This is a genomic window from Streptomyces sp. NPDC030143 (assembly GCF_055573695.1).
Window position 1 is genome coordinate 1 of record NZ_JBVIAY010000034.1, and the last position, 56,808, is coordinate 56,808.

48 protein-coding genes and 9 pseudogenes (1 of these 57 only partly in view) are annotated in these 56,808 nt (G+C 69.5%); 36 read left to right on the forward strand and 21 right to left on the reverse strand.

Features of this window, described 5'->3' with window-relative positions; translation table 11 throughout:
• Positions 1–84: 84 nt before the first annotated feature.
• The 5 genes and pseudogenes from ACZ4YY_RS34310 to ACZ4YY_RS34330 all read right to left on the reverse strand — a co-directional run.
• Positions 85–364 (reverse strand): annotated as a pseudogene (locus ACZ4YY_RS34310) (transposase); the annotation flags it as partial.
• A gap of 93 nt (positions 365–457) precedes the next feature.
• A complete protein-coding gene (locus ACZ4YY_RS34315; RefSeq protein ID WP_468298891.1) occupies positions 458–2,317 on the reverse strand; it encodes a hypothetical protein in 1,860 nt (619 codons plus the stop codon).
• Entirely contained in the window at positions 2,302–3,120 is an 819-nt protein-coding gene (locus tag ACZ4YY_RS34320; protein WP_455433251.1) for an ABC transporter ATP-binding protein, read from the reverse strand. The genes ACZ4YY_RS34315 and ACZ4YY_RS34320 overlap by 16 nt, the downstream gene beginning before the upstream one ends.
• A 294-nt stretch (positions 3,121–3,414) precedes the next feature.
• Positions 3,415–3,579: pseudogene (locus ACZ4YY_RS34325) on the reverse strand (transposase); the annotation flags it as partial.
• Between the two features lie 228 nt (positions 3,580–3,807).
• Entirely contained in the window at positions 3,808–4,059 is a 252-nt protein-coding gene (locus ACZ4YY_RS34330; protein WP_468298893.1) for a hypothetical protein, read from the reverse strand.
• A 126-nt stretch (positions 4,060–4,185) separates the two neighbouring features.
• Here ACZ4YY_RS34330 and ACZ4YY_RS34335 point away from each other — a divergent pair, with 126 nt between their 5' ends.
• The 7 genes and pseudogenes from ACZ4YY_RS34335 (at position 4,186) to ACZ4YY_RS34365 (ending at position 12,315) form a co-directional block, all read left to right on the forward strand.
• A complete protein-coding gene (locus ACZ4YY_RS34335) occupies positions 4,186–5,466 on the forward strand; it encodes a tyrosine-type recombinase/integrase (RefSeq protein ID WP_468298895.1) in 1,281 nt (426 codons plus the stop codon).
• Positions 5,467–6,949: 1,483 nt separating this feature from the next.
• Positions 6,950–7,423: pseudogene (locus ACZ4YY_RS34340) on the forward strand (site-specific integrase); the annotation flags it as partial.
• A 520-nt stretch (positions 7,424–7,943) separates the two neighbouring features.
• Positions 7,944–8,021, forward strand: a pseudogene (locus tag ACZ4YY_RS34345) (site-specific integrase); the annotation flags it as partial.
• 90 nt (positions 8,022–8,111) lie between these two features.
• A complete protein-coding gene (locus ACZ4YY_RS34350; protein ID WP_468298975.1) occupies positions 8,112–8,990 on the forward strand; it encodes a tyrosine-type recombinase/integrase in 879 nt (292 codons plus the stop codon).
• Positions 8,987–11,449 (forward strand): tyrosine-type recombinase/integrase, encoded by a 2,463-nt coding sequence (locus ACZ4YY_RS34355; RefSeq protein WP_468298897.1) that lies wholly within the window; start codon positions 8,987–8,989, stop codon positions 11,447–11,449. The genes ACZ4YY_RS34350 and ACZ4YY_RS34355 overlap by 4 nt, the downstream gene beginning before the upstream one ends.
• Complete coding sequence (locus ACZ4YY_RS34360; protein ID WP_468298899.1) at positions 11,442–11,981, forward strand: hypothetical protein; 540 nt, start codon at positions 11,442–11,444, stop codon at positions 11,979–11,981. The genes ACZ4YY_RS34355 and ACZ4YY_RS34360 overlap by 8 nt, the downstream gene beginning before the upstream one ends.
• 76 nt (positions 11,982–12,057) lie before the next feature.
• Complete coding sequence (locus ACZ4YY_RS34365) at positions 12,058–12,315, forward strand: hypothetical protein (protein ID WP_468298901.1); 258 nt, start codon at positions 12,058–12,060, stop codon at positions 12,313–12,315.
• Positions 12,316–12,373: 58 nt separating this feature from the next.
• Here the strand turns inward: ACZ4YY_RS34365 and ACZ4YY_RS34370 are convergent, their stop codons facing one another.
• The 3 genes and pseudogenes from ACZ4YY_RS34370 to ACZ4YY_RS34380 all read right to left on the reverse strand — a co-directional run bounded on the left by ACZ4YY_RS34370 (position 12,374) and on the right by ACZ4YY_RS34380 (position 14,163).
• On the reverse strand, positions 12,374–13,003 hold the full coding sequence (locus ACZ4YY_RS34370) for a class I SAM-dependent methyltransferase (RefSeq protein ID WP_468298977.1): 630 nt from the start codon (positions 13,001–13,003) through the stop codon (positions 12,374–12,376).
• Positions 13,004–13,096: 93 nt separating this feature from the next.
• Positions 13,097–13,483: pseudogene (locus ACZ4YY_RS34375) on the reverse strand (GGDEF domain-containing protein); the annotation flags it as partial.
• Positions 13,484–13,587: 104 nt separating this feature from the next.
• Positions 13,588–14,163, reverse strand: coding sequence for a hypothetical protein (locus tag ACZ4YY_RS34380; RefSeq protein WP_468298903.1), 576 nt, complete (start codon positions 14,161–14,163; stop codon positions 13,588–13,590).
• A gap of 270 nt (positions 14,164–14,433) precedes the next feature.
• On the opposite strand from ACZ4YY_RS34380, the gene ACZ4YY_RS34385 reads away from it, so the two are divergent.
• Together ACZ4YY_RS34385 and ACZ4YY_RS34390 are read left to right on the forward strand one after the other, a co-directional pair.
• A complete protein-coding gene (locus tag ACZ4YY_RS34385) occupies positions 14,434–15,177 on the forward strand; it encodes a hypothetical protein (protein WP_468298905.1) in 744 nt (247 codons plus the stop codon).
• 110 nt (positions 15,178–15,287) lie between these two features.
• The gene (locus ACZ4YY_RS34390) at positions 15,288–15,713 is read left to right on the forward strand and encodes a hypothetical protein (protein ID WP_468298907.1); all 426 of its coding nucleotides are present in this window, start codon (positions 15,288–15,290) and stop codon (positions 15,711–15,713) included.
• Positions 15,714–15,785: 72 nt separating this feature from the next.
• Here the strand turns inward: ACZ4YY_RS34390 and ACZ4YY_RS34395 are convergent, their stop codons facing one another.
• Together ACZ4YY_RS34395 and ACZ4YY_RS34400 are read right to left on the reverse strand one after the other, a co-directional pair.
• Complete coding sequence (locus ACZ4YY_RS34395) at positions 15,786–16,217, reverse strand: DUF6262 family protein (RefSeq protein WP_468298909.1); 432 nt, start codon at positions 16,215–16,217, stop codon at positions 15,786–15,788.
• A complete protein-coding gene (locus ACZ4YY_RS34400; RefSeq protein ID WP_468298911.1) occupies positions 16,214–17,185 on the reverse strand; it encodes a hypothetical protein in 972 nt (323 codons plus the stop codon). The genes ACZ4YY_RS34395 and ACZ4YY_RS34400 overlap by 4 nt, the downstream gene beginning before the upstream one ends.
• 445 nt (positions 17,186–17,630) lie before the next feature.
• Here ACZ4YY_RS34400 and ACZ4YY_RS34405 point away from each other — a divergent pair, with 445 nt between their 5' ends.
• A complete protein-coding gene (locus ACZ4YY_RS34405) occupies positions 17,631–18,581 on the forward strand; it encodes an LGFP repeat-containing protein (protein ID WP_468298913.1) in 951 nt (316 codons plus the stop codon).
• A gap of 217 nt (positions 18,582–18,798) precedes the next feature.
• On the opposite strand, the gene ACZ4YY_RS34410 is transcribed toward ACZ4YY_RS34405, so the two are convergent.
• From ACZ4YY_RS34410 to ACZ4YY_RS34420, 3 genes are all read right to left on the reverse strand, one after another.
• A complete protein-coding gene (locus tag ACZ4YY_RS34410; RefSeq protein WP_468298915.1) occupies positions 18,799–19,548 on the reverse strand; it encodes a transposase in 750 nt (249 codons plus the stop codon).
• Positions 19,549–19,798: 250 nt separating this feature from the next.
• Positions 19,799–21,085 carry a cytochrome P450 gene (locus tag ACZ4YY_RS34415; protein ID WP_468298917.1) on the reverse strand — a complete coding sequence of 429 codons (1,287 nt, stop codon included), beginning with the start codon at positions 21,083–21,085 and terminating at the stop codon, positions 19,799–19,801.
• Between the two features lie 17 nt (positions 21,086–21,102).
• Positions 21,103–22,458: a glutamine synthetase family protein gene (locus ACZ4YY_RS34420; RefSeq protein WP_468298919.1), complete on the reverse strand. Its 1,356-nt coding sequence runs from the start codon at positions 22,456–22,458 to the stop codon at positions 21,103–21,105.
• 353 nt (positions 22,459–22,811) lie between these two features.
• On the opposite strand from ACZ4YY_RS34420, the gene ACZ4YY_RS34425 reads away from it, so the two are divergent.
• The 10 genes from ACZ4YY_RS34425 to ACZ4YY_RS34470 all read left to right on the forward strand — a co-directional run bounded on the left by ACZ4YY_RS34425 (position 22,812) and on the right by ACZ4YY_RS34470 (position 32,846).
• The gene (locus ACZ4YY_RS34425) at positions 22,812–23,000 is read left to right on the forward strand and encodes a ferredoxin (RefSeq protein WP_030048616.1); all 189 of its coding nucleotides are present in this window, start codon (positions 22,812–22,814) and stop codon (positions 22,998–23,000) included.
• Positions 23,001–23,005: 5 nt separating this feature from the next.
• Positions 23,006–24,214, forward strand: a complete 1,209-nt coding sequence (locus tag ACZ4YY_RS34430) for an NAD(P)/FAD-dependent oxidoreductase (protein WP_468298921.1) — start codon at positions 23,006–23,008, stop codon at positions 24,212–24,214.
• A gap of 11 nt (positions 24,215–24,225) precedes the next feature.
• Entirely contained in the window at positions 24,226–25,032 is an 807-nt protein-coding gene (locus ACZ4YY_RS34435) for an acetoacetate decarboxylase family protein (RefSeq protein WP_468298923.1), read from the forward strand.
• Positions 25,033–25,065: 33 nt separating this feature from the next.
• Positions 25,066–26,529, forward strand: a complete 1,464-nt coding sequence (locus ACZ4YY_RS34440; protein WP_468298925.1) for an aldehyde dehydrogenase — start codon at positions 25,066–25,068, stop codon at positions 26,527–26,529.
• Positions 26,522–27,448, forward strand: a complete 927-nt coding sequence (locus ACZ4YY_RS34445) for a 3,4-dihydroxyphenylacetate 2,3-dioxygenase (protein WP_468298927.1) — start codon at positions 26,522–26,524, stop codon at positions 27,446–27,448. The genes ACZ4YY_RS34440 and ACZ4YY_RS34445 overlap by 8 nt, the downstream gene beginning before the upstream one ends.
• A gap of 10 nt (positions 27,449–27,458) precedes the next feature.
• On the forward strand, positions 27,459–28,304 hold the full coding sequence (locus tag ACZ4YY_RS34450) for a fumarylacetoacetate hydrolase family protein (protein ID WP_468298929.1): 846 nt from the start codon (positions 27,459–27,461) through the stop codon (positions 28,302–28,304).
• Between the two features lie 28 nt (positions 28,305–28,332).
• Positions 28,333–28,938 carry a TetR/AcrR family transcriptional regulator gene (locus ACZ4YY_RS34455; protein WP_468298930.1) on the forward strand — a complete coding sequence of 202 codons (606 nt, stop codon included), beginning with the start codon at positions 28,333–28,335 and terminating at the stop codon, positions 28,936–28,938.
• A 192-nt stretch (positions 28,939–29,130) separates the two neighbouring features.
• Entirely contained in the window at positions 29,131–30,585 is a 1,455-nt protein-coding gene (locus tag ACZ4YY_RS34460) for an APC family permease (RefSeq protein WP_468298932.1), read from the forward strand.
• Positions 30,586–30,657: 72 nt separating this feature from the next.
• Positions 30,658–32,148 (forward strand): aldehyde dehydrogenase, encoded by a 1,491-nt coding sequence (locus ACZ4YY_RS34465; protein ID WP_468298934.1) that lies wholly within the window; start codon positions 30,658–30,660, stop codon positions 32,146–32,148.
• Entirely contained in the window at positions 32,145–32,846 is a 702-nt protein-coding gene (locus ACZ4YY_RS34470; protein ID WP_468298936.1) for a gamma-glutamyl-gamma-aminobutyrate hydrolase family protein, read from the forward strand. The genes ACZ4YY_RS34465 and ACZ4YY_RS34470 overlap by 4 nt, the downstream gene beginning before the upstream one ends.
• Positions 32,847–32,854: 8 nt before the next feature.
• Here the strand turns inward: ACZ4YY_RS34470 and ACZ4YY_RS34475 are convergent, their stop codons facing one another.
• Entirely contained in the window at positions 32,855–33,427 is a 573-nt protein-coding gene (locus tag ACZ4YY_RS34475) for a MarR family winged helix-turn-helix transcriptional regulator (protein ID WP_468298938.1), read from the reverse strand.
• Positions 33,428–33,534: 107 nt separating this feature from the next.
• Here ACZ4YY_RS34475 and ACZ4YY_RS34480 point away from each other — a divergent pair, with 107 nt between their 5' ends.
• The gene (locus ACZ4YY_RS34480) at positions 33,535–34,482 is read left to right on the forward strand and encodes an LLM class flavin-dependent oxidoreductase (protein WP_468298940.1); all 948 of its coding nucleotides are present in this window, start codon (positions 33,535–33,537) and stop codon (positions 34,480–34,482) included.
• Between the two features lie 83 nt (positions 34,483–34,565).
• Here ACZ4YY_RS34480 and ACZ4YY_RS34485 read toward each other — a convergent pair whose 3' ends face one another.
• Positions 34,566–35,585 (reverse strand): helix-turn-helix transcriptional regulator, encoded by a 1,020-nt coding sequence (locus ACZ4YY_RS34485; RefSeq protein ID WP_468298942.1) that lies wholly within the window; start codon positions 35,583–35,585, stop codon positions 34,566–34,568.
• 246 nt (positions 35,586–35,831) lie between these two features.
• Between ACZ4YY_RS34485 and ACZ4YY_RS34490 the strand changes: the two genes are divergently transcribed.
• From ACZ4YY_RS34490 to ACZ4YY_RS34515, 6 genes and pseudogenes are all read left to right on the forward strand, one after another.
• Entirely contained in the window at positions 35,832–36,866 is a 1,035-nt protein-coding gene (locus tag ACZ4YY_RS34490) for a sugar ABC transporter substrate-binding protein (protein ID WP_468298944.1), read from the forward strand.
• 8 nt (positions 36,867–36,874) lie between these two features.
• Positions 36,875–38,392: a sugar ABC transporter ATP-binding protein gene (locus ACZ4YY_RS34495; protein WP_468298946.1), complete on the forward strand. Its 1,518-nt coding sequence runs from the start codon at positions 36,875–36,877 to the stop codon at positions 38,390–38,392.
• A complete protein-coding gene (locus ACZ4YY_RS34500) occupies positions 38,389–39,369 on the forward strand; it encodes an ABC transporter permease (protein WP_468298948.1) in 981 nt (326 codons plus the stop codon). The genes ACZ4YY_RS34495 and ACZ4YY_RS34500 overlap by 4 nt, the downstream gene beginning before the upstream one ends.
• Positions 39,370–39,411: 42 nt before the next feature.
• Entirely contained in the window at positions 39,412–41,109 is a 1,698-nt protein-coding gene (locus tag ACZ4YY_RS34505; protein WP_468298950.1) for an amidohydrolase, read from the forward strand.
• 237 nt (positions 41,110–41,346) lie between these two features.
• Positions 41,347–41,481 (forward strand): annotated as a pseudogene (locus ACZ4YY_RS34510) (IS110 family transposase); the annotation flags it as partial.
• Positions 41,482–41,485: 4 nt separating this feature from the next.
• A pseudogene (locus tag ACZ4YY_RS34515) lies at positions 41,486–41,781 on the forward strand (transposase family protein); the annotation flags it as partial.
• Between the two features lie 6 nt (positions 41,782–41,787).
• On the opposite strand, the pseudogene ACZ4YY_RS34520 reads toward ACZ4YY_RS34515, so the two are convergent.
• A pseudogene (locus ACZ4YY_RS34520) lies at positions 41,788–42,279 on the reverse strand (HNH endonuclease family protein); the annotation flags it as partial.
• Between the two features lie 41 nt (positions 42,280–42,320).
• On the opposite strand from ACZ4YY_RS34520, the gene ACZ4YY_RS34525 reads away from it, so the two are divergent.
• The 3 genes from ACZ4YY_RS34525 (at position 42,321) to ACZ4YY_RS34535 (ending at position 44,458) form a co-directional block, all read left to right on the forward strand.
• Positions 42,321–42,614 (forward strand): hypothetical protein, encoded by a 294-nt coding sequence (locus tag ACZ4YY_RS34525; protein WP_468298952.1) that lies wholly within the window; start codon positions 42,321–42,323, stop codon positions 42,612–42,614.
• Between the two features lie 406 nt (positions 42,615–43,020).
• Entirely contained in the window at positions 43,021–43,506 is a 486-nt protein-coding gene (locus ACZ4YY_RS34530; RefSeq protein ID WP_468298954.1) for a LysM peptidoglycan-binding domain-containing protein, read from the forward strand.
• A gap of 727 nt (positions 43,507–44,233) precedes the next feature.
• Positions 44,234–44,458 (forward strand): hypothetical protein, encoded by a 225-nt coding sequence (locus tag ACZ4YY_RS34535; RefSeq protein ID WP_468298956.1) that lies wholly within the window; start codon positions 44,234–44,236, stop codon positions 44,456–44,458.
• Positions 44,459–44,493: 35 nt separating this feature from the next.
• Here the strand turns inward: ACZ4YY_RS34535 and ACZ4YY_RS34540 are convergent, their stop codons facing one another.
• Positions 44,494–45,867, reverse strand: coding sequence for a transcriptional regulator (locus ACZ4YY_RS34540; RefSeq protein ID WP_468298958.1), 1,374 nt, complete (start codon positions 45,865–45,867; stop codon positions 44,494–44,496).
• A 211-nt stretch (positions 45,868–46,078) separates the two neighbouring features.
• Between ACZ4YY_RS34540 and ACZ4YY_RS34545 the strand changes: the two genes are divergently transcribed.
• From ACZ4YY_RS34545 to ACZ4YY_RS34560, 4 genes are all read left to right on the forward strand, one after another.
• Complete coding sequence (locus tag ACZ4YY_RS34545; protein ID WP_468298960.1) at positions 46,079–46,744, forward strand: hypothetical protein; 666 nt, start codon at positions 46,079–46,081, stop codon at positions 46,742–46,744.
• Positions 46,741–48,225 (forward strand): ATP-grasp domain-containing protein, encoded by a 1,485-nt coding sequence (locus tag ACZ4YY_RS34550; protein ID WP_468298962.1) that lies wholly within the window; start codon positions 46,741–46,743, stop codon positions 48,223–48,225. Before ACZ4YY_RS34545 ends, ACZ4YY_RS34550 begins: the two co-directional genes overlap by 4 nt.
• 5 nt (positions 48,226–48,230) lie before the next feature.
• Positions 48,231–49,904: a hypothetical protein gene (locus ACZ4YY_RS34555; RefSeq protein WP_468298963.1), complete on the forward strand. Its 1,674-nt coding sequence runs from the start codon at positions 48,231–48,233 to the stop codon at positions 49,902–49,904.
• 85 nt (positions 49,905–49,989) lie between these two features.
• A complete protein-coding gene (locus tag ACZ4YY_RS34560) occupies positions 49,990–50,529 on the forward strand; it encodes an NUDIX domain-containing protein (RefSeq protein WP_468298965.1) in 540 nt (179 codons plus the stop codon).
• Between the two features lie 428 nt (positions 50,530–50,957).
• Here the strand turns inward: ACZ4YY_RS34560 and ACZ4YY_RS34565 are convergent, their stop codons facing one another.
• Together ACZ4YY_RS34565 and ACZ4YY_RS34570 are read right to left on the reverse strand one after the other, a co-directional pair.
• Positions 50,958–51,773 carry a hypothetical protein gene (locus ACZ4YY_RS34565; protein WP_468298979.1) on the reverse strand — a complete coding sequence of 272 codons (816 nt, stop codon included), beginning with the start codon at positions 51,771–51,773 and terminating at the stop codon, positions 50,958–50,960.
• Positions 51,774–52,114: 341 nt separating this feature from the next.
• Positions 52,115–53,053: pseudogene (locus ACZ4YY_RS34570) on the reverse strand (pentapeptide repeat-containing protein); the annotation flags it as partial.
• Between the two features lie 258 nt (positions 53,054–53,311).
• On the opposite strand from ACZ4YY_RS34570, the gene ACZ4YY_RS34575 reads away from it, so the two are divergent.
• A protein-coding gene (locus ACZ4YY_RS34575) for an IS630 family transposase (RefSeq protein WP_468298967.1) occupies positions 53,312–54,390 on the forward strand; the annotation gives its coding sequence in 2 pieces (ribosomal slippage) (positions 53,312–53,798 and positions 53,798–54,390; 1,080 coding nt in all).
• Positions 54,391–54,828: 438 nt separating this feature from the next.
• Here the strand turns inward: ACZ4YY_RS34575 and ACZ4YY_RS34580 are convergent.
• On the reverse strand, positions 54,829–55,386 hold the full coding sequence (locus ACZ4YY_RS34580; RefSeq protein ID WP_468298969.1) for a dihydrofolate reductase family protein: 558 nt from the start codon (positions 55,384–55,386) through the stop codon (positions 54,829–54,831).
• Between the two features lie 9 nt (positions 55,387–55,395).
• A complete protein-coding gene (locus tag ACZ4YY_RS34585; RefSeq protein ID WP_468298971.1) occupies positions 55,396–55,914 on the reverse strand; it encodes a pyridoxamine 5'-phosphate oxidase family protein in 519 nt (172 codons plus the stop codon).
• 83 nt (positions 55,915–55,997) lie between these two features.
• Here ACZ4YY_RS34585 and ACZ4YY_RS34590 point away from each other — a divergent pair, with 83 nt between their 5' ends.
• Positions 55,998–56,808: the 5' portion of a LysR family transcriptional regulator gene (locus tag ACZ4YY_RS34590; protein ID WP_468298973.1), read on the forward strand. 65 nt of this gene lie beyond the right edge of the window; the window shows 811 of its 876 coding nt (coding positions 1–811); it begins with the start codon at positions 55,998–56,000; its stop codon lies off the right edge, out of view.

The window sequence follows — 56,808 nt, forward strand, 5'->3', positions numbered from 1 at the left end:
ACTCACCCCGGAGTCGTTCCACCTCCCCCAGCCTCATGCCAAGAAGATGCCCACCACCAGGCAAGATCACCCGACGTAACGAAGCACTACTAGGCGGTGGAGCTTGGCCCACACGGGGGCCTTGCTCCCCTCGGTGAACCGCCGGGTGCGCGGTCGGGCCGGAAGGTCTGAAGGAGGGCGGCAACTGCTCCCTCGTGCATCCTGGCGTGGCCATGAAGACGATCGCAGCGAGCACTTCCCGGTCCCCGTACCGCCGTCGGCCACCGCCTTGCGGCCGCGTCGGAGCAGGCGGCACGACCCGCTCGAACAACTCCCACAGCTCATCTGCACCAGACGCTCCACGACCCCCACGACCGCAGACTATCGAACAGTCCAAATGAGGCGACGCCTCATAAACCACCTGGCCAGGGGGCGGCGGCGCGGCCGGCTCAGAGGTGCGCGGGCCGGGGGGCGCGGCTCACGCGGCCACCGCCTGGATCCGGCTCTTCTCGGCGCGGTAGAGCCAGTAGGCGGCCCAGAAGCCCGCGACGCCGATCAGGACCATGGCGGCGATCACCGGCCCCTGCCACGGGTCGGAAACGTGCAGCGCGAGGAACCAGACCTTGTCCGGGGAGCCGCTGAGTTTGATCCCCAGCGGCACCAGGCCCTGCGGGAGCAGGCCGAGGATGCCGACGGCCATGGCCGTCCACATGAGTGTCTGGCGTGTGGCGGACATCGTCTCGAACGGGGACTTGCCGGCCTCCTCCTCGCTGGTGGCGGTCGACGTCGGGGCCCCCGAGCGCATCAGGTGCAGCAGTTCCGGGCCCTTGTCCCGCAGCTTCTTCGCCGCCACCGAGCCGAGCAGCACATGGCTAAGCACACCTGTGAGCAGGGCGACCGGGAGGCTCGCCCACAGCAGCGCGGGCTGCTCCAGCGCGTGGCCCGCCCAGGCGACCCCGAGCGCGGGGCACATCGCCAGCGCGACCAGGAAGAACATCAGGAACGACTGCCCGGTGACATCGCCGTGGTCCATCGGCGAGTTCTTGCTCTTGTGCGGGTCCGGGCCGGGCACCAGGACCGCGACGGAGGCCCAGATCAGCAGGCCGGAACCGCCGCCGAGCGCCGCGAGGTTGCCCGCGAGCGCCCACGGCACCAGGGCGGGGTCGCCGTGCACGAGCGATCCGGCGAGCGTCAGCAGCAGCGTGAGCGGGCCGAAGACGACCAGCCAGGCGAGCTGGCGTGCGCGGACGTCGGCCTTCTCCTTCCCGGGCACCGTCAGGGTCAGCCAGAGCGCGGTGCCGTCCTGTCCGTAGAGGTTGGCGCAGGTCGCCGCGGCCATCAGCGCGCCGACGGCGCCGACGAACGGGAACGCGGCGGTGAGGTCGAAGATCAGCGGGAACAGCGCGGTGATGACCGCGAAGGCAGGGCCGAGCACCATGCTCTGCGTACGCATCGGGTCGCGCCACCAGGTGCGCAGCTCCTTGAGGCAGATCGCCCCCACGTCGCCGCGGAACAGCCGGCGACGCCGTACGGCCTCGCGAGCGGAGGAGCCCCGGACGACCGGGCGGGCCAGCCGCTGCGGCCCCAGCAGCACGCTCCACGCGGCGAACAGCGCCGCCACCAGCACGGCCAGCGCGACCAGCGGCCCCACCACCCACAGCCAGTCGCCGCGGCCCGCCGCCTCGACGGCGAGCAGTCCCCAACTGGAGGGCAGCGACCGCACCACGGTGGAGAAGGTGGGCGGAAAACCGTACTCCAGCAGCAGGTAGATCCCGATAAGCAGGACCCACGAGAAGGAGGCCAGCGAGACGATCGCGGCGGTGACGGTAGCGGTGATGGCGCCGCCGATACGGGAGCGGGACAGGGCGCGGAACAGCAGGGTGACCACCCGGGACAGCAGCACCACGAGCAGCAGGAGCAGCACCACCGCGGGAACCGACACCACGACAGCCTGCCAGCTCAGTCGGGCCGCGAAGGCGATCATCGCGCCGAACGCCAGCACGGTGATCGCGGTGGTGACGGCGACCAGCGCGGCGGCGAGCAGGCCCATGGCCAGGGTGCGGCGTGGGATCGGCTGGCGGTGGAAGTGCTCGCCGTTGAGGGCGGGTTCGCCCGCGAAGATCGGGCCGACGATCCAGCCCAGCGCCCACAGCGCGAAGGTGACCGCGAGCACGTCCATCAGCATCCGCGGCTGGGAGAAGTCGAGGAACGCCAGGATGACGGTGGTGACGGCGAGGCAGATCCCGGTGGCCCAGCCGAGGCCGCTCAGGGCCATCTTGGAGTCGGACGTGCTGTGGCGCAGCACGGCCAGCTTCATGCGGATCAGGACGCCAACCACGACAGTCCCTCCCCGCCGCCGATCGTCACGCCGACCAGATCGACGAAGGTTTCCTCGAGCGAGCGGCCGCCGCGCACGTCGTCCAGCGGCCCCTCCGCGACGACGCGGCCCCGGGCCATCACGCCGACGGTGTCGCACAGTTCCTCGACGAGTGCCATGACGTGGCTGGAGATCAGCACCGAGCCGCCGCGGTCGACGAACCGTCGCAGGATCTGCTTGATGGTGGCGGCGGAGACAGGGTCGACCGCCTCGAAGGGCTCGTCGAGCACCAGCATCCGGGGGGCGTGCAGCAGGGCCGTGGCCAGGCCGACCTTCTTGCGCATGCCGGTGGAGTAGTCCACCACCAGGGTGCGTTCGGCGGAACCGTCGAGTTCCATGACGGCGAGGAGCTCGTCGGCGCGCTGGTCCACCTCGTCGGCGTCAAGTCCGTGTAACTGGCCGAGGTAGGTGAGCAGTTCACGGCCGGTGAGCCGCTCGGGCATGGCCAGCCCGTCGGGCAGGACGCCCAGCAGGCGGCGCGCCTTCAGCGGCTCCTGCCAGATGTCGACGCCGTGGACCTTGGCCGTGCCCGCGTCGGGCCTGAGCAGGCCGACGGCCATCGAGAGTGTGGTGGTCTTGCCCGCACCGTTCGGTCCGACAAGGCCGTAGAAGGAGCCGGGCCGGACGGTGAGATCCACGTGGTCTGCCGCCGTGTAGTCCCCGAACACCTTGTGCAGGCCCGCGAGGCGGAACGCGGGTTCCCCTCTCCCGGGGTTCCTGCCGGTCGTGTCCGTCATGGTCGTGTGCTGAGTTACGTCGTCCACCGCATTCCTTCTAGGGGAGACACAGGGCGGCCCGGCGGAGCGCGGGCCCCTCGGACCTGCTGGCCATCCTTCCAACGATCCTGTCCTGCGCGCGAGTTGGCTCACCTGACAGGCCGGAACACGGCGGTCTGCATCCGCGCGTACCGAGTGGGGGGCTGAGGGGGTCCTCAGCTTGGCCAACTCCTCCGATTGCCCCCGCACCGGGCCGCCGTCAGCACCCCTTTAGACGTCGTCTCACCTGGTGAAGCGCCGGTGCACGGTCGATCCCGACGGGCCGAAGACCGGCAGCAGCTACCGCCAGGTGCAGCCCGTCGTGGCCGCGAAGATGATCGCGGCCAACACCTCGCGATCCCCGTACCGGCGCCGGCCGCCGCCCTGCGGCCGTATTGGAGCGGATGAGGCCATCCGCTGGAGCATCTCCCACAGCTCGTCCGGCACCCTGCGCTCGACCGTCACCACACGGTGCGGTTACCCACCACACCAAATGAGACGACGTCTATAAGGAAACCGGTGAGTCCGCCTGCACCACACCTGTTGCAGACGCTACATTCCATATCCAAGCCACTGAGCTGCAAGAACCTTGGCGAGGGTCTGCTTCACGCGCGGGGACCCCCAGAGAAGTGGCCGCGTACGGCTGCCGGATGCTGATGCCGCGGATCCAGTCGCCCTCGGGCAGAGTCACGATGCTCATGCGGCTCGCCCCCACACGGCCGTGCCCGGACGTCCGGCCCGGCGGCCGTTGATGGACGGCACGGTGGCGTGCGCGGCGGTGGCGATGACCGCGCGGCCGGAGTGCTTTCCGTCGTACAGGGCCGCGTCGGCCGCCCTCTGCAGGGCCGTCAGGTCGCGGGTGCCGATCGCGTCCGGCGTTGCGGCGCCGACCGAGGCGGCGACGTCGATGGTGCGGCCGTCGTCCAGGACGACCGGCGGGTGCAGCATCCGGACCAGCTGCGCCAGGCGCTGTTCGCGGCGGTTGGCGGGCAGCTCCAGGACGACTGCGAACCGTTGACTGAACTAACTCGATCATTTTCGCAGGTCAGACGGCCTTTCTGCTAGCTTCCCTGGATGCTTGAACGTGATCCCGAGAGGGAGTTAGCGAGCTTCGTGCTGCCCGAGGCCGGACAGTTGGCGGAGACGGGAGATCGGTGGAGGCCCTTTGTCCTCCTGGACGCGGACGGGGTCGAGATCGAACCCGTGGCTGCCTTCTTCGCGGAGCTGCTGGCTTGTGACAAGTCAGCAGCCACGATCCGGTCGTACGGAATGGATCTGCTGCGTTGGTGGCGCTTCCTGTGGGGCTGGGGTGTCGCTTGGGACCGTGCAGACCGGTCGGACGCTCGGGACTTCGCCCGCTGGATGAAGATCGCGAACAAGCCCGCACCGCTGCACTGGCGCCACCGACGGGACATCAAGACAGAGACAGCACCAAAGCCAGCACCGGAGCAGCTGCCTCCCGGAGCCCCCAATCCGATCACGGGAAAGTCGTCACCAGGGCTGAGATACGCGCCGACAACGCGAGCGCACTGCGAGACCGTCCTGCGGGCCTTCTACGACTTCCACCTCTCCGAAGGAACCGGGCCGATCCTGAACCCGTTTCCACTGGATCGCTCCCGGCGTCATGGCCGGGCACATGCTCACCACAACCCTGACGAGCGGTTTCGCCACGAACGGCAGGGCCGCTACCGGCCGGCCATCCCCAAGAGAGCCCCTCGGCGGATCCCCGACTCGATGTTCAACGCGCTGTTCGCCGCGCTGAAGCACGACCGTGATCGAGCTCTGCTGGCGTTCTGGGTTTCCAACGGTGCTCGCGCTGAGGAACTGCTCACCAGCCGGCAACGCGACGCGCTGCCCGGCCAACAAATCCTGGGGGTGGTCCGCAAGGGGAGCCGGGCCTATCAACAACTCCCCTGTTCAGCGGACGCTTTCGTCTGGCTACGGCTCTATCAGGAGAGCGCCTGGCGGGCTGGGGTGCCCCGCGGACAGAACGAGTGGCTGTGGTCGACGTTGCGCCGCCCGTGGCGTCCTTTGAACTATCCGGCGGCCCGTGCGATGTTCAACCGAGCCAATAGTTTGCTCGGTACGAACTGGACTCTCCACGATCTTCGACACACCGCCGCCTATCGGCTGGCGAGGGATCCAAAGATGCCGCTGACCGACGTGCAGTGGGTGCTCGGTCATGCACACCTGTCGACGACACAGCTCTATCTTCCGGCCGACCGGGACGAGGTGATCGAACATGTTCGGGCACACCATGCCCGACGGGCCAAGTCCGCTGAGCGGACTCCCGCGTCTCCGGCAGCCGGCTACAACCCTGAATCCCTCAACAACCTCTTCGGGACTGCCTGGTGACACCTGCGGATACCATGGCCGTCACGACGCATGTCGCACCTCCCGCGTCCCTGAGCCTGGCCGGCGAGGCATTGAAAGCCGTCGCGTTGCGCTTCCCGCCCAGACCCGCGGAGGACGACTGGCCGACCACTGCATGCGAGCGAGTCGACATCCTGGCTCGTCTGGAGAAACCTCCTCTGCGACCGACGGACGTGAGACAGCACCGAGCCCGGATACGCGGAGCTCGCCAGACCTTGCAGTGCTGGAGAATTTCCCGGGGGCCACCTGGCAGCAGCGCTGGAACGCCAGTCCCGCGAGCACGCGTCCTGGCAACGACTGGGCCCGATTGGCACCCGAGTGGATCGGAACGGCTGCTGGCCCCTCACAACGGCAGGCATTGTCGGGAGGGCTGCTGAGTCTGATCTGCGCAGACGTTGTCAGGCCCGCCCTCCCCTGGCTGCTGTCACGGACCTCGGCCAACATGACGAGCCTGCGGATCGGGCTGATCCCTGCCCGTGACTCGGAAGGATTCGCCCAGCTTGAAGCGATGGTCGAATCTGCCACGTGGTCCTCCAAGGTCGGGCGTGATGCCCTGCACTCCCTGGTCAAGATCGTGGCCGCCAAGGGCGGCACCTTGGCGGACATCACCGTCGGCGACGCCGTGGAGTATCTCGCCGCACTCAAAGCAGCGAACGCCAAAACTCGCGGCAACACCCTCTTCTACGCCTGGCTGCGAGAGTTGGGCACCCTGCCTGCAGAAGCACCCAGCTCATTGCGCTACCTGGCCAACACCAGTGGTCAGGTGTCGATGGAGCAGCTCGTCGACCGGTTCGGCGTCCGCTGCCGCCCAGTCAGAGATCTCTTGGTGGACTACCTCAAAGAGCGGCAGCCAGGTCTCGACTACACGTCTCTGAACAACTTGTCCCGGCACCTGGCCAGCAACTTCTGGGGCGACCTGGAACAACATCATCCGGGAATCGACTCTCTCCACCTGGCGCCCGAGGTGAGCGCGGCCTGGAAGCAGAGATGCCGGACCCGCATCGAACGGCGTCGCCAGCCAGACGGCAAAGTGCGTGAAGTAGTGACCGGACGGGCCAATGTCGCCAGCATCATGATCTCCGTCCGCGCGTTCTATCTCGACATCGCCCAGTGGGCTATCGATGAGCCGGCGCGCTGGGGGCCGTGGGCGGTACCGAGTCCGATCAAGGACGCGGATGTCGCCGTCGTGAAGGACAACAAGCGGCGCAAAGCTCGGATGGACCACCGGACGCGGGAACGACTTCCGGCTCTGCCCGCTGTCGCCCGAGCGGCTTCAACATGCCTCAAAGAGGCCAAAGCCCGACTACAGGCTCTGATAAACACCCCGCCAGGTGGTCAGTTCGCTTTCGCGGGCGCCACCTTCAGGCGGGCAGCGAAGGATGGAACGACCTGGGCGGTGAACATCGCCACCGGCCGGCGCGTTGACCTGGCGCTCGCGGAGAGTCGCGCGTTCTGGGCCTGGGCGATGGTCGAGTTTCTTCAGCACACCGGTGTCCGCATCGAGGAGATGCTGGAGGCCAGCCATCACAGTCTGATCCAGTACAGACTGCCTACCACTGGCGAGATTGTCCCCCTCCTGCAGATCGCGCCGTCCAAAACCGATGAGGAACGAGTCATCCTGGTCAGCCCGGAGCTCGCCGATGTGCTCAGTGCGATCATCGCCCGTGTCCGCGACCCACGCACCGGTGCCGTCCCCTACGTCTCCAGCTATGACATGGCCGAGAAGACCTGGAATCCCCAGATGCCACTGCTTTTCCAGTGGTGCCGCAGCGGCGAGAGCTCCCGCCTCTCCCCGAAGCTCCTGCGCCAAGCGCTCCAAGAGGTGATGGCCTCCACGAATCTGACCGACTCAGCCGGACAGCCCTTGGACTTCTCGCCCCATGACTTTCGGCGGATCTTCATCACCGATGCCATTCGCAGCGGCCTTCCCCCGCACATCGCGCAGGTCATCGCCGGGCACACCAGCATCAACACGACCATGGGATACAACGCCATCTACCCCGGCGAGGCCATCGAAGCCCATCGCGCGTTCATCGCCCGGCGCCGAGCACTCCGCCCCAGCGAGGAATACCGAACCCCCACCAACGAGGAATGGGATGCCTTCCTCGGGCACTTCGAGCGACGCAAACTGTCCATCGGAATCTGCGCTCGCGCATTCGGAACTCCCTGCATCCACGAACACGCCCCGTTGACTGAACGAACCAGGTTGATTGTGCAGTTCAGGGCACAGCTGGGGTTGTGGCCCAGTACGGTCTGCGGTCGTGATGAACGATCGTGTGCCCGAGCGGGATCTGTCGCGGTTGGCCGTTCCCCGGTGTGGTCGGCTGGTGGAGACCGGCGACCGGTACGAGCCCTACCGGCTCGTCGATGCCGACGGCGCGGCCGTTACGCCGGTCGCGGTGTTCTTCCAGGAGCTGCTCGCAGCCGGGAAGGCGGCGTCGACCGTCCGCTCCTACGGCATGGATCTACTGCGGTGGTGGCGGTTCCTGCACGCGGTCGAGGTGCCGTGGGATCGAGCGACGCGCGTGGACGCTCGGGATTTCAGCTGCTGGATCCAGCTGACGGTCAAGCCGCGCGCGACCGCGGCCAAGCGGCGGCCGACCCGCACCGTCGGCGCCCCGAACCCGGTGACCGGGAAAACCACCCCGGGGCCCGGCTATGCGCCGTCGACCGTCGCCCACAGCGAAACGGTGCTGCGCAGGTTCTACGACCTGCACCGTGATGCCGGATCCGGACCGCTGCTCAACCCGTTCCCGCTCGACCTGGCGCGTCGCTCCGGCCGCGCGCACGCACACCACAACCCGATGGACGCCTGGACGCCGGAGCGAACGGGCCGCTACCGGCCCACGGTTCCGCGCCGGATTCCGCGCTCGATCCCGGACGAGTGGTTCAACTCGCTGTTCGCGGTGCTGCGGTCGAATCGAGACCGGGCCATGATCGCGTTCTGGATCTCCAGCAGTGTCCGGGCCTCGGAGCTGATCGGCGTCCGGCAGTGCGACGTCGACCCTGGGCAGCAGCTGATCAGCGTTGTCCGGAAGGGCTCCCGAGCCCGGCAGCAGGTGCCGGCCTCGGCGGACGCGTTCGTATGGCTGCGGCTCTACCAGCAGGAGCTGCACGGGCTGGTGCCGCGTGGCCGCACGCAGCCGGTGTGGTGGACGCTGCGGCGTCCGTTTCAGCCGCTGACCTACCACGGCGCCCACCGCATGTTCGAGCGGGTAAACGCCACCTTCGGCGCGGACTGGACCCTTCACGACCTTCGTCATAGCGCCGCCGCCCGCATGGTGCGCGACCCGGCACTGACGCTGGCCGACGTGCAGTGGGTCCTCGGGCACGCGCATCTGACCACGACCGAGATCTACCTCGCGCCCCGCCAGGACGAGGTCGTGGCCGGGGTGCTGGCCCACCACGCCCGACAGGCAGACCGGCACACCGAGCCGGTGCCGCCGCCTCCGGCACCCGGTTACGACCCGGAAGCCTTGGACGTGCTGTTCGGGCGGTCTTCATGACCATCACCACGAAGCACGCGACGCGCCGACAACTGCAGACCGCAAACGCAACAGTCGAACAGGCCCGAGCCCGGAACAACGTACTGCGGGAACGGTTCCCGCCCCGCTCCGCGGAGGCGTGGTGGCCGGCGACAGCGCAGTCGGCGGATGAGGTGCTGCGTCGGCTGACGGCGCCACCGTTCTTGGCTGCCGCGAACGCCACCCGGGCCGGGCGACGGCGCGGGGTCGCCAAACGTCTGCGCTGGCTGTCCAGCCTCCCAGGCGATACCTGGCAGCAGCGGTGGAAGGCCAGCCGCGCCGAGGAGATCCCCGGCGCGGACTGGACGGATCTCCCGCTGCGCTTCTTGCGCCAGAGCGGGCCGTCGCCGTCGTATGAGCGCGCCGACCTGACCTCCGGGCTGCTGATGCTGGTCTGCGGCGATGTCATCCGTCCCGACCTGGCCTGGATGCTCACCCGCACCCACAAGCATCTGGCTCCGGTCATGGCCGAGGTCCGCGACCCCGAGGGGTTCGCACGGCTGGCACAGCTGGCCGAGTCCAGGCCGGTCAGCGCCCGAGGCGAGGCCACCATCGCGGCGACCCGGATTGCGATGCTCCTGGCCTGCAAGGGAGGGCCGATCGCGGACATCACCGTCGGCGACTGCGTAGAACTGGTCGACACCTTACGTCGAGTCCATGTCCGCGGCGGGCAGCGCAAAGTCGACTTCTACCTACGGCTGCGGGCCTTGGGTGTCTTCGCCGAGGATGCGCCGGCCACGATCCGGGCGTTCGGGCTTGCCGCCGGCCGGCTGAGCATCGAAGAACTCGTGGATCGCTATCCGATCCGGTGCCGCCCGGTCCGCGACCTGATCGTGGACTACCTGCGCGAACGACAACCGTCGTTGGACTACACCAGCCTGGACGCGGTGTCGCGGACGTTGGCCGGGCTGTTCTGGACCCGGATCGAATCGCTCTCACCGGGTATCGACTCCCTGCGGCTGCCACCGGCACTGGCCCGGGCCTGGAAGACGGACATCGCCACCAAAAAGCGCACCACGATCGGCCCGGACGGCACTCCCGTCGAGGTCGCCAGCCCCCGGCTGAACGCCAAGGACGAGCTCATCCGCGTCCGCGCCTTCTATCTGGACATCGCCCATTGGGCTGCGGAAGAGCCGGTCCGCTGGGCGCCATGGGCGGTGCCCAGCCCGATCAGCGACGAAGAGATCAGCAAAGCCAAGGACCGCAAACACCGCAAGGCCCGGATGGACCAGCGCACCCGCGAACGGCTTCCCTTCCTGCCGGTGCTGACCAGCACCGTCGACCACAGGCGACGCGCCGCAGCCGAACTACTGGCTGCCGCACAGCACACCCGGCCCGGGGACCTGATTCCCGACACCGCCGGAGCCCTGCGCAAAGCCGTCGCGCCCAAGGCCAGCGGGCATCTGACCTGGGCCGAGGAGACCTCGACTGGGCGGCGGCGGAACCTCACCTACGAGGAGAGCGAAGCCTTCTGGGCCTTCGCTGCGATCGAGGTCCTGCGCCTGACCGGCATCCGCAACGAGGAGCTCCTGGAGCTGACCCACCACAGCATCACCGAATACCGGCTCCCCAGCACCGGCGAAGTCGTGCCCCTGCTGCAGGTCGCCCCCTCCAAGACCGACACCGAACGGCTCCTGCTGGTCAGCCCGGAACTGGCAGACATCCTTTCCAGCATCATCCGCCGCCTGCGAGGAAGCGGCGGCGCGGTCCCGCTGGTGACCTCCTACGACGTCCACGAGCGGGTCTGGAACCCGCCGATGCCGCTGCTGTTTCAGCGCAACATCGGCACCGAACACCGCGCCTTCACCCCGACCGCGCTCCGCAAGCTCTTGATCAACGCGCTGGCCACGACGGGCCTGATCGATGCCGGCGGCGAACCGCTCGTCTTCTCCCCGCACGACTTCCGCAGGATCTTCGTGACCGACGCCATCATGAACGGCCTGCCGCCACACATCGCCCAAGTGCTCTGCGGGCACAAGAGTCTCGACACGACGATGGGCTACAAGGCGATCTACCCGGCCGAGACCATCGAGGCCCATCGCGCCTTCATCGCCCGCCGCAGGGCCACCCGCCCCAGCGATGAGTATCGGACCCCCACCGAGGAGGAATGGGACGCATTCCTTGCGCACTTCGAGAAGCGCAAGGTCTCCATCGGCACCTGCGCTCGTGCCTTTTCAAGCCCTTGTGTTCATGAACACGCTTGTGTTCGTTGCTCGCTCCTCCGGCCGGACCCGGCCCAGCGCGGCCGGTTGGAGGAGATCCGCGACAACCTCGTCGCCCGCATCGCCGAGGCCGAGCGCGAGGGCTGGCTCGGCGAGGTCGAAGGACTCAAGGTCAGCGTCGCCGGCGCCGAGGATAAGCTCGCCCAGATCGACAGGCAGTCCCAGAAGGCCACCATCAGCCTCGGCATGCCTACGACCAGGAGTGGGGACCTTGAGTAGCGATGCACATCGAGACGAACCGGCCCGCGATATGAGCACGTGGACGCTCGACCAGCTGCAGGCGTTCATCCATGACGCCCACGGCCAGCAACTCGAGACGGCACGCGTCGCCGCGCAGGGACATGCCTACAACTCCAGCCATCCCCTGGAAGCCCGTCGCCAGTGGGCGAAGCTGTCGCTGCTCGCGAACCGGCGCATGCTCGACAACGCCGAGGGGCGCTCTGCGCGGGTGGCCCAGCAGGACTTCATGCTCCGGACGTGGGTGATCGACCGACTGGGCCCCGACGACACGGACCCCGACTGGGATCCCGAGGCGCTGGCGTCCCACACGCTCGACACACTGACCTTCACGCCCACACAGGCCGCCGGCCTCGCCGAGGGCTGGCGCGACCTTCCCATCGAGCAGATCCGCGAGCTGAGGCGGCACAAGAACCTGACAGCCCATCTGGAAAGCCTGGTCGGCCACCTGACTCCCGGCCCGGTCCGTGAGCGACTTGTCGCCTGGGCCGCGACCCGACCGCTCCTGCCTTGACCAGCCCCCAGCAATCAGGTCGCCTGAACTGACTGGCTGCCAAGCGAAGTTCAGAGAAGCGTGTATTCGATGCTCCATGCTCCGACCGGATCCGGCTCAGAGACACCGCCTCGTCGAGATCCGCGACAACCTGATCGCCCGAATCACCGAAGCAGAACAGGAGGGATGGCTCGGTGAGATCGAAGGACTCCAAGTCAGCCTCGCCAGCGCAAAGGAGAAGCTCATCCAGCTCGATGCAGAGCAAGCCCGTCAACACCAAGTGATCGATCTGGGCATGCCCAGCTTCAGCCAGATCGCGACACGAATCAGTACGGCAAGAGGACCTTCAAGTTAGCCGAGCCTCATCCACGCGAAAGATCTACACCACCCCGGCGCAGGTCACGACCCTCGCTCTACGGGCGGCGGGCCAGCAAATGAGTGTCGAGGAAACCCCGCTCGGAAGCTGGGTCGTGGAGCAACCGAGCAAATGTGACGAGACCGGCACCGGCCAGCAACTCGGCAAACTGCTCCGCCGGCCAGCTATAGGCGGGCGCCACCTTGTGATCGAAGCGAACCGGCTCCGGTCCCTCGGTCCCGAAGAAGGACACCAAGAGCAGGCCCCCTGGTGCCAAGGCACGCACCTGCTCGGCGAGCAGCGCGGGCAATTCTCCAGGTGGGGTATGGATCATCGAGTAGTGGGACAGCACTCCGCCCAGCGCACCGTCCTCGACCGGCAGGGCCTCCATCCGCGCTTCGTCGAACCGCAGCGCCGGATGGGCCCGCCGGGCGTGGGCGACCATGGCTGGGGAGAGGTCGAGCCCGAAGGCGTCCAGCCCCAAGTCATGCAGCATCGCCGTCACATGACCGGGGCCGCACCCGACGTCGGCTACCCGCAGGTTCCCCGTGCCACGCACGAGCTCGGCGAAAGTGCCGATCATGTTCCGCGCGAACGGGTGCGTCTCCAGCCCATTGGCGAACATCGACGCGTACAGATCGACGACCCCGTCGTAGGCCGCCCTCGTCTCGTCCTGGTGTCCTAACACGGGAAGGAAACTAACACCCGTGCCGTTCGCAGCCGTTCTCCGGCCCAACACCGGTTCCCTCAGGACTGACCGTCCCGTCACCTGATCACGGGACGCTCTCGTTAGTTCAGAGAAGAACTCATCGCCTCCGAGCCTGCCCACCGAGGCGCGTGGGCCTGCCCACGCGGTGAGCCGGGCGCCGAAGGCCGTGAGGACGGCGTCGCCTGCCGGGTGGCCCATCGTGTCGTTCACGGCTTTGAAGTGGTCGGCGTCGACCATGACCAGGGCCGTGTCGTCGCCGTGATGAGCCAGGAGCCGGCGGGCCCGAGTGGTGTAGGCGTCACGGCTCAGCAGGCCGGTCAGCGGGTCGCGCTTTGTCGCGGCGAGTTGCTTGTGCAGCGTGGCCGCGTGGACCGCCCAGCCGGTCAACGGCACGGCGGCGGTCGTCAGTAAGAGGGTGCGCTGGCCGATCCGGCCCTGAACGCGCAGGAGGGGCGACATACTTGGGTTCTCCGTCTCGTCTTGTGCGGGATGGATGGGCCCGGGGCAGCCGTCGAAGCCGCCAAGCAGAGCGGCTGTCCCGGGGTAGAGCTACAGATCGAAGTTCACGCGCTGACCGCGTCCGAGTACTGCGCCTCCAGGTCGGCGCGGCCCTCGGGGTCGTCCTCCTGGTCGTCGTCCTCGTGCGGACCGTGGACGGTGCAGCGCACGTCCGGGTCGTTCATCAGCTCGCCGGTCAGGGCGCGTAGGAGATCGGTCACGTTGTAGACCGGCGCCCACGCCTGGCCCTCGCATTCGTCGTCGTCCGGGCAGCCCACCAGGACCTCGAAGCCGACGTCGCCCGCGCCGTCGACGTCGGTTCGCAGGGCGAGGACGATGTGGTCCGCTCCGAGTCGGATCTCCGCGACGCGGTCGCCGCCGGCGAGGACTGAGGCGTCGCGCCAGCGCCATATCGGCAGGATCTCGGGGCCGAAGTAACGGCGCACCAGGAGCAGGTCGCCCAGGCCCTCGCCGCCGTCCCAGCCGAGATCCGCGCGCCGGGCGTCGCTGAGCCGCTGGAGCAGCGGCTGAAGGCGGTAGATGTTCTCCGCGACGACGACGTGGTCGAAGCCCTCGCCGGGCAGGCCGGGCCAGGCGTCGACCATGGCGGCGTGCTGCGCGAGGACGACCGGTTCGGGCACGCGCCGGTTCGCGGGCCGGCCTTCCTGTCGTTCGACGCACACCGGCAGTTCTTGGGAGGTCGCCGATCCTGAGGCGGACTCACGATGGAGTCTTCGCAGCTCAGTGGCTATGAGTCGGCACCGTAGTAATCGCGACATGTGTGGCGCAAGGAATATCGGCTGGCTTCACTCGTTCGTGGTCGCCGACCGAGTCGGCGGGGCCGAGCCAGGCGGGAGCAGCCGGTCAGGAATTCGCGTGTCCTCTTGGTGAGGCCGTGCGAGCATCGGCAGGTGATCGACGATGAGGAGCTGTTTGCCGCCGACCTGATCGGAAGGCGACTGCTGAAAGTGACCACAGCTTGGCATCACTACGCTGACGACGATCCGTCGCTGGTGCACCTGTGGCTTCACCTGGAGGGTCTGGGCCCGGTGCTGTTCCACACGCCCTCGACCGGCTTGTCTCTGCGAGCCGACCAGCCGCACGGACCGTACTTGATGGAGGAGCACGGAAGCGTCTCCGTGATCGACGATTCGCCGGATGTTCCGGTGACCCGGTTCGTCGGACAGACGATCCGCTCGGTTCGGGACATCGACTACAACGACGGCCATGTCGGCTTCACGGCAGGCCTCACGCTCCAGTTTCCCAGCGGCAGCATCCGCCTGCTCGGTCTCGTGGACGGCCTCCTCATCGCCCACGACCAGCATCTGGGCGCTGTCGAGGCCCACCTGCACGAGGATGTGACCCTCGCGCGGGTGGTGCAGACCTCCGGGAGCTGCCCGTCGCAGTGGGATGCCTGGACGACCACGGGTCACTACCTGTACCTGCGGTACCGGCACGGTGAGGGAACTGTCGAGCAGCATCCGAGCGAGGACGTCGACACCTGGGACGGCGATGAGTCGAGGCTCTGGACCAGCTGGGGCGACGGAACCGACGGCGGCCAGATCGAACTCACGGATTTCCTCGTCACGGCTGGCCTGCGGCTGGCGCCAGACGCCGAAGTCCGCACCACACCGCCGATCGACCCGAAGGCCTGAGAGCGATGGTCACGCACCCCAGCCGCGATTACGCGATCACCGCGATGTACTCCGTGCCCGACGACGCTTGGTATCTGGAACTGGATCTCCTCCGCTAACAACGGACGCTCGTGACTGCGGTCGTCCCCGACGAGGACCCGGGGCGCGAGCCGATAGTGTGCTTCGATCCCCAAGGACGGTACCTGGACATCCCGTACGAGGTCATGCGCTGGTTCATGGACCAGGTTGCGGATGAGATCCGGACGTCCCGCGCCTGGATGCGGCTGCGGCCCGAGCTGGTCGAGGTCATCCGCCGCCTGCGCCATGAGTACCTGGGCGCCATCGATGACGCCGACTTTCCCGACGTCCTCGCGGAGCTGCGCACCACTGTCCCTGAGGCCGATCTGCCCATCGTTCTCGCGGCCGCCTTCGGGCTGAATCCCGATGGCACCCACATGGACGGCATGCAGGCGTTCCAGCTCGTCGACGTGGCGGCGGCGGTAAGTGATCACCGTCCCGCCGCCTCCTCGTCGGCCGAGGTCAGTGGCTCGTGTTGAGTCGGCTGATCAGCTGCCGGTTGGCTGCGCGGGCCGCCATGAGTTCTTCGTCGCGTTCCTCCAGTTGACCGGTCAGGGTGACGACCTCCTGTTCGAGGTGGGTGATGCGGCGTTTGAGCTGGTCGATGTCATCGGACGCCCCGAGGCCGGACTCCCGCCACGCATGCTCGCCAAGGAGTTCGGAGAGCTTGCTTCCAGTTGTCGTCCGCGGGCGGCGAGGCGGTTGCTGCGCTCCAGAGCGTTCGCCAAGTCGGCCTGGAGAGAGGCCCGGCTGACGTGAGGACCGGTGCCGTCGCCGGGCGGTTCGGCGCCGGCCGCGTGTACTTGGGCGAGCAGATCCTTGTGGCGGTAGAGGAAGGCACGGTCCACCCCGGCCTGCCGTGCGATGCCGGAGACGTTGATGACCGTGCCATCACGCCTGGCGGCGTTGATGGCCTTGATGACGCGTTGCCGACGTCGGGCCGAGTCGGCCTTGCGGCCTTCGATCAACGAGTTGGTGTTCATGCGGTCCGGTTCGGTCGGATGTCGGGAAGGGGCTGGCGGATGCGGGGCAGGCCGAGGTGGACGACGCTGTTGCGGGCGCGTCGGACCAGGGCGGTGGCTTGTTCGATCTCGGAGCGTTCCTCGTCGCCGAGTTCATCGACGGCGTCCTTGACACGTCTGATCAGTCGGCGGACGCGGCTGATCTCCTCGTCGGAGGGCAGGGCCTCGGCTTTCGCCCAGTCGTCGGCGTCGACCGCAGCCAGAAGCCGCTCGCGGTTGCGCAGCAGATCGGCGAGGTAGGTCTCCAGGTCGGGCAGGTAGGCCACGTCGGTGCGGAAGTGGCCGCAGCCGACGCAGCGGAATCGGACAGGGCAGTCCTGGCCGTTCGCGGCGACGTTGGACGGTTCGCTGCAGACGCCGTAGGGGACGGCGACTTCACCGATGGCGCGCCGGAGGTGCTCGGTGTCCAGCAGGGCCTGGGCCTGTCTCCAGACGCGGTTGCCGTGACGGTCGGTCAACCAGCGCTGGTAGAGCAGGAGCTGACGGTCGACGCGTGGGAGGACACTGCTCTCCATCAGCAGGTCGCGCAGGTGGGTAACGGTTCGCCAGGGTGCTTCCTGGTGCAGTCCTTCGTGGGTGAGCGGGATGCTGCCGGTGGCCAGGCCCCGCAGGAGACGGACGACGTTGGGATTGCGGAGCCAGATCAGTCGACTCTTGGGCCGGTCCATCCCCAGCAGGGAGGTGATCAGTGGTTGCAGTGAAGGGGCGACACGGCCGGTGCCGTCGTCGAGTAGTCCGCCGAGGGTGTCGGCCAGGGTGCAGCGTTCGCAGAGGCGCCCGCCGAGCAGGAGCCCTTCGAAGCCACACCGGTCGCAGAAGAAGTCGCGGGTGATGCCCGCGCAGTCGCGACAGATCGGTGTGCCGGCGGTGTCCAGTCCGGGCAGCAGCCGGTCTGCTCGGCAGCTTGGGCAGCGGCCGTGGACGCGCATCGCGCGTTCGTAGCAGGTCCGGCAGACCGGACCGTCCGACCACTCTGCCGACTTCGCCGCCCGACGTCCACAGCGTGCGCAGTTCCGGACGTGCCACCGCTCGTATTCCTCGGGAGTCATCGCTCACGCCTCGGGCGTTAGCCGGACCCGTGTGGGTCGGCGGGCGGCCAGGTTGATGGGCGCCTCCTCGCCGACGGCCACGCCCGCGCGTACGTCGCCTTCTCCGGGCTGTCGGGGTAGGCGAATGAGGCGATGATGCGGCTGCTGTCGGGTCCGTCGGGGTCGACGTCCTCCGGCGTGAAACATGGCCAGGACCAGCCCGCCCTCATCGTCCTGGCCGACCATCCACCGCTCGTCAGGGGACTGGATGGCACGTTGTTGGCCCACCTCGACTCTTGGCTGCGGCTTCCGATTTGAAAAAATGACAGAACACCCTTAGAAGGCCATGCTGGAAGTAGAAACTGCGCCCGCAGGCAGAGCGTTTGAGCTCAGCTGCGATGTGACTGCACAGAACCACACAGCGACAGAGAGGGGAATCGTCATGCCCGTCCCGTTTGGAGCGATCGGCGATAAATGGAATTCACTTGGTGGCGCAAGTGGCTTCCTGGGGGACGCGCTCACTGACGAGATTCGTACAGTGGCAGACGGAAGGCGGCAAGAATTCCAAGGTGGCACCATTGCGTGGCATCCAGACATCGGTCCGTTCGTGGTCATGGGAATGATCAGGGACAGGTGGATCCATCTGCAGCGCACCGATTTCGGCTACCCGATCACGGATGAGATGGATACAGAACAGGAGGGGCGCATCAGCCACTTCCGGGCGATGCACGTAGCCAACAAGCCCGAAGCTTCCATCGTCTTCAGCATAGCCACGCAGGCCCACGAGATCTTCGGCGCGATCAGATCCAAGTGGGACCAGATGGGCCAGGTGAAGGGCAAGGGGTTCCCTCTGGCGCCAGAGCAGGCCACGAATCCACTTGACGGGCGAATCCAATCCTTCACCCGCGGAGCTATCGTCTGGCACGCGAAGACCGGCCCCCATGAAGTGCACGGGGACATCGAGCTGCGTTGGAGGAACATTGGGGGTACGTTCTTCGGCTACCCCATCAACGATGAGACTCCAACTGGCGACGGGCGTGGCAAGTTCAACGATTTTCGAGCGGTGCAGTTGCCAGGTGAACCTGTGGCGTCGATCTACGCGACTCCGGAGACGCGCGCCGTTGAAGTATTCGGCGCCATTCGCGAGTTCTGGCTTAACCATGGGGCTCAGGGGAGCGCCGTGGGCTACCCGAAGAAGTCCGAGGAAGACGGTGGCAACGGCAACCGTGTGCAACAGTTCGAGAAGGGGAAGCTGATCTTTACACCGGGTTTCGGCGTCTCTGTACAAACGAACTGAAGCGACTGAGTGGTGCATGGCTCTTCATGTGAACCGGCCTTCCGGCTCGAAGAACTTCAGCACCAGGCTCCCAGTCGCCAAGCCTCGGTCCGCCATTGGTCGTTTCACCTTCCGCGGGCTGCTGGCATACCCGGTCGGCCGCACGTCACCACATCACGGCCGCCACCGCTACCGGGCGAACGTCACCTTCACCGGCTCGTTCAGGCACTGAGCCTCTTCAGCGTTGCCGCTCCAGTGTGAGGATGGCCTTGGCGATTGACGTCATTCGATTCGGGCTGCATCGGGACCTGCGGAAGATGCGCCAGGACTTCAGGCGGGCAACGCCGCGCTCGACCGGCGCTCGTGCAGCGGCAAGTGCCCGGTTGAGGGTCTTTTCGGTGGGAGTGAGTTCCTGCAAGGGCTTGCGTTTGATGCCGGTGGTCAGCCACGGGCCAGCACCCTGGTAGGCGAGATCGGCCAGGATAGGAACGCCTTGGCGCTCACAGATCCGGATGATCCGGTGGGTGCGAGCGGCGGTCAGGTCGTGAGTGCGGCCTGGCAGGGCGGGTGAGAGCCACAGCAGCCGGCCGCCGGGGTCGGTGACGACCTGCACGTTCACGCCGTGGCGCCGGTGTTTCTGGGAGTAGTCGCCCCGTCCGTCGCCGACTCGGTCGCACTCGGCGAGCGTGCCGTCCAGCAGGACGAAGTCCGCGTCGCTCTCGCGCAGAACCTTGAGCAGACCCGGTGCTCGTTCGGCGAGCAGGTGGACGACCGCACTGGTGTAGGCGTGGGCGGTGGACTCGCAGATCCCGAACCCGGCAGCGATCTTCGCCAGGGTGGTGTGTTCGCGCAGGTACACCAGTGCCACCATCGCGCGCTGAGACGGACGCAGCTTGCATCGGCGGTCGCCCTCACGGGTGACGATCAGCATGGTGACCCACTCCACGAGCGCATGCGGCAGGTCGAGTGCGGCAGGATGGATGACCAACGGGGCTCCCGAGCAATGTGGTTAAGACGTCAGACATCTCGATCAACAGCCCAGGGGCCTCGCTCGTTGCCCTTCGCTGGCCATCACCTGATCGATGGAAGAAGCTCCCTGCGCCGGGAGCCGCCCACACGACCGTCCCTGCCGGGTCCGGATCGCGAATCGCAAAGGAGGACGCGGTCATCCTCATCGACGATGACCGCGCGAACTGAATGACGCAGGCTCACCGATGGCATCCGGAAAGCCTGGCCCTTCACCTGAGGACGACCTCCACGGGCAGCTTCTTGATGCCGTTGACGAAGTTGGAGCGCACGCGTGGCACGTCCCCGGCCAGTCTGATGTCGGCAATCCGCGGGATGAGCTCCTCGAACATGATGCGGATCTCGGTGCGGGCGAGCAGGTTGCCCAGGCACAGGTGGGGGCTGCCCTTGCCGAAGGTGACGTGGTCGTTGTCGGCGCGGGTGACGTCGAAGTCGTACGGATTGCCGAAGACCTCCTCGTCGCGGTTGCCGGAGGCGTACCACATGACGACCTTGTCGCCCTCCTTGATCCGCTTGCCGCCGAGTTCGACGTCACGGGTCGCGGTGCGGCGGAAGTGGTAGACGGGGGACGCCCAGCGCAGGAACTCCTCCACCGCCACCGGGATCAGCGAGGGGTCCTCCTGGAGGCGGGCGAGCTGCTCGGGGTGCTGGAGGAGGGCGAGCATGGAATGGGTGATGGTGTGCCGGGTGGTCTCGTTGCCGGCCACCACCAGGAGGAGGAAGTAGTTGTCGAAGTCCTGTGGCGACAGCGGCACGCCGTCTCTCGGGGTGGTGTTCACCAGCCGGGAGACCAGGTCCGTGCCGTCGCCGCCGCGCCGCTGGCGGGCGAGCTCACGGCCGTACTCGAAGACTTCGAGGGAGGCGGGGGAGCGGAACGGCAGGTCGCGGTACTTCTCGCTCTCGGCGCTGTGCAGCAGGACGTCGGCGTAGTCGGGGTCGGTGTTGCCGATGATGCGGTTGCCCCAGTCGATGAGCCGCTGGTTGTCCTCCGGCGGGACGTCGAGGAGGCGGGCCAGGACGTTGATGGGGAAGTCGGCGGAGACGTCGGCGACGAAGTCGAAGGTGCCCTTGGCGAGGGCCGCGTCCAGGGTCGTGGCGGTCAGGCCGCGCAGGAAGTCGCTGTAGCTGTTGATGACGCTCGCGCCGAACTGGCGCTGGAGCAGGCTGCGCAGGGCGCGATGGCGGACGCCGTCCAGCTCCAGGATGGAGGCACGCTTCTTGATCTGGTCGTCGTCGACTTCCTCGAGGTTGACGAACCGGGTGGAGGTGAAGGTCTCCGCGTCCCGGTCGACGCGGGCGATGTCGGCGTGCCGGGTGACCGCCCAGAAGCCGGAGTTGGGTGCCTCCTCGGGCTGCCAGTGCACCGGGTCCTGGTGGCGCAGGGTGTGGAACATACGCCACGGGGTGATCCCGTCGGTGAAGTTGTCCAGGTCGGCGAGGTTGACGTCCGCCAGGGGCATCGGTTCGTTCAAGGCGGCGGTCGGGGTCTCGGTCGTCATCGGATGGCTCCCAGTGGTCACAGGTGGTAGGCGTACTCGGTGAACTCCCAGTCGGTGACGTGCCGTTGGAAGCGTTCGATTTCGTTGCGCTTGTAGGAGAGGAAGGAGGAGGTGAAGCCCTTGCCGAGGATGTCGGTCAGTTCCGTGTCCGCTTCCAGGACGTCCAGCGCGGCCGGCAGGTTCCTGGGCAGGGCGGCCGACCGGGCGGTGTCGTAGCCGTAGCCCTCCAGCGGGGCCGGGGGCTCTTGGCCCGCCCGGATGCCGAGCAGCGCGGCGGAGATCGCTCCGGCGATCAGCAGGTACGGATTCGCGCTGGCGTCGCCGAGGCGGATTTCGAGGCGGGCGCCGCTGCCCCGCTCGGGCGGGACGCGCAGCATGGCGCTGCGGTTGTCGAGCCCCCAGTCGATCAGCCAGGGAGCGAGGGTGTCGGGGCCGAAGCGCTTGTAGGAGTTGACGGTCGGGTTGGCCAGGGCCGCGAGGGCGGGGGCGTGCGCCAGGATGCCGGCGATGGCGTGCCGGGCGGTGGCGGAGAGGCCGTAGGCGCCGGAGGGGTCGTCGAAGGCGTTGCGGCCGCTGTCGTCCTCACATGAGAGGTGCAGATGGAAACCGGAGCCGCCGGCGTCGTTGCAGGGCTTGGCCATGAACGTGGCGAGCTTGCCCTCGGCCCGGGCGAGTTCCTTGACGGCCGATTTGAAGCGGAAGGCCCGGTCGGCGGCATCGAGGGCAGTGGAGTGGGTGAGGTTGATCTCGTACTGTCCGCCGTCGAACTCGTGGTTGCCCGTGACGACGCCGATGCCCAGATCCCGCAGGTGGCGCAGGGTGCGCAGCAGATGGTTGTCCGGGTCGGCGCGCAGGCCTGCCGTGTAGACGGCGCCGGTGGTCCGCGGGGCGCGGCGCCAGCCGGTCGGGGCGTCGGGGGCGGGCTCGAGCAGGAAGTACTCCAGTTCGGGGCCCACGACGGGGCGCAGCCCGTGCTCGGCACACCTGGCCAGGACGGCGCGGAGCAGGTCCCGCGGCGACTCGGGGGCGGGTCGTCCGGTCGCGGGGTCGCTGACCTCGCCGAGGCAGGTGGCGACACCCGGCTCCCAGGGCAGCGTGGTCAGGGTGGACAGGTCGGGACGGACGGACACGTCCGGCAGGCCGGCGTCCAGCCCGCCGACGACCGGGACGACGTCGCCCTGCGGGCTCGTGTGGTAGACGGCGCGGCAGAAAGCCAGACCGTGCGCACAGGCGGACGGGAGATGGTCCAGCAGGACGTCGCGGGCGCGGTCGGTGCCGATCAGGTCGGGATATATCACCCGGACCACGTCGATGCCCTCGGCGGTGAGCCTTTCCTGGTACCGACGGATGTCGAGAGTCTCATGAGCGCTCACCGATGTCTCCTTGGGGGGACGGTGGGATGGCCGGCCCCGGGAAGGGGCTTGGGCAGGTGGCGTGAGGGGGACGATGCCCGGGCGCGGAGGAGGCGCGGCTCGCAGGTCGTCGTTTGAATCCGAACAGTATGGAAGCTCCCCTCGCCTTGCAAGGGTTCAGCCCAAAGAAATTATCCACCTGGACAGGTATTGACCGCCGTCCGGCAGCTTCCTATCTTGTTTGAAGCCAAATGACATTCGGCGTGGATCCCCGGTAGCTCCTCAGCTCCCTGCCCGGGGCCCGGCCATTCCCCGGACCGGGCCCCTCATGCCTCTTCCTCCACTCCGATGCCCTCACCTCAGGAGGACCGGCCATGAAGGTCGTCGTCGACATGAACAAGTGCCAGGACCACGGCCAGTGCGTCTTCGCGGCTCCCGATGTCTTCTCGATGAACGACGACGGGCACCTCGTGTACGTCGCCGATCCGGACGACGCCCTGCGCGAGGAGGTCGAGGAGGCCGCCGACGTGTGCCCCCTCCAGGCCATCCGGATCGGGGACTGAGCGCCATGACCGGACGCATCGTCATCGCCGGCGCCTCCCTGGGCGGCCTGCGAGCCGCCGAGCAGGTGCGTGCGGCGGGCTGGACCGGTGCGATCACCGTGATCGGCGAAGAACCCCTCATGCCGTACAACCGGCCTCCGCTGTCCAAGGAGGTACTGGCGGGCAGGGTGTCCTTCGAGTCGCTGGCCTTCACGCCGAAGGCGGCCGTCGCCGATGTCGAGTGGCGGCTGGGCAGCAAGGTGGTCGAGGCCGGGCTCGCGGAGCGGACCGTCGCGCTCGATGACGGCTCGGCCGTCTCCTACGACGGTCTGGTCGTCGCCACCGGCATGCGGCCCCGTCGGCTGAGGTGCCCCGGCCCCCTCGCCGGCCGTTACACGGTCCGCACCCTCGCCGACGCGCAGGGGCTGCGTGAGGAGCTGACCCGGCCCGGCGCAAGGGTGGTCGTGGTCGGAGCCGGTTTCATCGGCTGCGAGGTGGCGGCCACCGCCGTCCAGCTCGGGGTCACCGAGGTGACCGTCGTCGATCCGCTGACCTTGCCCATGGGGGGACCGCTGGGTGACCTGCTGGGCCGTGCGCTGTTGAAGCGGCACGAGGAGCGCGGAGTGTGCTTCGCGCTCGGTACGTCGGTCGCGGGCTTCGAGGGCGAGGACCGGGTCACCGGGGTGGTGCTGGACGACGGCACCGCTCTGCCCGCCGACGTGGTCGTGGAGTCGGTCGGCTCGATCGCCAACACCGAGTGGCTGGACGGCAACGGCCTGGACCTGTCGGACGGGGTGATCACCGATGAGCAGCTGCGCGTCGGGGGCTTCCCGGACGTGGTTGCCGTCGGTGACGTGGCCCGCTTCCCCAACGCCCGCTACGACGGCGTGCCCCGCCGCGTCGAGCACTGGTCCATCCCCACGGACACCGCCAGGCACGCCGCCAAGGTCCTCGTCGCCCGTCTCACCGGTTCGGGCGCCGACTTGGCTCCGTTCGCGCCGCTGCCCACCTTCTGGAGCGACCAGTACGAGTTCCGGCTGCAGTCCTTCGGCGCGCCCGGCCTCGGCCTCGACGACGTGCGGATCCTGGACGGCGACCCCGACCGTGACGTCCTGGTCGGCTACCACGCCGACGACCGGCTGGTCGGTGTGGTGGCGCTCGGCGGCCCCGCCGCGGTGTCCGCCGCCGCCCGCTACCGCGCCCAGCTGCTGAAGCAGCCCGCCCTCACCGCGTAAGGAATCCCGCCATGCCCTCTGTCCGTGGTTACTTCCACCCGAAGACGGCGAGCGGTGCCTCGTCGCTCATCCCGTCCCCGCCGTGGCGCTACTCCGGTGATCTGCTCACCGTCGAGTACCGCACCGATCCCGCGCGGGTGCGCGAACTGCTGCCCGAACCCTTGGAACCGGCCGACGAGGATCCGGGCGCGGTCGCGCTGATCTGGGCCGACTGGCAGTCCTGCTCCACCTCCGGAGACGAGCTGCTGGACCCGGTGCTCTCCCAGTACAAGGAGGCGTTCGCCGTCGTCCGCTGCAAGTTCAGGGGGCGGACCTACACCCGCTGCGTCTACATCTGGGTCGACAAGGACTTCGCCATCGCTCGTGGCCTGCACCAGGGCTACCCGAAGAAGCTCGGCTCGATCCACCAGACCCGCCCGCACCCGTACGGGCCCGCTCCGCGGATCGCGGCGGGGGCCCGGTTCGGGGCGACGCTGGCCGCCGCGGACCGGCGGCTGGCGCAGGCGGTGGTCACCCTGCGGGAGCCGTCCGACACCAACGGCTTCGTCAACGGGCACCCGATGGCCCACCACCGGTGGCTTCCCTCGATCGAGAAGGGCAAGGGGCTGGCTCTCGACGAGCTGATCGAGTCGGGCGCCGCCTCCTTCGAGGGTGGCCAGGCATGGGTCGGAGACGCCGAACTGGAGCTGTTCGAGGCGCCCACCGAGGAGCTGGCCCGGCTGGAGATCCGCGAGCCGATCGCCGCGTACTACCGCCAGGTCGGCGTCGTCTGGGACGGCGGCCGACTGCTGGAGTCCGGCACGTCCGGCGCCGAGTAATCCCTTACGCATCACATGACTTGGAGACCGGACATGACCGAGCACATTCTCACGGTCGCCGGGGTCGCCGTCGACACCCGGCACTGGATCGGCGGCGAGCGCGTCGCGTCCAGCGAAACGTTCACCGATGCCTCACCGATCGACGGCAGCACGATCGGTGAGATCAGCCGCGGTACGGCGAGGGAGGCCGCGGCCGCGGTCGCCGCGGCGAAGGCCGCCTTCCCCGGCTGGGCCGCCACCCCCCGCGCCGAGCGTGGCCGTATCCTGCACGCCATCGCCGACGGTGTGGAGAAGCGACTCGAAGAGCTCGCCATCGTCGAAACCACCGACAACGGGGCGCTGCTGCGCTCGCACCGACGCGGTGTGATGCCGCGGGTGGCGCACAACTTCCGTTTCTTCGCCGACTGGCTGCTGAAGCTGGAGCACGGGGACTTCGAGACCCGGGGCCACAGCAACCACGTCAGCTGGGACCCGGCGGGCCCCTGTGTGCTGATCACCCCGTGGAACGCGCCGCTGATGCTGGCCACCTGGAAGGTCGCGCCGGCGCTCGCGGCCGGCAACACCGTCGTCCTGAAGCCCGCCGAGTGGTCTCCGCTGACCGCCTCCCTCCTCGCCGACATCGCCGCCGAGGCGGGGCTGCCCGCCGGGGTGCTGAACGTGGTCCAGGGGTACGGCTCGGAGATCGGCGACGCCCTGACCTCGCATCCGGACGCGCGCCGGATCAGCTTCACCGGCTCGGTGCCCACCGCCCGGCGGATCGCCGCGTCGGCCGCCGCCAACCTCACTCCGCTCAGCCTCGAACTCGGTGGCAAGTCACCGCTGCTGGTGTTCGCCGACGCCGACCTGGACCTCGCCGTCGACCTCGCGGTGGAGCAGTACGACAACGCGGGGCAGGTCTGTCTGGCCGCCACGCGCTTCCTGGTCGAGGAGTCGGTCGCCGAGGAGTTCACGCGGCGCTTCGTCGACAGGGCGAGGGGCCTGAGGCAGGGCGACCCTCGTGACGAGGCCACCGACATCGGGCCAAACATCCACCCCCGCCAGCTAGAGAAGATCGACGGCTTCGTGCAGCGGGCACTGGCGGCAGGAGCCCGCGCCGTCATCGGCGGGCACCCCAAGGGCGGGCAGTACTACGCCCCGACGCTCCTCACCGACGTTGCCCAGGACTCCGAGATCGTGCAGGAGGAGGTCTTCGGTCCCGTCCTGACCCTGCAGACCTTCACCGACGAGGAAGAGGCGATCCGGCTCGCCAATGACACCCGCTTCGGGCTGGCCGCCACCCTGGCCACCGGCGACCCCGAGCGTGCCGAACGCGTCACCGCGCGACTCGTCGCAGGAACCGTCTGGGTCAACTGCTTCTTTGTACGTGACCTGCAGGCCCCCTTCGGCGGCTCCCGCCTCTCCGGAGTCGGCCGCGAGGGCGGTACCTGGAGCTTCGACTTCTACTGCGACGTGAAGAACACCGTCACCGCCCCGAACGGATGGACCAACCATGGGTGAGATCGTCGGGGCGGGCCTGCTCGCCCACGTCCCCACCATCGTGCTGCCGGAGGCCGACCGGCTGGAGCTGAACGAGGGCAAGGAGATCACCCTCGTCACCGGACTCCAGCAACTCCGCAAGGACGTCTTCGAACGGGACGACTACGACACCGTCGTCGTCCTCGACTCCCACTGGGCCACGACGGTCGAGTTCGTCGTCACCGCACAGCGGCGCCGGGCGGGTCTGTTCACCTCGGAGGAACTGCCGCGCGGCATGTGCCGGATGCCGTACGACTTCCCCGGCGACCCCGAACTCGCCCACAACATCGAGAAGTTCGCGGACCGGCACGGCACCTGGATCACCGCGATCGACGACGACTACCTGCCGATCTACTACGCCACCATCAACCTCTGGAAGTTCCTCGGCGAGGGGCTGCCCGACAAGCGGTGGGTGACCATCGGCGTCTGCCAGACCGGCGACATGGAGGACCACCTGCGCCTGGGCCGCGCCCTCGCGGACGGTATCGCCGCCACACCGGGACGGAGGGTGCTGCTGATCGCCTCGGGCGCGCTGTCGCACACCTTCTGGCCGCTGCGCGAACTGCGCGACCACGAGGCCAGCGACCCGGCGCACATCTTCACGCCCGAGGCCCGCGAGGCCGACCACGGGCGGATCGCCTGGTTCAAGGAGGGCCGTCACGACAAGGTCCTCGACACCATGGACGAGTTCTGGAAGTTCAAGCCCGAGGCGAAGTTCTTCCACTACCTGATGATGGCCGGCGCCCTGGGCGAACAGGCCTGCACCGCCAAGGCCCGCCAGTACGGCGAGTACGAGAACTCGATCGGCACCGGCCAGGTGCACCTCTGGTTCGACCGCCCTGCCGATGGCTGGACCGGCACCGGCCTGCCCACCCCGCGTACCCCGCACAGCCGTACCTAGGAGCCCTGTCATGCCCGAATACCGTCGCATCCTCCTCGACGGCGCCGCCGTCCAGGTCACCGTCGACGGCGACGAACTCGTCGCCGCCGACGGCCGCCGCGTCAAGACCGAGGACGCCCAGCACCTGCCCCCCGTCGTGCCGTCCAAGGTGATCGCCGTCCACCTCAACCACCGCAGCCGCGTGGACGAGTTCCAGATCGACCTGCCCGACACCCCGACCTACTTCCACAAGCCCACCTCGTCCCTCAACTCCCACAAGGGCGCGATCGTCCGCCCCGAGGGCTGCAAGTGGCTCAACTACGAGGGCGAGGTCGCCATCGTCATCGGGAAGACCGCGCGCAACATCTCCCCGGCCGAGGCGGGCGAGTACATCGCCGGCTATACCATCGCCAACGACTACGGCCTGCACGACTTCCGTGACACCGACGCCGGCTCCATGCTCCGCGTCAAGGGCTCCGACACCCTGTGTCCGCTCGGCCCGGGGCTCGTCACCGACTGGGACTTCCACGGCAAGTCGCTGCGCACGTACGTCAACGGGAAGGTGGTGCAGGACGGCTCGACGGACGAGATGAAGTGGGACATGCACTACCTCGTCGCCGACATCGCCCGCACCATCACCCTCTGCCCTGGCGACGTCCTCCTGTCCGGCACGCCTGCCAACTCCCGCCCCGTCCAGCCGGGCGACGTGGTGGAGGTCGAGGTGGAGGGCCTGGGCCGGCTCACCAACCACATCGTCACCGGACCCACCCCGGTCCGTGCCGATGTCGGCGCCCAGCCCACCGAGTCCGAGGAAGTGCTGTCCACCGCCCTCGGCGGCGACTGGGAGTTCCGTGGCATCCGGCCACCGCGGCGCTGATGCCCTGGCCACGGGTAGAGTCACGGGCATGACCGAGCCCGCCGGTGAGCGCGGCCCCCGCAAACGCGTGAAGAACTACGGGGCCGGCCGTGAGGCCTTGCTGGACGCCGCGGTGCGCGTGGTGGCGCGGGGCGGACTGCGCAAGCTCACTTACCGGGCGGTCGCGGAGGAGGCCGGGGTCACGCACGGACTGGTCGTGCACCACTTCGGTTCCCGTGACGCGCTGATCGAGGAGGCGCTCGCGCACGCCGTACGCTCCTCCCTCAGCAGCAGCACCCTCGAACCCGGCACGGGCAAGGTCGCCGACTTCTCCGCCGGCCTCGCTGACATGGTGGAATCCGGTCCCGAGCTCCAGGCCTTCCAGTACGAGCTGCTCCTGGAGGCGCGCCGCCGGGCGGAACTCCTGCCGCACCTGCGGGGCCTGTACGAGGAGTACTTCGACGCCACCCGGCGCGAGCTGTCCCAGATGCTCGCCCGGCCGGTCGGCCGCGGCCTGTCGCGGCTGGTCTTCGCCGCCCTCGAGGGCCTGGTGCTGCACCAGCTCGTCTTCGGCGAGCGGGAGGTCACCGAGGAGGCCCTCGCCGAACTGCGTGCCCTGCTGGAGGGCCTCGCCGAGGGCACAGACGGCGTCTGAGCCCGCTGCCCCCAGAGTCACCGCTGTAAGAATCCGCCGGCTCCGGGAATCCCCACGCCCGCCCCTTGCCAAACGGATAGTCCGACTCCACGATAGTGCCACTCGTTTGGGCCGAAATGAAATTCGGCCGCTTCCCCCCACTGCCTTCCTCTCGCTCCGTCCCCTCTCTCCCTTCCCCGGTAGGTGATCCACGTGGGCAGTCAGACGGCTCCTCCGCAGCAGACCGTGCGAGGCGGCACCACAGCCGCGCTCAAGCCCAACGCCCTTGGCGTGCTCGGCATCATGTTCTTCGTCCTGTCCGCCCAGGCGCCGCTCACCGGCATCGCCGGAGCGGCACCGATCTCGATCGCAATCGGCAACGGCGCGGGCACGCCCGCCGCGTATGTGCTGGCAGGCGCGATGATCTTGCTGTTCTCGGTCGGCTTCGTCGCCATGGGACGCCACGTCGTGGACGCCGGCGCCTTCTACACCTACATCGGCACCGGCCTCGGCCGCACCGCCGGCGCCTCCGGCGCGGCCGTCGCCCTGTTCGCGTACTGCGTCATCCAGGCCGCGATGTACGGCCTGTACGGCGCGATCGTCGCCGGTCTGGTCGCCGACCACACCGGCCTCGACCTGCCCTGGTGGATGTGGACGCTTGCCACCATGGCCGTGGTCCAGGCGCTGGGCGCGGCAGGCGTCGAGATGGGTGCCAAGGTCCTCGCCGTGTTCGTCGCGGCGGAGTTCAGCATCCTGCTGCTGTTCGGTCTGGTCACCCTGTTCCAGGGCGGCGGGCCGCAGGGACTGGGCCTCGCCGACAGCTTCTCGCCGTCAGCGGCCCTTCAAGGGGCCCCGGGAGTCGCGGTTATGTTCGCGGTCGCGTCGATGTTCGGCTTCGAAGCCACCGCGATCTACGGCGAGGAAGCCCGCGAGCCGAAGAAGACCGTGCCCCGGGCCACCTACCTCTCGGTACTCGTGGTCACCGGCTTCTTCGCCCTCACGTCCTGGGCGCTGGTCTCCGCCTACGGCGCCGTCAAGGCCCCGGCGGCGGCCGGAGAGGCCCTCTCGGGCGGCGACTCGGCCGGGTTCGTCTTCGCCCCGATCGCCACGCAGTTCGGCGGATGGGTCAACGACGTCCTGCCCGTCCTGCTCGCTACCTCCCTGTTCGCGGGCATCCTCACCTTCCACAACTCGGCCAACCGCTACCTGTTCTCCCTCAGCCGCGACGGACTGCTGCCGCAGCCGCTGCGCAGACTCAACGCCCGCCGCTCGCCCTGGGCCGCCGGGTGCGCGCAGACGGGCATCGCCCTCCTCCTCGTCGTGCCCTTCGCGGTCGCCGGCAAGGACCCGGTGCTCACCCTGTTCTCCTGGTTCAGTGGACTGGCCGTCCTGGCGATGATGCTGCTGTACCTGCTGACCTCGGTGTCCGTGATCGTCTTCTTCCGCCGTGAGCGGCTGGACCCCCGGCGCTTCAACACGCTGGTCGCGCCCACACTCGCCGCACTCGGTCTGGCGGGCGCGATCTGGCTGATCCTGGCCAACTTCACGACCCTCATCGGCGGCGAGGCGAGCACGGCCGTATGGCTGGAGGCGAGCGTCCCCGCTGTGCTCGCCGTGGGCGCCGCGACCGAGTGGTTCAGGCGCCGGCGCGGCCAGGCGCGGCCGTAACACCTCGCACGCCGACTCCTCGGCTCCTCGACTTCTTCGACGTCCCACCGGAAACACGGTCTGGAGAATCCCATGCCCGCTGTCACCCACGACGAATGGCTCCGCCGGGCCAAGGCGCTGGTGCTGCCGCGCGCACACCACATCGACGGTGCCGAGGAAGCCGGGGCGGGCGCCGCCTTTCCCGTCGTCTCGCCGCGGGACGGTCAGGTGCTCACCGAGGTCGCCGACGGCGGCGCCGCCGAGATCGACGCCGCCGTGGCCGCCGCTCGCCGTGCCTTCGACAGCGGGCCCTGGCCGCGGCTGGCGCCCGCCGACCGCGGCCGAATCCTGGTGCGCATCGCCGACCTGCTGCAGGAGCGGCGCGCCGATCTGGCCCTCGCCGTGACCCTGGAGATGGGCAAACCGATCACCGACGCCCACGACATCGAACTGCGCGCGCTCATCAACACCTTCCGCTGGTACGGCCAGCTCCCCGACAAGCTCACCGACCAGTCCCCGCACACCGCCCCCGACGCCCTCGCCCTGGTCACCCGCGAACCCGCCGGAGTCGTCGGCGCGGTGGTGCCGTGGAACTTCCCGCTCACCCTCGCCGGCTGGAAGATCGCCCCCGCCCTGGCCGCCGGCTGCACCGTCGTACTGAAGCCGTCGGAGCACTCACCGCTCTCCGCGCTGCTGCTGGCCGCCGTCGCCGCCGAGGCGGGACTGCCGCCCGGCGTGCTCAACGTCGTCAACGGCGACGGTCCGGTCGCCGGACGAGCCCTCGGCCTGCACCCGGATGTCGACGTCCTCGCCTTCACCGGCTCCACCGCCGTCGGCCGCCACTTCCTGCACTACGCGGCCGACTCCAACCTCAAGCGCGTCTGGCTGGAACTGGGCGGCAAATCACCCAACATCATCCTGCCCGACGCCCCCGACCTGGAGAACGCCGCCGCCACCGCCGCCTGGGGCATCTTCTTCAACCAGGGTGAGATGTGCACCGCGCCCTCGCGCCTCCTCGTCCACTCCGCCATCGCCGAACACGTCACCGAGGCCGTCGTACGACGCGCCCGCGAACTGCGCGTCGGCGACCCCCTCGACCCGGCCACCGACATGGGCGCCCTGGTCGGTCAGAGCCACCTGGCCCGCGTCCTCGACCACATACGGCACGCCGAGCGCGACGGCGCCCGGCTCAGGAGCGGAGGAGCGGCCACCCTGACCGAAACCGGCGGCACCTATCTGCAGCCCACGGTCTTCGACCAGGTCGACCCGCACAGCCGCCTGGCCCGCGAGGAGGTCTTCGGACCTGTCCTGTCCGTCCTGGCCTTCGACGACCTCGACGAGGCCGTAGCCCTCGCCAACGCCACCGACTACGGCCTCGCCGCCGGCCTGTGGACCTCCGACCTGTCCACCGCCCACCGCGTCTCCCGTGCCCTCAAGGCCGGCACGGTCTGGGTCAACTGCTACGAGGAGGGCGACCTCACCGTGCCCTTCGGCGGCATGAAACAGTCCGGCAACGGCCGCGACAAGTCCGCGCACGCCCTGGAGAAGTACACCGAACTCAAGACGACATGGATCCAGCTGTGACGCGCCCGCTCATCGCGATCCCCGCCCGCTTCAGCGCCACCACCTCCGCCCTGCGCTACGCCGCCGAGGTCAACGCCCGGGCCCTGATCGAGGCAGTGTGGCGGGCAGGCGGAGAGCCCGTGAGCATCCACCCCGCGCAGACCGGCACCGCCGCCCGGCTCGCCCGCTTCGACGGCGTCCTGCTCCCCGGCGGCGGAGACCTCGCCCCGCACACGTACGGCGCCGTCGACACCCACGCCAGCGTGTACGACGTGGACGACGTCCAGGACGCCTTCGACCTGGCCGTGGCACGGGCCGCGCTGGAGACCGGACTTCCCCTGCTCGCCGTCTGCCGCGGCCTGCAAGCGGTCAACGTCGCCCTCGGCGGAACCCTGGAACAGGACATGGGCGGTCCAGGGCGCGACCACCGGCACGTCGTGCATCCCGTCGCCCTGGAGGCCGGATCGGTCGTCGCACGAGCGACGGCCGCCGAGAAGGTGGAGGCGTCCTGCTACCACCACCAGCGCGTCGACCGCCTCGGCGCGGGCCTGAGAGTGACGGCACGAGCGGCGGACGGCACGGTCGAAGCGCTCGAACTGCCCACCGCCGGCGGCTGGTTCAGCGCCGTACAGTGGCACCCCGAGGACACCGCCCACGAGGATCCGGTCCAGCAACGGCTCTTCGACGCCCTGGTACGGGCCGCCGAGGAGCGGCGCTGACACTCCGTTCAGCTCCTGGACCGGCGACCGCTGCGACGCGGCGCGGGCTCGGCGCCGTTCAGCAGCGACTGGCGCCGCTCCTCGCCATGCTGCTCGACCTGCATGACGACACTGCGCAGACCGTCCGCAAGACGGCGGCACTCCGCGTCGCTGAGCCCGGCGGTGACGAACGCCTCCTCCTCGTTGAACGCCGGGAACACCCGCCGCATGAACTCCTCGCCCTCGTCGGTGAGGCTGAGCAACACCAGCCGTCCATCCGTCGGGTGCCCGCTCCGCCTGATCAGTCCACGCGACTCCAGGGTGCGGGAGACCCCCGTGAGGGTGCCCTTGGAGATGCCGGCCTCGTCCGCCACGTACCGCGTCTCCGACTCGCCCCACACCCAGACCACCCACAGCACGACGAACGCCGTCCAGGTCAGATCCGAGCCGCGCAGGACGGAATTCTCCAGGTGATGCCGGACCGCGGAGGCGGCCCGGTAGATGTTCGCCACAGCGGCCATCTGCTCCCGACGGATCGGGAAACCACCGAGCTTCGCGGCCGCCAGCTTCTCGGCTTCGGTGATGGATCGCTGGCCGGGCATGGGCGGCTCCTTCGTCTGGTCGCGGCAACTCCTGCTCCCCGAACGGACACATGTCCCACCGTGCCGTTCGTTCGGCCCCAAATTGTACGAAGAAGAAGAGGAGTCCCATGAACACCCCCGCCACTCCGCGCATGCTGCTCGTCCTCAGCGAGAACTGGACCCTCACCGGAGGCCGGGCCGACCTGCCCACCGCCGTACGGTGGGCCCGTGAGGCCGAAGACGCCGGCTTCGACGCCGTCATGGTCAGCGAGCACATCGTCCTCGGACCCGACGCAGCGGACCGGGGGATCATGGGCAACCCCCGTGACTACGCCCTGCCGGGCAACCAGGACCCGTACACCCCCTGGCCGAACTCGCTGCTCCTGCTCGCCGCCATCGCCTCGGTCACCGAACGACTCCGGCTGGCCGCCGCGGCTGTCCTCGCACCGCTGCGCCACCCGCTGCTGCTCGCCCGGGAACTGGGCACCCTCGACCTGATCAGCGAGGGGAGGCTGGTGGTGCAACCCACGGTGAGCTGGAGCAGGGACGAGTACGACGCGCTCGGCGTGCCGTTCGGTGAGCGCGGAAAGCTGCTGGACGAGCATCTGGAGGTGTGGGCGAAGGCGTGGGGGCCGTCACCCCTCTCCCACGACGGCCCGAACTACCCCTTCCAGGACGTGTACTTCGAGCCCAAGGCATACCGCCCCGAGGGCCCACGGCTCTGGTTCGGCGGGCAGCGACTGCACGGCCCGCTGCTGCGGCGGCTCGTCCGCCACGGCCACGGCTTCCATCCGCTCGGCCGGCCCACACCCGAAGACCTGCGGGCGCTGAAGGACGCGATGTCGGCTGCGGGACGCGACATCACCGACCTGGAGATGATCGGCGGCACCCAGGCCGTCTTCCCCGACGACCGCTCGCCGGCCGATCTCGGAGCGGCCCTCGCCTCGGTTCCCGAGCAGTGGGAGAGCGGCTTCACGACCTTCTGCGTCAAGCCGAACCAGTTCATCGACGACCCTGACGGCGTCGGGGCGTTCTGCCGTGAGGTGATGCGGCGCATGGAGCGACTGGTCAGCTGACCCGCCGCACGGACGGACCCCCGGCCCGGCGCGCAGGAAACTGCCCGGCACCTGCGCGCCGGCGTCGCCCCACCCGGTACGCTTCACCGCTCGACGAAGCGGGCCACCTGATCCGGAGCCGGGCGCAGCAGACCGTCGCGGACCGCCAGGGCGGTGGCCTCGGCACGGGAGGCGGCGCCGGTCTTGCGCAGCAGGTGCTCCATGTGGGTGTGCACGGTCCGTGGCGCCAGGTACAGCGCCTGCGCGATGGCCTGGTTGGTCTGGCCCGTGGCCGCCCGGGTCAGCACCTCCAGCTCCCGCGGACTGAGCCCGTAGGGGAGTTCCGTAGGTGCCTCCACCACCAGCACCGCACCGGTGAGGCGGTGGGAACCCGGCAGGTACCGCTGGAGCGTCACGCGCCGCCAGTCGCCACCCACCGGCCACAGCAGGCGCAGCCGCCGCCCACCCGTGCTCGTGAAGGCCCGCAGGAGCTCGTCGAAGACCTCGTCTCGCACGATCCCCGCGCGCTCACGCCCCGGCACGTCGATCACCGCACCATCCGCCACGAGGCTCACCGCACTCCCGCGCGTCACGCCGTTCTCCAGGTCGGTGACGTACGGCACCGGATCGGCCAGCGCCGCGAGCGCCGGCATGACGCAGGCGAGCAGGCGCCGTGCGTCGGTGTCGTACGCGTCGGCACGCTCGGTGGAGAGGTGCACCAGACCGACCAGGCGGCCGCGGTGACGCAGCGCTCCGGTCACCCCGTCGCGGAACCCGGCGGGGCGGACCCGTTCGGCGTAGAACCAGCCGTGCCTGAAGCGCGTTCCGGTGTCGCCGGCGTCCTCGGAGATGGACGGCGGCAGTTCCTGCCGCATGACGTTCTGGTACCACGGGGTTCTGACGAACTCGGCGGCCAGGTTCTGGGACAGCTCGGTGGTGTAGCCGACCCCGGCCAACTGGACGTGATCACCGGTGACCGGATCGATGGAGAGCAGCGTCGCCGCGTCGAGGGGCAGGGCACGGGCGAGTTCGCGCAGGACCTCGGCACAGACAGCAGGTGTGTCCGGCTCATGGGCAAGCATGCCGATGCGGGCGGCCGCCGCGATCTGGTGATGGCTGTGCAAACGAGCCTCCGGGGTGGGCTCGGAATCAGGAAGGTCGTTTGAGTCCCAACGATATGGGGCGGGTGTTCGGGCGGCAAGGAGTTCACGGTGCCGTGACCCAATCGATCCCGTGGGGTCACGCCATCGTCCCGATCGGTATTTCTACCGATGGCGGCGCGGCGGCCGGGAGTCTTTCCTGTTCGACACGTCACCCGGCACGACCCGGACGCCCGCCTCACGCGGGCCAGCCCCTCGGAGAGCCCTGCCATGATCACTCCTGAATCGAGCACGCCTTCCTCCGCCTCCCGCAGACGGTTCCTCGCTCTGTCCGCCGGCACGCTGGCCACCACGGCGCTGGCCGCGGCCGGCTGTTCGGCGCCGGAGAAGGCGTCGGCCTCGGCGGGGCCCGCATCCTCAGGGGGCAAGGAGCTGACGAAGATCGGACTCGACTACCCCTTCACACAGCTCCCGCTCTACTCCACGCTGGTCAAGCTGTCCACGGCCGAGGCGAAGAAGCACGGCAGCTCCCTGATCACCACGAGCGACAACGCCAGCGCCGACACACAGGTCTCCAACCTCAACACCTGGATCGCGCAGAAGATCCCGGCGATCGTGTCCTTCCCCATGGTGTTCGAGGCCATGGAGGCCGTCGCGCAGCGGGCCATGGAGGCGGGCCTGATCTGGGTCACCTACGGCGGATCGCTGGAGCACCAGAGCGCCGACATCCAGTTCAGCTTCCGTGAGGGCGGAACCCTGCTGGGCGAGGCGGCGGCCAAATGGGCCGAGGAGAACCTCGGAGGCAAGGGCAAGGTCGCCTTCCTCACCGACAGCACCATCGAGCTGGGCCGCGAGCGCACCAAGGGCATGGTCGAGGCCTTCACCAAGGCCGCACCCGGCGTGGACGTCGTGGCGCAGGAACAGGCCATCGACCCCGACACCGGCTTGTCCAAGGCCAAGGCCATCCTCGCCAAGCACCCCGACCTCAACATCGTCCTCGGGATCACCGACGCCGCCGCGTACGGTGCCTACAAGGCCCTGCAGCAGACGGGCCGAGCCAAGGACGACGCCAAGACCTTCGTCGGCGGGCAGGACGGCTCCGCACCCTCCCTCCTCGCGATCAAGCAGGGCACCTTCTACCGGGCCTCCGCCGCCCTGGCCCCGAACGATCTCGCCGCCGCCATCGTCGACGTCCCGCTCGCGGTCGCCGCCGGCAAGGCCAACCCCAGCGCCCAGGTGCCGATCAACCTCGTGCAGCGCGGCGACACGACCGCAATCGACGACCTGCTCGCCCAGAACGCCTAGGGCCGGCCATGACGACGAACCTCCGCATCCGGGGGCTGACCAAGTCCTTCGGCGGGGTGAAGGCCCTGGACGGCGTGCACCTCACCGTCCCCGCCGGCCAGGTGCACGCCCTGCTCGGCCACAACGGCGCGGGCAAGTCCACCCTCATCAAATGCCTCGGCGGCGCCTTCCCTCCGGACTCCGGCACGATCGAGATCGGCGGCCGGTCGTACACCCGGCTCTCACCACGCGAGTCCATCACCGCGGGTGCGGCGATCATCTACCAGACCCTCAGCGTGGTCGACGCGCTCACGGTCGCGGAGAACATCTTCCTCGGCCAGGAATGGACCCGCCACGGACGTGTCGACCGGCGCGTCCAAGAGGAGGCCGCGGCCGGCCTGTTGAAACGGGTGGCGGCCAGCTGCTCCCCGCGCGACCGCGTCGGCGACCTGCCGATGGGCCAGCGCCAGCTGGTGGAGATCGCCAAGGCGCTCAGCCGCAGCGCATCCGTGCTCGTCCTGGACGAACCGACCGCCGCCCTGTCCGGCGCCGAGAGCGACGCCCTGGCCGAACGCGTCGAGGACCTGCGCGCCCAGGGCCTCGCCATCGTCTACGTCACCCACCTGCTGCCCGAGGTGGAACGACTCGCCGACGCGGTCACCGTGATGCGCGACGGCCGTGTCACCCACCACTCATCCGTGGCCGGTCTCTCGCGCAACGAGCTAGTGGAGGCCATCGCCGGCCGCCGTCACGACGCCACGACACGGAGCGGTCCCGCTCGGACCGCAGGGCGGCCTCGCCTCACCGTCGACGGCCTGCACGGCCACGGCTTCGGCCCCGTCAGCCTCACCGTCGGCGAAGGCGAACGGGTCGGACTGTTCGGTCTCATCGGCTCCGGCCGAACGCGCCTGCTGGAGACCCTCTTCGGCCGACGCCGGGCACAGGGCGGAACGATCCGGGTCGGGGAAAAGGAGATGACCCCGGCCAGGCCCGCCCAGGCCCTCGCCGCGGGGATCGCCCTGGTACCCGCGGACCGGCGGGCCCAGGCACTGTTCCCGTCGCTGACCGCGCAGGACAACGTGCTACTGCCCTCGATCCGGCCGCTCTCCCGCGCCGGGGTGCGGGCACTGGGCGTCGAGCGCCGCGTCTTCGGTTCCCTGGCCGAGAGCGTCGGGCTGCGCCCCGCCCGCCCAGAACTCCCCGCAGGAGCCTTCTCCGGCGGCAATCAGCAAAAACTCGTCCTCGGCCGGTGGATCAACGAAGCCCGCGACGTGGAAGTGCTGCTGCTGGACGAACCGACCCAGGGCGTCGACGTCGGCGCCCGCCAGGAGATCTACCGCGTGGTGACCGGGCTGGCCGACGAACGTGGTACGGCCGTGCTGTTCGCCTCCAGCGACCCCGAGGAGGTCGTTGCCCTCGCCGACCGCTGCCTGATTGTCGCCGACGGCCGCATCGTCGGCGAACTCTCCGGCCCCGACCTCACCGAACAGACCCTGCTGTCGGCCGTCCACGAGCCCGACTCCCGGCCCGCCCAAGGAGCAGCATGACCACCGCCGACCGCTTCCTCACCCGCCCACGCGTCCTGGCCACGGGCGGTCTGACCACCCTCAAACGCCAGCCCCTGCTTGTCGTCCTCGCTGTGATGGCGGTGGCTTTCCAGCTTTCGACCAGCAGCTTCCTCGACCCGGCCAACCTCGGCGGCATCGCCACCGACGCGGCCACCCTGGCCATCGTCGCCGTACCGCTGGCACTGCTCGTCATCAGCGGCTATCTCGACCTCTCCGTCGGTTCCACCTTCGCCCTCGGCGGGCTGGTAGCGGGCTGGCTGGCGAGCAACGGGCACACCCCGGCCGTCGCCCTCCTCGGGGCGCTGGCGGCCGGATCCGCGGTCGGCGTCGTCAACGGCGTGCTGTGCTGCCACCTCGGGCTGTCCCCGTTCATCGTCACGCTCGGCATGCTCACCGCGATACGCGGCCTCGCACAGCAGCTCTTCCCCCTGCCACTGAGCGGGTTCGGCTCCGGCTTCGCCTGGCTGGGCGGCGCACGGATCGCCGGGATCGCCGCACCGGTCGTCATCGCCGCGCTCGTTCTCATCGCCGGCGCCCTCTTCCTGGCACTCACCCCGACCGGACGGCACGTGTTCGCCATCGGCGTCAACCGCGAGGCCGCCCACCTGTCCGGCATCAACATCCGCCGTACGCCCTTCGCACTGTTCGTGGCCACGGGCGCGGCCGCCGCTCTCGCCGGCACCATCAAGGCATCGGTCCTGGACAGCGTGGTCGCGGGCACCTCCGGCTCCGGCTTCGAACTCGCCGTTCTGACAGCGGTGCTCATCGGCGGGGTCGCCCTGACCGGAGGCTCCGGGTCGATCCTCGGCGTCCTGCTGGGCGTGCTCTTCCTCGGCGGGCTGCAGAACGGCCTCACACTGCTGAGCGTGCCGACGTTCTGGCAGCAGATGGCCCAGGGCACGGCGCTGGTGGCGGGCGCGGCACTGGCGTACTTCGCACCCCGCCCCGGGCGCTGACCTCCAAGGCCCGTTCCTCCCTCCCCCTCAAGGAGTTCCCCTGTGACCGAATCCACCCCCACCCTCGTTCTGACCGGCGGTCAGGTCTGCACCGTCGACCAGGACTTCACCGTCGCGGAAGGAGTGGCCGTACGCGGCCGGGCCATCGTCGCCGTCGGTACCGACGCCGAGATGCGCGCTCTGGCGGGCCCCGGCACCCGCATCGTCGAACTCGACGGCAGGACCGTCCTGCCCGGCATCAACGACTCCCACCTGCACGGGGCCGCGTACGGGATGACCAAACCGCCCTTCGCCCTCAATGTCGGCCATCCCGCGGTGGGGTCGATCACCGACATCACCGCGCTCGTCGGCGACGCGGTCCGCGCCGCCCCGCCGGGCGAGTGGATCGTCGGACTCGGCTGGGACGCCGGCTACCTCACCGAGTGCCTCACGGACCCCGGGCGCTTCCCGCACCGCCGCGACCTGGACGCGGTGGCCCCGGACAACCCGGTCTGCCTGACCGACTTCTCCGCCCACATGGTGTGGGCCAACACCGCCGCCCTGCGCGCCTGCGGCATCGACGCGGAAACCCCCGCGCCGGACGGCGGCGTCATCGACACCGATCCCGACGGCACACCCACCGGCATCCTGCGCGAAGCCGCCCAACGGCTCGTCCAGAGCGCGCTGCCCACCCCCACCGTCGCCCAGCGCCGCCAGGCCATCGTAGGCGTGATCCGGGAACTGCACTCCCGGGGCATCACCAGCTACACCGAGCCCGGCCTCGGCCCCGGCGGCACCGGCACGCTCTTCGGTGGCCTGAGCACCGACAACTGGACCGCGTACGCCGATCTCGCCGCAGCAGGTGACCTTCAGGCGCGCGTCAGCGTGCTGCTGCTCCCGGCGCCGATGGGCGGATCCGCCGACGACGTGCGCAAGGGGCTGGCCGAGCTGCGCCGCCCGGAGTCGGCCGACCCGCGGCTGCTGAACGCCATCGGCGTCAAGATCTTCGCCGACGGGGTGCCGCCCAACCGTACGGCCTGGATGAACGATCCGTACCCGGACGGCGGCCACGGCGCTCTCTGCGTGCACGGAGAGTCGCCCGCCCTCCAGGTCGAGGAGCTGCGCGAGATGATCCGCATCGCGCACGAGGCCGGATTCCAGCTCGGGGTGCACGTCACCGGCGACCGTGCCATCGACACCGTCGTGGACGCCTTCGTCGCAGCCGAGGAGGCCGCACCCCGCCCCGACACCCGCCACTACGTCATCCACGGCGACTTCATCGGAGCGGACAGCCTGACCAAACTCGCCGCGCACGGCTACGGCGTCAACATGAATCCCGGCATTAAGTGGACCATCTCCGACCTCATGGACGAGATCGTGGGACCACAGCGGTCGGCGTACCAATGGCCGGTGCGCTCAGCGATCGACGCAGGCGTCAGGGTCTGCTCCAGTTCCGACGCGCCGATCACCGAGCCCGACTGGCGCCAGGGTGTGGCGTCGATGATGCTGCGCGAATCCAAAGCAACCGGTCGGCGAAGCGGCCCCGAGCAGTGCGTGGACCTCGCCTCGGCTCTGCGCGCCTACACGGTCAACGCGGCCTGGCAGGACTTCGCCGACGACTGGAAGGGCACCATCGAACCCGGCAAGGTCGCGGACCTGTGCGTCCTGGACCGCCCGTTGCTGCATCTCGACCCACACGACATCAGCCAGGTGGAGGTGGACCTCACGGTGTTCGACGGGCGCATCGTTTACGAACGCTGAGCTTGTCCTACCTTCCAAGCGTGGGTCTGAGCAGGTCTTTCGTAAGATCGGCGGACCCAGCGGTTCTGGGTATGGCTGTGAGCTTGTCGCCGTTGGATGGCTCAAAGAACTTGGCCGCCCGGAGCTCCGGGACGACTCGACCGCTAATTGGGATACGCGACTCGATCACTGTGTAGGACAACGTCGGCGAGGTCGTCTGCGGGATCGATGTGTAACGACGAGCTGGCGGAGGTGACCGTGCCCCAGATCTGCGCCGGAGTGGACGTCGGCAAAGAACACCACCACTGCGTAGTGGTCGACGAGCGGGGCGAACGCCTCCTTCCACGCCGCGTCTTCAACGATGAACCGGCCCTGCTGGAGCTGATCGCCGACGGACGCCGCTCGCACCCACCGGATCATCCGGATCTGTGAGCGCCAGGGCGTTCCTATCCTGGCCGATCTCGCCTACAGGGTGCTGGCCCGTGGCTGACCACCGGCATGAAACGCAAGCCCTTGCAGGAACTCACTCCCACCGAAAAGACCCTCAACCGGGTACTTGCCGCTGCACGAGCGCCGGTCGAGCGCGGCGTTGCCCGCCTGAAGTCCTGGCGCATCTTCCGCAGGTCCCGATGCAGCCCGAATCGAATGACGTCAATCGCCAAGGCCATCCTCACACTGGAGCGGCAACGCTGAAGAGGCTCATTGAGCCGTGCCCTCGGTGAGCGCCTGGCGCTCCGCGTCGCCCACGGTGAGCTGCCACCGCATCTTCACGGCCACCCAGTTGGCGAGGTACTGGCACCGGTAGGCCGCGTGCGGCGGCAGCCACGTCGCCGGGTCCTGGTCCGCCTTCGACCGGTTCGAGCGAGCAGTCACCGCGATCAGGGAGCGCTCGTCGCCGAGGTCGTTTGCGTATGCCTCGCGTTCCTTCGCCGACCAGTGGCCGGCCCCGGAGTCCCACGCTTCGGCGAGCGGCACCATGTGGTCGATGTCCAAGCCGGCCGGTCCGGTCACGTACACGCCGTCGTACGGGCTGAACCATTCGCCGTCCGACAGTGTGCAGCGCGCACCCTGGATGGGTGTGATGAACGCCTCCGCCTTCAGGACCTCCGCCCGCGTGGAACACCCGTCCATGTCCGCGTCCGTCCAGTGCCTGAACGAGGTGCGCTGGTAGCCCTCGCGCGTCTCCTCGGCCGCGCCTGCGCCGCGGCGTCGCCGCCCCCGAGCTCCACCTTGTGCCGCCGCGCCCCGACGCCGAGAAGGCCGCCGAACTCATGGGCCGCCTGGAGAAGGCTGGCCGTCAGCTGGCCGCCCTGCCCGACGCCCGCGCCACCGCGACCACCGGCCGCGTGGCCCGCGACGAGGCCCGGCACGTTCTGCGCGAGGCGTGGCGGCTCGGCATCGAGCACCAGGTGCAGCTCGACGTGCTGGCCGCCTCCGGCCTGCTCGCCTACGACACCCCACGCGCCGGATGGGAGCCCGAACTGCTGCGAGCCCTGGACCGCGCCGCGCGCCTCGCCCCGCTGTAGACCCGTTGGTCCAACAGGTGCAACAGGCCCCTGGAATTCGCCCACTGGGTGCGGGGCCGTCGGCGTGTTGGCAGGGGGCCATCTGCTGATCCGCTGATCGGCTCAGTGGCCGCGCTTCACCAAATGGCTGTGGCTTAGCGTCATCTTCGTCACACCGTGTATCCACAAGCAGGAGGTGAGGTATGTCGAAAACACGCCGCCGCAGTCTGGCTCTGGCAATCACCAGCACCCTGGCAGCAGGCTCGATGTTTCTGACTACGGGCCAGACAGCCGCCATGACCACGCATGCTACGAGCGCACCACGGCATCCGCGGTAACCGCTGACAAGCCCCAGGGCGAGTCGCCTCGACCGGCCGACGCCACTCCCGACCACTCGAAGGATCGGGCAGACCACGAGTGGTACACCGTGGAACGCAAGGACACCCTGTGGGGGGTCTCCGAGCACTACTACGGCGACGGATCGAAGTGGTGGGCCCTCTACGGAGCCAACCACAAGGACATCGAGAAGCAGGCGCGCAAGCACGGGCTCAAGGAGAGCGAGGCTGGCCACTGGATCTTCCCCAAGACCGGATTGGCCGTTCCGGACCCTGACGTCACCGAGGCCAACGAGCACAACCTCCACGAGGTCATCGACCTCATCCTTGAGCGGCATCCGCAGCTGATCGGCAGCCCACTCTGCCCGGGAGCGGGGCCCGAAGACATCGGTGAATGCGCCCTCCGGCTGTTCGAGATCGCGCCCCTCCTGTTTGGCAATCTCCCGCTCTTTCTGAGGGAACTCCCCACCAACGTGCTCTTGAGGGCGTTCGAGCCGCTCATCGTCTGCGTCCTCGCGGGGGATGACCCGGTCGCCTGTCCAGCACTCCTGATTCTGAACCAGAACCCGGCCGCTTAACGCCGGGATCGGGTTGTCTTCGGGGAGCAACCCGACTCTGTTGAGCGACAGCGTGGCCCCGCACCCTGACCCGGGCCGGGGCCTTCGCCTGTCCCGGCGTATGGAGGCCGGAACGTGCCGCAGGTGTCCGCAGCAGAGGCCACCATGGGCCGGTACCGCCCGCCGACCGCAGGAGAACCGCGCCCGTGATCCGTGCCCACCACCGGCTCAAGGGCGGCGCCGCCCAGCTCGGCGCCACCGGCCCGGGCCTGCGGAGCCGTCTGGGTGAGCTGCAGGGGTGTCCTCGCGACCTGATCGCGCGGCGAGGTCTACAAGGGACCGAACGAGTGCGAGCGAGAGGAGCCCCAAGGGATGGGGACGTGGCAGGACGAGCCCGGCGCCCGGGAGTGGCGTGCGGCCGCCGACGCCGCAGACCGGCTGCGCGGCCCGGGAGTCCCCAGCGGGCGGCCGCGCCTGAGCGCCGCGCCGGCGTTCGGCCTCACGGCGTTCCTCCTGGGCGATCCAGCGTCGGGTGCGCTCCAGGTCCCGGATCTGCACCCGCTCCAGGAACCGGAGCTGCGTGAGACGCGAAGGAACTGGATCGGTCATGCGTTCGATTCGAAGAGGTGGCTGGTAGTGCGACCCTCCGGGGCTCCGCCCGCTGTCGGCGCACAGAATCGAACGGCTGTACCTGTCGGGCGGCTCTCCTGCACAGCGGGCGCCGCACCACCGTCCGGAACAGGAACCGATGACCGTCATTCCCGCCGTCCCGCGACCGCTCGACGAGCCCGACCCCTCCGCTCTGGTCTGCTCCGGCGCCCTCGTCGGGCCGTGCGCCGCATGCCAGCGAAAGACGTGGAAGTACGGCCGGGGCGGATACCCGCTGTGCCAGTGGTGCGCCGGCCCCGTCCAGCAGCGCTGGGGCACCGCCGTCCGGCACATCAGCACCCGAGGCGGCATCGTCCACAGTTGACCCCGGGCCGCGCTGACATGCCCCGGGGCCTGCGGTCAGGAGGCCCAGTCGAGGAAGTCCACGACGGCGGGGACGTGCCGGTGTCCGGTGAGTTGCTGACGGAGATCGGCGAGCGTGCTGGTGGTGCGGGCGGAGTCGATGCCGCCCATCGCGGCGATGACCTGATGGCCGACGCTGAGAGCGGCGTCGACGTCGCCGAGGGCGAGATGCGCTTCGGCTTGACGGGCCTGATAGATGGCGGTGCCGCGGGTTTCGCGCATGGTGTCGTAGGGGTCTTCGTGGGTGACGGCGGCCTCGAAGTTCTCCAGCGCCTTCTTGGGCTCGCCCAGGCTCAGGGCGGAGCTGGCGGCGACCTGGTGGAGTTCGCCGTGGTTGATCCAGTACATGGAGGAAAGGTCCGCGTCCAGGACGTCGGCTCGCCCGTATGCGGCGAAGGCGGCGTCCATCTGGTGCCAGGCGGCGGTGGCGTTGCCGGCCTTGGAGTGCGCGCGGGCGGCACGGGCGTGGAGCATGGCCAGGACACGGGGTGAGCGGATCTTGCGGCGGTCGGACAAGGCACCGTCGATGAGGTGGAGGGCGCCGCGCGTGTCGGGGGTGTCGGCGTTGTAGCGGAGGTTCGCCCAAAAGGCGAGGGTGATGGCGCCGAGCGTGGGGTCGTGTGCGGACGCGGCGGCGCGCAGGGAGGCGATGAAGTGGCGCTCGGCGGCGGCATGACGGCCGTCGTCGTAGGCGCACCAGCCTGCGAGGCGGGAGGCCTCGGCCGCGCACGCGAACAGACGGCGGGTGGTGGTCTCGCTGGCCGATGCCGTTTTGAGGAGGCTGGAGATCATCCGTAGTTCGAGGAGGGCTGCGTCGTAGGCTTCGCCGGCGCCGACGGTGTCGTCGAGGTGGCGTAACGCGGCGAGGCGGGCGTCGAACCAGTCGGCGGTTTTGGTGTCGGCGCGTACTCCGCGGCCGGTCAGGGCTAGGGCGGGTTCGGCGGTGGCCCACTGTGCGACGGCCGATGCCAGTGTGCTGGTGGAAGCGATCAGAAAGGCGCGACGGTCCACGGGGCCTCCCATATCCGTCAGTGAGTTTACGGTACCCGCCGTCGTCCAGGGCGATTCCAGAACGGCCTGGTCGTCGGCGAGCGCCAGGTACAGGAAGCGGGGCCAGCCGTAGCGGTCGACGTCGGCGATGGCGATGCCGTGCAGGCTGGCGATGGCGAGCAGGGCGGTGCGCTCGGGGGTGACTCCGCTGAGCCATCGGCTGACCTTCTCCTTGCGGTAGGCCATCGCGCCGAACCCGAGGGCCCGGTGACGGTCCGCCACGCGCTTGAGGTAGGCGACTCCGGTGACGTTGTCGCGGGCCATCAGCAGTGCGAGCGGGTGGGTGTGCACGGACAGGGCGGTTGCGGTGATCCCAGGCACTCGACCTCCCCAGGCCAGACGAGGACCCCCCAGTGTCCGCCCCCGCCGGGGCGGACACAAAGGTTCCGCGAGGGAAGGCAACCGGCGGCAACCAGGAGCAACGCCAGGCAACCGGCCACGGCTTCTGAGGGACGGGTTCCGGTCCGAGCGTGGGCGGTGCCCGCCGCTCCCGCAGCGGGCATCCCTTCAGCCGAATTCCCGGAGGTACGTCATGCGCGTCCTCGTCGACGGCCTGGACCTGTCGGGCAAGACCACCCTGACCGCCGCTCTCGCGGCCGAACTCGCCGCGCGGGGGCGGACGGTGGTCGAGCACAAGGGCTTCCTGGCCGACCGCCACCCCGCCCGCCGCGCGCTGAAGAGGCTGCCGCTGGTGCGTCAGCCCGACAGCCCGCTGGTCACCACCGCCTACCTGACCGCCGGATACCTGGTGGACTCCCTGCTCGTGCGCGCCGCCGCCCCCGAGCCGCCCGGCACCGTGCTCATCCAGGACGGATACGTCGACCGCACGGTCGCGTTCGGAATGGCCGGCGGCCCCTACCTGTCGGCCGTCCTCGCGCTGCGCTGGCCGGGCCTGTTCGCCCCGTTCGACCTCGCCGTCTACCTCACCGCCCCGACCGAGGTCCGCCGGACCCGGCTCGGCGTGCGTGAGGAGCCGGATGCCGTGGACGTGCGCGGGGTCGATGACGCCCGGTTCGCCGAGGCGTTCACCGCGATGCTCACCTACGGCATGGGCCGCCGCCACAACCGACTGCTGGTGTTCGACACCTCCGCGCACCGGCCCGAGGAGATGGCCGCCTCCATCGCCGACACCCTCCTGACCCCCCTGCCCGCCACCGGACCGGTCCGGCTGCCGGACGCCCTGGAGCGCGCCGCATGAGCCTCCACACGCTCGACGCCGGGCTGGTCGAGGCGGCCGACAGCGCCCTGGCCCGTGCCCTGGACGGCCGGCCGCTGGTGTCCGCCGAGCGGTTCTGCGCCTCGATGCGCACCCTCTACACCGGGCCCGCCCCGCTCCCGGCGGCCCGTCCGGCGATCGCGGTCGGCTGCTACCCCGGCTGGTCCGGCGCCACGCCGGACACCGTCCTCGCCGCCGAGATGCGCACCCGCACGCGCGGCCCCGGGCAGCGGCACGTCTGGATGCAGACCGTCGACGCCAAGGCGTCCTCGCTCCTGCGCGCTCTCCCGACCCCGCCGGTGATCGCCGCCTGGTACGCCACCGACCGGTTGCGCCGGTGGGCGGGCCCGCACGGCGCCGTCGCCGCGATCGATGGACAGGTCCGGGCCGCGGTCGAGGACAAGGCCGCCTTCGACGCCCTGCTTCGGGCCGCCGGCGTGCCGGAGCGGACACGGATCCCGTGCGTGCGCATCGACGGCAGGCTGCCGGACCTGGCTGAGCTGCGCCGCCGCGTCGGGGCGCTGCGGCTGGTGGTGCAGTGCGGCGCGGACTCCGGCGGGCGGGGCACGGTGTTCGTGGACGCCGACGCCGACCTCGCCCGCGCGGCGCGCATGGACGGCCCCTACAAGGTCGCCGCGTTCGTCGAGGGCTGGTCCTCGAACGTGACGGTCCTGACGGTCCCGGACGGGCGCGGATGGGTGTCGGTGTACGTGGACCGCCCCTCCCACAAGGCCGTCGGGATCGCGGAGGCGGGCATCGGGCCGGGCAAGAGTGCGGGCAACGACTGGTCGCGGCCGTGGCCGGCGCAGGCCGCCGCCGACCTCGTGCAGGCCGCCGTCCGTGTCGGGGAGCACCTGTGGCACACCCGCCGCATGGCGGGCCTGTTCGGGCTGGACGCCCTGCTCACCGACGACGGGCGTGTGCAGTTCAACGAGATCAACTGCCGCAACCAGGGCACCACCGAGGTCTCGGCGGTCAACCAGCAGATGCGCGGGCTGCCCCCGTTCACCGCCGCCCACCTGACTGCCCTGCTCGGCGGCAGGCCCGACTGGCTGCCCGCCGCCGACGACTTCAACCAGGCCACCCTCCGGGCCGCGGCCGACGCCGGGCCCGGGCCGTTCTACCTCAAGCTCCGCCACCACGGCGACCAGCCTGTGCGGCTCACCGGGCTGCGCGGACCGGGCGTCTACCGCCGGGCCGCCGAAGGCGTCGGCCTGACGTGGGTGCGCCCCGGCACCCACCCCCACCAGGCCGACGCCGACCGCGGGGAGGTCCTGCTGACAAGCCTCCCCGCACAGGACGTCGTATGCCTGCCCGGCGCGGAACTCGGCACCGCCGAGGGCGTCACCACCGGCCCCGGCCGACCCTTCACCGGCCCGCACCAGCTCTCCGGCCCCGGCCGCGACCTCCTGGACGCGCTGGCCACCCACCTCACCCCGACCGCCTTACCCCCAGCGAGGTGACCTCCATGACCTACGCCACCACTGCCGTCCCCGGACTGCTGGAGCAACTGCGGACCCTGCCCGACGACGCCTTCACCCGCCTTCAGTACGCGGCCCCGCAGGTCGGCTGCTTCAACGGGTGCGCGATGTGCTCGCAGGGCGCCGGCCGCGACACCTGGGGCCTGACCCGCGAGGGACTGACCGGCCTGCTCACCGCCTTCGGGCAAGTCGCCGCCGAGCGGAACCTGGCCGTCGCCTCCGGCCGCATCCACCGCCCCCGCGTCGTCTTCCCCTACCTGGACAACGACATCAGCAGCTACCGCCACCTCGACCTCTATGCCCAGCTCGCCCGCGACGTCCTCGGCGTGAAGCTGCGCATCTCCATCGTCGGCTACTCCTCCCGCTCGTCCCACCTGACCGCCATGCACGAGCGCCTGGTCGCCGAGTTCGGCGACTGCTTCGACGGGATCCGCTTCTCCGTCACCCCCTACACCGCCGGTTTCGCGGGCCGCCTCGGCACCAGCCGCCAGGCGTACGCCGCCGACCTGGCCGCCGCCCTGCGCACCTACCGGCCGCTGCTGGACTCGCTCGGCCACGGTGCCGCGACCGCCGCATGCGAGCTGCGCTTCGCGCCGCTGGTCGGCATCGGTGAGCTGACCGACACCGTCATGGCGGGCCGCCACGTCCTCGCGACCGGCCCGCATCTGCTCATCTCCCAGGATCTAGCCGACGGCGAGCTGCCGGAGACCGTGATCGAGCGGCTCGACGAGCGCACCCAGCCGGTCTACTCCCTCCCCGGCGCCCCCTACCTCCACATCACCGCCGATCAGGCCCGCCCCACCGAGGAGACGGTGCGGGCCGCGCTCGGCGGATCCCTCGGCGTACCGCACCGGGCGCGGACCGTCCGGCTGCACCGCTTCACCAACGCGGACGGCCCCTACTACGCGGCAGACTGCGACTTCCAGTCCGACGGGACGTTCACCGCCCTGCACCTCTACCCGGCCACCGACGTCCGCACGAACTCCGGCTACACCGACGCCACCCGTCCCCTGCTGAACGCCCTGCTCGCGCACAAGCAGCGCCACGGCGTCGGCCGGCGCGAGGAGTTCACGGCCGCCACCGATGAGGACGTGACCGCCGTCCTGAACGCGCTCGCTGCACGAGCGCGGGAGCTGGATCCGGTGGACGCCGCCGCATCCGCCCACCTGCGCGAGCAGATCCACCCGCAGGTCGCCTTCTACGCGGACGCCCTGCGGCAGGCCGGATACCCCCCCCCCAGCCTGTTCTTCTCCCGGGCTTTCACCATCGACACCGGCCAGATCGTCAACCAGGGCCGCGCCGAGAAGTTGTTCCGGGGGCTGACCGGCACCAACGGCGAGCCGATGACGCCACGCGAGGAACGCGGCTTCGGGCAGGCCAGTCTGTCCACCGTCCGCGGCTCGATCTGGCGGATCACCCCGCTGTCCCTCACTCCCGCCGGCCGCCTGCCGATCGCCGTCGCCGGGAAGAAGAACCCGACCACGCACGCGCCGAGCCTCCTGGTCGAGGAGATGGACCCCTGCCATCTCTCACCGGTCATGCGGGCCACCGGCTGTCGTCTGCGCCGCCACACGCTCTCCCTGCCGGACGGCTGGATCGAGCACACCACCATGACGGACGGCCGCACGGCGTACGCCCTGCCCGGCCTGCCCGCCGCCTGAGCACTCCTACAACACCCGGGCCCGGGCGGGGGGAACGAGACGCAAACCCGCCCGGGCTCCAGGCCCGACCGTGATACTGGCCGCCATGACGAGCACCGAGCAGCCGACGGCCCCGTTCTCCCGGATCAAGATCCGCACCGGAGCCCTCGTCTTCTGCGGCGACGAGATCGCCCTCATCCGCCGGGACCGAGCCGACTCCACCCACTACACCCCGCCCGGCGGCAACGTCGAACACGGCGAAGACCTCGACCAGGCACTCGCCCGCGAACTCCACGAAGAACTAGGCCTCGACGTCGGGCAGGCCGAAGGGGGCGAGCTGATCTGGGTCATCGACCAGCGCGTCACCCGCCCCGGCCCCACTCCCCCACCCCGCAAAATCCACCTGCTCTACCGCCTGCACATCACCGAGGACCTCCGCGCGACACTCGCCGAGCAGGAACTGGACGAACTCCCCGACGGAGGCCACGAGATCGGCGTGATCGAGTGGGTCGACCGCCGAAAGGCCGCCGAACTGCCCATCTTCCCGCCCATCGGCCCCGCTCTCGCCGCTCTCTCCGATCCCCACGCCCCCGTCTCGGACGCGGCCCTGAAGGCCGTCACCGACGAGAACTACACCTGGGTGTGAACACCCGCCCCTGCACGGCAGAAACGCGCCCAAGCGGCCCCTTCGAGCCCTCCCGGCCGGGCTGGGCCGCCTGACAGTAGCCATCCCCTCACGTTCACCCATCACCGGGTGGACTCACCTCTTAAGGGGTGAGTTTGCCGAGGCGAGGAAGACGTCCGCGCTGCCGCGTGGAAAGCCGGCGCGCACCGGGCGGCCCGTGGGCCCGGCATCAGCAGTTCTTCATGCCGCTGATGCCGGGCCCCGCGACGTTCGGCACCGCGCCGACGAGCCCCGCCACGAGGGCCTTCGGGGACCATCGAGGCGCGGGTTATCTGGCCAGATAGACCACCATCGGGGCGTCCGGCCGAGGTTGCCAGTGCAGGCAAGTAGGGCACGTGAACGGTTCGACCGAACCGTTCACAGGGCCCCGCCGGGCCGGGGCGGGGCTGTCAGCGTTTGACGCGGTTGCGGACGGCGAGGACGGCCAGGCCCAGTAGGACGGGTTCGGTGAAGCGGGAGGTCATCTCGATGTATGTGCCGGCGGTGGTCAGGTCTTGGCCGGAGGAACGGAACACCACCGAGTTCAGGGTGACGTTCAGGGCTTTCTCGAAGCGCTCGCCAGTGAACCGGTTGCCGGTGGGGTTCTTCGGATTGTCCTTGTCGATCTCGAAGGTGACCTTGCCCCCGCTGGCCGGGACGGTGCCGGTCGCGGTCTGTTTCGGGGTGTCCTGGGCGAGGCCGAAGGCCATCAGCAGGACGATGGTGAGGAGCATGGCGGCGCCGAGCCAGGCCAGGGCCCGGGAGGCGCGCAGGCCGTAGCCGGACAGCGCCCAGTACGCGGTCAGCAGTCCCCGTTCACTGCGGGGGATGTCGTCGGCGTGGCGGCGCATCTCCATTTCCCCGTAGTAGAAGTCCGCGGCCCCCGGCTCGTGCTTGCCGTCCTCGAAGGCCTTGCGCAGCGCCCGGTACAGCGGAGCCAGTTGCAGCGGCCCCGCCCGCCCGGCGCCCAGGACTGCCACGTTCCAGCCCCGCACTGCCCCCGGCTGGCTGGCGCGCCAGTGGTGTTCCTCGGCCAGGACGCGGCGCTCGGTGAACCGCACGGGCGGCCAGCGCCGCCAGTGCACGGCGGGCGGCGCCGTGTCGAAGGTGCAGGCCCCCTCCAGACGGAGTTGGTCCAGGTGGACCGTGCCGGCGAACAGACATCCCGACAGATCGAGGTCGGAAAGGACCAGATGGGCCGCGTCCACTCCACGCAGCGACGCCACCCGCACCCCGGGGTCGGGCGCGCTCGAAAAGGGATCTTCGGGAGCTGTCGGCCGTCGGTGAGCACGAACGGATCCGGCTCGGCGGCGATCGTGAGGGGGTACTCGAACACCGCATGAGCGAAGTCCACCGTGGCGTAGCGCAGGCGAACCTCCGCTGTCGATGACCAGCGAGTGCGACGGCACTCCAGACGGCGCGCAGCGAAGGAGAGGGTCACCGGGCCGCCGAACTTGGCGCCGGACAGCACAACCCGCCCAGCACACACCAGCGGCCCGAACTGGTCAGCCTCCACGAAGGTCGCCGACTCGAACCAGGCGTCGCCCTCGAAGGTCGCCTCCCCGAACCCGGCGGAGCCCTCGAAGGTCGCCAACCGGAACCCGGCGTCGCCCTCGAAGGTCGCCTCCCCGAACGTGGCGTCGCCCTTGAAGGTCGCCAACCAGAACCAGGCGTCGCCCTTGAAGGTCGCCGACCCGAACCAGGCGGCGGCGCCCTTGAAGGTCGCCTCCCCGAACGTGGCGTCGCCCTTGAAGGTCGCCGACTCGAACCAGGCGTCGCCCTTGAAGGTCGCCGACCAGAACCAGGCGTCGCCCTTGAAGGTCGCCGACCGGAACCAGGCGTCGCCCTTGAAGGTCGCCTCCCTGAACCAGGCGCCGCCCTTGAAGGTCGCCAACCGGAACCCGGCGTCGCCCTCGAAGGTCGCCAACCCGAACTCGGCGACGTGCTCGAAGATCGCCTCCCCGAACACGGTGCCGCCCTTGAAGGTCGCCGACCCGAACCAGGCGGCGGCGCCCTTGAAGGTCGCCGACCCGAACATGGCGTCGCCCTTGAAGGTCGCCGACCCGAACCAGGCGTCGCCCTTGAAGGTCGCCGACCTGAACCCGGCGTCGCCCTCGAAGGTCGCCGACCCGAATCCGGCGTCGCCCTCGAAGGTCGCCTCCCTGAACTTGGCGCCGCCCTCGAAGGTCGCCGACTCGAACCATGCGTTGCCCTTGAAGGTCGCCGACCTGAACCCGGCGGTGCCTAAGCGGGGCTTACCGGTCGCGGGGTCACGGAGCGCGTTGAGTAAGGCGTTGAGTAGGGATGCGGTGAAGGTGGTGCCCCGGTGGTCGATGTTGGCGCCAGGAGTCAGGCCGGCCAGATAGGCGTCGCGGTCGGCGTCGGCCAGGTGGGCGAGGCACGCGGTGTGGCCGGGGACGTGGATGCCGCGGCAACCAACGGGGTCGGCAGCAGGGTCTGCACCGTGTGCGCAGTGCGGCCAGGTTGGCGGTTCGGATGTGCTCATGGTGCGGCGGCTCCACGGTGTCAGGTGCCCCTATGGACGCCCTGGGGACGGGAACGGTTCAGGCTCGACGATGACGGGCAGCGGATCGGCTCCCGTGTCGCGAACGTGCCGTACGTGCCTGAACAACCCGTAGATGCCTGTCAGGCACGGTGCACTGAGGCGCACATGCCTCACGTGCCTTCTCCGAACTAGAGATCTTTAACGGTGTGGGTTACGTCGGGGCGTGACGGCTGTCGTGGGCCGCGGTATGCCGGGAGAATGAGGTATTCCGATGGCGGTGGATTGACGGCCGAGGAACGGGCTCGGCGTGAGCAAGTCCGGCTTGCAGCTGCTGACCTGATTGAAGCCGGGGCCAGTGACCGGGAGGTGGCCCGGCGGTCTAGGGTGACCCGGATGTCGTCGAATCGCTGGCGACGGGCGTTGGCTTCGGGCGGTCGGCAGGCCCTGGCCTCCAAGGGACCCGGCGGCGCCCGCTGCAAGCTCGACGTGGGACAACTGCGCGTTCTGCAGACGGTGTTGGATGCCGGCCCCGCCGCCTCCGGCTGGAGTGACCAGTGCTGGACGCTGGCGAGGATCGCCGAGGTCGTGCGTCGCCGGTTCGGCGTCGAGTACACACTGGCCGGGCTGGACCTGCTGCTGCACCGCATCGGCTGGAGCGTGCAGGTCCCCTCCCGCAAGGCCACCGAGCGGGACGAGGCGAAGATCGCCGCATGGAAGGACGAGCAGTGGCCCGTCGTAAAAAGAGGGCGGCGGACTTGGGCGCCTGGCTCTGCTTCGAGGACGAAGCCGGCCAGGGCCTGAGGCCGCCCAAGGGCCGCACCTGGGGCCGCCGGGGCCGCACCCCGGTGGTGCGGGTCACCGCAGCAGGCACCAAACGTGTCTCGATGGCAGCGCTGATCTGCACCAAACCCGGCTGCACATCACGGCTGATCTACCGCATCCACCTCGACCGTGGTCCCGCCAAGGGCCGTCGCAAGGGCTTCACCGAGGCCGACTACGCCCGCCTGCTGGATGCCGCGCACCAGCAGCTCGGCGGCCCCATCGTTTTGGTCTGGGACAATTTGAACACGCACGTCAGCCGCACCATGCGCGCGCTGATCGCCGCCCGATTATGGCTGACCGTCTACCAGCTGCCGCCGTATGCTCCCGAGCTCAACCCCGTCGAGGGCGTGTGGTCGCACCTGAAGAGGTTGCTGGCCAACCTCACCAAACACAGCCTCGACCAGCTCAACGCGTTGGTGAAGACGCGGCTGAAACGAATGCAGTACCGCCCCCGGCTCATCGAGGGTCTCATCGCCAAGACCGGGCTCGACCCAATGCCACGTAGCATAAGTTGATCACGTTGTTGTGCTGGTCGCTTGGCGACGGTCAGCGTGGCGGCGTATGCGTTGTGGCGGGCTCGTCGGCGCCGAGAGGTGGGGTTGGGGTTTGCCCGGTGGCCGGGTGCCGGCGGGCGCCGCGGTGACCGTTGTGCCCCTGGTGGGACGCGGCGGGTGGGCATGTATGGCGGGCTGCGGTGTCGGCGGGGTGGGTTGAGCCTGACGGTGATCTCGGCGTGCACAGCCGGCAACGCGCTCGTCCAGTCCAGGGGAAATGCCCGCCGTCCCGGTCGGGGTCGACATCAGTGGCCTCGGCCGCCCGGGTGATCAACGCCGCCCCGGCGTAGTGGACGATCAGCCAGGCCCAAGTCTCCTGATGCGAGGGCACTTCGGCCGGTCGATGCGCGTCTACGCCCGCACAGCCGAAGCCGGTGCAATGTCAGCAATCGGCGCGGCTCAGCGGGTCCGGTAGCGCGCGTAGATCAGTCCGCTGTCGAAGGCACGTTCCTCGACCAGCTCGAGTTCGAGGCGCACACCGTCGGGAAAGAGCCGCTTGCCTCCGCCGACCACGCTCGTGGTGATGAACAGGTGGTACTCGTCCACCAGGCCGGCCGCGATCGCCTGGGCCGCGAGGTTCGGACCGTCCACGGTCAGGTCGTGATCGGCCTCGGCCTCGAGCTCGCGCACCGCATCCGGGTCGAAGGTCCGCTCGATCCTGGTCTTGGCGCTGGACACCGACTCCAACGTCGTGGAGTACACGACCTTCTCCGCGGCCTGCCAGTCGCGGGCGTATTGCAGGATGTGTGGCGGCAGGTCGGCCTCGGTGTGCGCGGTCTCCCAGAAGACCATCGTCTCGTACATCCGCCGGCCGTAGAGGTACGTGCCGACGGGACGGAAGACGTCGTTGATGAAGGTGTGCACCTCCGGATCCTCCGCCCCAGTGCCCAGGTTTCCGTCCGCCGCCTCGGCGTAGCCGTCGAGCGAGGTGATCATCGAGTAGATGAGCTTTGCCATGGGTCTCCTTCAGGTGGTGTGGGTGGTGAGCTCGGGGTCGGGTGGAAACACCGCGAGCCGGGCATCGGTGACGTTGTCGAACCGGGCATCCCCTCCACGGATGAGCACGAAATGCCTGGAGATCGCGGCCTGATAGACCAGCAACGGCCCAGCCGGTCCGAGGTCCATCGGCCCTAGCTGGTGACCGATCGGCAGACGGGTGTTAAGCGAGGCGAGGTCCGCCGCGCGGGCGTCGTCGGCAGCCGACCCCGCAGTTGCCTCCAGGTAGATCGCTTCCGCCCCGCCGACGGGCGCAGCCGTGTCGAAGACGGTGATCGCCACCTCCGGACGTGCTGCGATATTCCGTGAATGCCGGCTGTCCGGCGAGGACACCCACAGAACCCGGTGTTGCCCGTCGGCGGCGAAGAACACCGGGCTGGCCCATGGCCGACCCTCGCCGTCCGCGGTGCCGAGGACGAGGTAGCGATGCTGAGCCAGCAGCCGCGGTACCGCTTCCCACATCGTCAGTCCTCCGGTTCGTTGTGACATCAGGGCAATCCTGGAACGCCGGCAACCTCGCCACCAACGGCCGTTTTGCCAACAATCGTTCAGCCAGGGTGAACAATGGGGGGATGGAACGGCAGGACATCGAGGTGTTCCTGGCTCTGGCTCAGGAACTGCATTTCACCCGCACCGCAGAGCGGCTGCGGGTCGCGCCTGCCTCGGTCAGCCAAACGATCAAGAAGCTCGAGCGCCGGTTCGGGGCGCAGCTGTTCGCCAGAAGCACGCGCCGGGTGGAGCTGACCCCGCTCGGCCGCCAGCTCCTGGACGAGCTCGGCCCGGCCTACGCACAGGTCCAGACGGCGATCGCGCGAGCGATTGCCACCGGCCACGGCACCACAGGTGAGCTGCACCTCGGCTACATGTCCGCCGCCATCGCCCGCCGCGTCCTGCCGTTGGTCGACGCCTTCCACGCCGGTACGCCGGGCTGCCGGGTCACCATCCGCGAGACCGCACTGGACGACCTCTATGGGCCACTGCGCCGCGCTGAAGTCGACCTATCGATCCTGCCGCTGCCCGTTGCCGAACCGGATCTCACAGTCGGGCCTGTGCTGCTGTCCGAAGCCGCGCTGCTCGCCGTCCCCGCCGACCACCATCTGGCCCGACGCGACCAAGTGACCCCCGAGGACCTGACTCAGGAGACCTTCCTGTTCGCCCAGAATCTTCCCGACTACTGGATCGAGCACCACCTGCCACTCACCCGGCCGGCGCCCACGATCACCCGGCTGCCCGGTTTCCAAGAGATGCTCGCCTACGTCACCTCTGGCCACGGCGTGGCCATCGTCGGCGGCCAAACCGAACAGCTCTACCCACGCCCCGGCCTGACCTGCTTACCGATCGCCGACGGTCCCACCTTCGACTACGCCATCGCCTGGCGCACCG

What these genes read in the sequence shown, in the direction of transcription:
- ACZ4YY_RS34335 (WP_468298895.1), top strand. Translation starts at nt 4,186, where the DNA reads ATGCTTGAACGTGATCCCGAGAGGGAGTTAGCGAGCTTCGTGCTGCCC.
- ACZ4YY_RS34465 (WP_468298934.1), top strand. Translation starts at nt 30,658, where the DNA reads ATGCCCGCTGTCACCCACGACGAATGGCTCCGCCGGGCCAAGGCGCTG.
- ACZ4YY_RS34495 (WP_468298946.1), top strand. Translation starts at nt 36,875, where the DNA reads ATGACGACGAACCTCCGCATCCGGGGGCTGACCAAGTCCTTCGGCGGG.
- ACZ4YY_RS34400 (WP_468298911.1), bottom strand. Translation starts at nt 17,185, where the DNA reads ATGCGCGTCCACGGCCGCTGCCCAAGCTGCCGAGCAGACCGGCTGCTG.
- ACZ4YY_RS34545 (WP_468298960.1), top strand. Translation starts at nt 46,079, where the DNA reads ATGCGCGTCCTCGTCGACGGCCTGGACCTGTCGGGCAAGACCACCCTG.
- ACZ4YY_RS34450 (WP_468298929.1), top strand. Translation starts at nt 27,459, where the DNA reads ATGCCCGAATACCGTCGCATCCTCCTCGACGGCGCCGCCGTCCAGGTC.
- ACZ4YY_RS34490 (WP_468298944.1), top strand. Translation starts at nt 35,832, where the DNA reads ATGATCACTCCTGAATCGAGCACGCCTTCCTCCGCCTCCCGCAGACGG.
- ACZ4YY_RS34475 (WP_468298938.1), bottom strand. Translation starts at nt 33,427, where the DNA reads ATGCCCGGCCAGCGATCCATCACCGAAGCCGAGAAGCTGGCGGCCGCG.
- ACZ4YY_RS34395 (WP_468298909.1), bottom strand. Translation starts at nt 16,217, where the DNA reads ATGAACACCAACTCGTTGATCGAAGGCCGCAAGGCCGACTCGGCCCGA.
- ACZ4YY_RS34535 (WP_468298956.1), top strand. Translation starts at nt 44,234, where the DNA reads ATGACCGTCATTCCCGCCGTCCCGCGACCGCTCGACGAGCCCGACCCC.
- ACZ4YY_RS34435 (WP_468298923.1), top strand. Translation starts at nt 24,226, where the DNA reads ATGCCCTCTGTCCGTGGTTACTTCCACCCGAAGACGGCGAGCGGTGCC.
- ACZ4YY_RS34355 (WP_468298897.1), top strand. Translation starts at nt 8,987, where the DNA reads ATGACCATCACCACGAAGCACGCGACGCGCCGACAACTGCAGACCGCA.
- ACZ4YY_RS34555 (WP_468298963.1), top strand. Translation starts at nt 48,231, where the DNA reads ATGACCTACGCCACCACTGCCGTCCCCGGACTGCTGGAGCAACTGCGG.
- ACZ4YY_RS34415 (WP_468298917.1), bottom strand. Translation starts at nt 21,085, where the DNA reads ATGACGACCGAGACCCCGACCGCCGCCTTGAACGAACCGATGCCCCTG.
- ACZ4YY_RS34500 (WP_468298948.1), top strand. Translation starts at nt 38,389, where the DNA reads ATGACCACCGCCGACCGCTTCCTCACCCGCCCACGCGTCCTGGCCACG.
- ACZ4YY_RS34425 (WP_030048616.1), top strand. Translation starts at nt 22,812, where the DNA reads ATGAAGGTCGTCGTCGACATGAACAAGTGCCAGGACCACGGCCAGTGC.
- ACZ4YY_RS34405 (WP_468298913.1), top strand. Translation starts at nt 17,631, where the DNA reads ATGCTGGAAGTAGAAACTGCGCCCGCAGGCAGAGCGTTTGAGCTCAGC.
- ACZ4YY_RS34440 (WP_468298925.1), top strand. Translation starts at nt 25,066, where the DNA reads ATGACCGAGCACATTCTCACGGTCGCCGGGGTCGCCGTCGACACCCGG.
- ACZ4YY_RS34560 (WP_468298965.1), top strand. Translation starts at nt 49,990, where the DNA reads ATGACGAGCACCGAGCAGCCGACGGCCCCGTTCTCCCGGATCAAGATC.
- ACZ4YY_RS34365 (WP_468298901.1), top strand. Translation starts at nt 12,058, where the DNA reads ATGCTCCGACCGGATCCGGCTCAGAGACACCGCCTCGTCGAGATCCGC.
- ACZ4YY_RS34445 (WP_468298927.1), top strand. Translation starts at nt 26,522, where the DNA reads ATGGGTGAGATCGTCGGGGCGGGCCTGCTCGCCCACGTCCCCACCATC.
- ACZ4YY_RS34455 (WP_468298930.1), top strand. Translation starts at nt 28,333, where the DNA reads ATGACCGAGCCCGCCGGTGAGCGCGGCCCCCGCAAACGCGTGAAGAAC.
- ACZ4YY_RS34585 (WP_468298971.1), bottom strand. Translation starts at nt 55,914, where the DNA reads ATGTCACAACGAACCGGAGGACTGACGATGTGGGAAGCGGTACCGCGG.
- ACZ4YY_RS34580 (WP_468298969.1), bottom strand. Translation starts at nt 55,386, where the DNA reads ATGGCAAAGCTCATCTACTCGATGATCACCTCGCTCGACGGCTACGCC.
- ACZ4YY_RS34480 (WP_468298940.1), top strand. Translation starts at nt 33,535, where the DNA reads ATGAACACCCCCGCCACTCCGCGCATGCTGCTCGTCCTCAGCGAGAAC.
- ACZ4YY_RS34550 (WP_468298962.1), top strand. Translation starts at nt 46,741, where the DNA reads ATGAGCCTCCACACGCTCGACGCCGGGCTGGTCGAGGCGGCCGACAGC.
- ACZ4YY_RS34330 (WP_468298893.1), bottom strand. Translation starts at nt 4,059, where the DNA reads ATGCTGCACCCGCCGGTCGTCCTGGACGACGGCCGCACCATCGACGTC.
- ACZ4YY_RS34430 (WP_468298921.1), top strand. Translation starts at nt 23,006, where the DNA reads ATGACCGGACGCATCGTCATCGCCGGCGCCTCCCTGGGCGGCCTGCGA.